The 57,671-nt window shown below is 44.8% G+C and carries 50 protein-coding genes and 1 riboswitch (2 of these 51 cut by a window edge); of the genes, 5 read left to right on the forward strand and 45 right to left on the reverse strand.

Features of this window, described 5'->3' with window-relative positions; genetic code table 11:
- Together parC and parE are read right to left on the reverse strand one after the other, a co-directional pair.
- Positions 1–2,407: the 5' portion of a DNA topoisomerase IV subunit A gene (gene parC, locus HC026_RS02505; protein WP_168924405.1), read on the reverse strand. It extends 38 nt beyond the left edge of the window; only the first 2,407 of its 2,445 coding nucleotides appear in the window; its start codon is at positions 2,405–2,407; its stop codon lies off the left edge, out of view.
- Between the two features lie 20 nt (positions 2,408–2,427).
- Positions 2,428–4,413: a DNA topoisomerase IV subunit B gene (gene parE, locus HC026_RS02510; protein ID WP_168924406.1), complete on the reverse strand. Its 1,986-nt coding sequence runs from the start codon at positions 4,411–4,413 to the stop codon at positions 2,428–2,430.
- A gap of 136 nt (positions 4,414–4,549) precedes the next feature.
- Between parE and plsY the strand changes: the two genes are divergently transcribed.
- On the forward strand, positions 4,550–5,191 hold the full coding sequence (plsY, locus tag HC026_RS02515) for a glycerol-3-phosphate 1-O-acyltransferase PlsY (RefSeq protein ID WP_168924407.1): 642 nt from the start codon (positions 4,550–4,552) through the stop codon (positions 5,189–5,191).
- Between the two features lie 89 nt (positions 5,192–5,280).
- On the opposite strand, the gene HC026_RS02520 is transcribed toward plsY, so the two are convergent.
- Positions 5,281–6,162 (reverse strand): aldose 1-epimerase family protein, encoded by an 882-nt coding sequence (locus HC026_RS02520; protein ID WP_168924408.1) that lies wholly within the window; start codon positions 6,160–6,162, stop codon positions 5,281–5,283.
- A 183-nt stretch (positions 6,163–6,345) separates the two neighbouring features.
- On the opposite strand from HC026_RS02520, the gene HC026_RS02525 reads away from it, so the two are divergent.
- A complete protein-coding gene (locus tag HC026_RS02525; protein WP_168924409.1) occupies positions 6,346–7,392 on the forward strand; it encodes a zinc-dependent alcohol dehydrogenase family protein in 1,047 nt (348 codons plus the stop codon).
- Positions 7,393–7,465: 73 nt separating this feature from the next.
- Here the strand turns inward: HC026_RS02525 and hslU are convergent, their stop codons facing one another.
- The 9 genes from hslU to HC026_RS02570 all read right to left on the reverse strand — a co-directional run bounded on the left by hslU (position 7,466) and on the right by HC026_RS02570 (position 18,962).
- Complete coding sequence (gene hslU / locus HC026_RS02530) at positions 7,466–8,878, reverse strand: ATP-dependent protease ATPase subunit HslU (RefSeq protein WP_168924410.1); 1,413 nt, start codon at positions 8,876–8,878, stop codon at positions 7,466–7,468.
- A 23-nt stretch (positions 8,879–8,901) separates the two neighbouring features.
- Positions 8,902–9,444, reverse strand: a complete 543-nt coding sequence (hslV, locus tag HC026_RS02535) for an ATP-dependent protease subunit HslV (protein WP_168924411.1) — start codon at positions 9,442–9,444, stop codon at positions 8,902–8,904.
- A gap of 20 nt (positions 9,445–9,464) precedes the next feature.
- Positions 9,465–10,376: a tyrosine recombinase XerC gene (gene xerC, locus HC026_RS02540; RefSeq protein WP_168924412.1), complete on the reverse strand. Its 912-nt coding sequence runs from the start codon at positions 10,374–10,376 to the stop codon at positions 9,465–9,467.
- Positions 10,377–10,466: 90 nt separating this feature from the next.
- A complete protein-coding gene (gene topA, locus HC026_RS02545) occupies positions 10,467–12,596 on the reverse strand; it encodes a type I DNA topoisomerase (RefSeq protein ID WP_168924413.1) in 2,130 nt (709 codons plus the stop codon).
- Positions 12,597–12,765: 169 nt separating this feature from the next.
- Entirely contained in the window at positions 12,766–13,644 is an 879-nt protein-coding gene (dprA, locus tag HC026_RS02550) for a DNA-processing protein DprA (RefSeq protein WP_232843582.1), read from the reverse strand.
- Positions 13,645–13,691: 47 nt separating this feature from the next.
- Entirely contained in the window at positions 13,692–14,465 is a 774-nt protein-coding gene (locus HC026_RS02555) for a ribonuclease HII (protein WP_240890963.1), read from the reverse strand.
- Positions 14,458–15,312, reverse strand: coding sequence for a ribosome biogenesis GTPase YlqF (gene ylqF / locus HC026_RS02560; protein ID WP_168924415.1), 855 nt, complete (start codon positions 15,310–15,312; stop codon positions 14,458–14,460). The genes HC026_RS02555 and ylqF overlap by 8 nt, the downstream gene beginning before the upstream one ends.
- A 219-nt stretch (positions 15,313–15,531) precedes the next feature.
- Positions 15,532–18,171, reverse strand: coding sequence for an ABC transporter permease (locus HC026_RS02565; protein WP_232843585.1), 2,640 nt, complete (start codon positions 18,169–18,171; stop codon positions 15,532–15,534).
- 86 nt (positions 18,172–18,257) lie between these two features.
- Positions 18,258–18,962, reverse strand: coding sequence for an ABC transporter ATP-binding protein (locus HC026_RS02570; protein WP_168924417.1), 705 nt, complete (start codon positions 18,960–18,962; stop codon positions 18,258–18,260).
- Positions 18,963–19,092: 130 nt separating this feature from the next.
- On the opposite strand from HC026_RS02570, the gene HC026_RS02575 reads away from it, so the two are divergent.
- Positions 19,093–19,701, forward strand: a complete 609-nt coding sequence (locus tag HC026_RS02575; RefSeq protein ID WP_168924418.1) for a TetR/AcrR family transcriptional regulator — start codon at positions 19,093–19,095, stop codon at positions 19,699–19,701.
- Positions 19,702–19,803: 102 nt separating this feature from the next.
- On the opposite strand, the gene HC026_RS02580 is transcribed toward HC026_RS02575, so the two are convergent.
- From HC026_RS02580 to HC026_RS02605, 6 genes are all read right to left on the reverse strand, one after another.
- Positions 19,804–24,615, reverse strand: coding sequence for an MBG domain-containing protein (locus tag HC026_RS02580; protein WP_332871171.1), 4,812 nt, complete (start codon positions 24,613–24,615; stop codon positions 19,804–19,806).
- Between the two features lie 286 nt (positions 24,616–24,901).
- Complete coding sequence (locus HC026_RS02585) at positions 24,902–25,111, reverse strand: hypothetical protein (protein WP_168924420.1); 210 nt, start codon at positions 25,109–25,111, stop codon at positions 24,902–24,904.
- An 86-nt stretch (positions 25,112–25,197) separates the two neighbouring features.
- On the reverse strand, positions 25,198–25,416 hold the full coding sequence (locus HC026_RS02590; protein ID WP_168924421.1) for a YozE family protein: 219 nt from the start codon (positions 25,414–25,416) through the stop codon (positions 25,198–25,200).
- A 14-nt stretch (positions 25,417–25,430) separates the two neighbouring features.
- The gene (locus HC026_RS02595; protein WP_211089380.1) at positions 25,431–26,057 is read right to left on the reverse strand and encodes a YpmS family protein; all 627 of its coding nucleotides are present in this window, start codon (positions 26,055–26,057) and stop codon (positions 25,431–25,433) included.
- 22 nt (positions 26,058–26,079) lie between these two features.
- Positions 26,080–26,991, reverse strand: coding sequence for a GDSL-type esterase/lipase family protein (locus HC026_RS02600; RefSeq protein ID WP_168924422.1), 912 nt, complete (start codon positions 26,989–26,991; stop codon positions 26,080–26,082).
- 120 nt (positions 26,992–27,111) lie between these two features.
- Positions 27,112–27,957, reverse strand: a complete 846-nt coding sequence (locus HC026_RS02605; RefSeq protein WP_168924423.1) for a DegV family protein — start codon at positions 27,955–27,957, stop codon at positions 27,112–27,114.
- Positions 27,958–28,163: 206 nt separating this feature from the next.
- Between HC026_RS02605 and trhA the strand changes: the two genes are divergently transcribed.
- The gene (gene trhA, locus HC026_RS02610; protein ID WP_168924424.1) at positions 28,164–28,829 is read left to right on the forward strand and encodes a PAQR family membrane homeostasis protein TrhA; all 666 of its coding nucleotides are present in this window, start codon (positions 28,164–28,166) and stop codon (positions 28,827–28,829) included.
- Positions 28,830–28,884: 55 nt separating this feature from the next.
- Here the strand turns inward: trhA and HC026_RS02615 are convergent, their stop codons facing one another.
- From HC026_RS02615 to HC026_RS02660, 10 genes are all read right to left on the reverse strand, one after another.
- Positions 28,885–29,532: a CBS and ACT domain-containing protein gene (locus HC026_RS02615; protein ID WP_168924425.1), complete on the reverse strand. Its 648-nt coding sequence runs from the start codon at positions 29,530–29,532 to the stop codon at positions 28,885–28,887.
- Positions 29,533–29,535: 3 nt separating this feature from the next.
- On the reverse strand, positions 29,536–30,246 hold the full coding sequence (locus HC026_RS02620) for an ABC transporter ATP-binding protein (protein ID WP_168924426.1): 711 nt from the start codon (positions 30,244–30,246) through the stop codon (positions 29,536–29,538).
- Between the two features lie 2 nt (positions 30,247–30,248).
- On the reverse strand, positions 30,249–31,028 hold the full coding sequence (locus HC026_RS02625) for an ABC transporter ATP-binding protein (protein WP_168924427.1): 780 nt from the start codon (positions 31,026–31,028) through the stop codon (positions 30,249–30,251).
- Positions 31,025–31,942 carry a branched-chain amino acid ABC transporter permease gene (locus tag HC026_RS02630; RefSeq protein ID WP_408640972.1) on the reverse strand — a complete coding sequence of 306 codons (918 nt, stop codon included), beginning with the start codon at positions 31,940–31,942 and terminating at the stop codon, positions 31,025–31,027. The genes HC026_RS02625 and HC026_RS02630 overlap by 4 nt, the downstream gene beginning before the upstream one ends.
- Before the next feature lie 51 nt (positions 31,943–31,993).
- Positions 31,994–32,872 carry a branched-chain amino acid ABC transporter permease gene (locus tag HC026_RS02635; protein WP_168924429.1) on the reverse strand — a complete coding sequence of 293 codons (879 nt, stop codon included), beginning with the start codon at positions 32,870–32,872 and terminating at the stop codon, positions 31,994–31,996.
- A 106-nt stretch (positions 32,873–32,978) separates the two neighbouring features.
- Entirely contained in the window at positions 32,979–34,175 is a 1,197-nt protein-coding gene (locus HC026_RS02640; RefSeq protein ID WP_168924430.1) for an ABC transporter substrate-binding protein, read from the reverse strand.
- Between the two features lie 604 nt (positions 34,176–34,779).
- On the reverse strand, positions 34,780–35,268 hold the full coding sequence (locus tag HC026_RS02645; protein WP_168924431.1) for a dihydrofolate reductase: 489 nt from the start codon (positions 35,266–35,268) through the stop codon (positions 34,780–34,782).
- A gap of 10 nt (positions 35,269–35,278) precedes the next feature.
- The gene (locus HC026_RS02650; protein ID WP_168924432.1) at positions 35,279–36,229 is read right to left on the reverse strand and encodes a thymidylate synthase; all 951 of its coding nucleotides are present in this window, start codon (positions 36,227–36,229) and stop codon (positions 35,279–35,281) included.
- 20 nt (positions 36,230–36,249) lie between these two features.
- On the reverse strand, positions 36,250–38,133 hold the full coding sequence (locus HC026_RS02655; protein ID WP_168924433.1) for an ABC-F family ATP-binding cassette domain-containing protein: 1,884 nt from the start codon (positions 38,131–38,133) through the stop codon (positions 36,250–36,252).
- 4 nt (positions 38,134–38,137) lie between these two features.
- Positions 38,138–39,352, reverse strand: a complete 1,215-nt coding sequence (locus HC026_RS02660; RefSeq protein ID WP_168924434.1) for a CCA tRNA nucleotidyltransferase — start codon at positions 39,350–39,352, stop codon at positions 38,138–38,140.
- Between the two features lie 159 nt (positions 39,353–39,511).
- Here HC026_RS02660 and HC026_RS02665 point away from each other — a divergent pair, with 159 nt between their 5' ends.
- A complete protein-coding gene (locus HC026_RS02665) occupies positions 39,512–40,402 on the forward strand; it encodes a YitT family protein (RefSeq protein WP_408640970.1) in 891 nt (296 codons plus the stop codon).
- A 119-nt stretch (positions 40,403–40,521) separates the two neighbouring features.
- On the opposite strand, the gene HC026_RS02670 is transcribed toward HC026_RS02665, so the two are convergent.
- The 17 genes from HC026_RS02670 to pyk form a co-directional block, all read right to left on the reverse strand.
- A complete protein-coding gene (locus tag HC026_RS02670; RefSeq protein ID WP_168924473.1) occupies positions 40,522–42,450 on the reverse strand; it encodes a KxYKxGKxW signal peptide domain-containing protein in 1,929 nt (642 codons plus the stop codon).
- 183 nt (positions 42,451–42,633) lie between these two features.
- On the reverse strand, positions 42,634–43,902 hold the full coding sequence (locus HC026_RS02675; protein WP_168924435.1) for a tetratricopeptide repeat protein: 1,269 nt from the start codon (positions 43,900–43,902) through the stop codon (positions 42,634–42,636).
- A 147-nt stretch (positions 43,903–44,049) separates the two neighbouring features.
- Positions 44,050–44,325, reverse strand: a complete 276-nt coding sequence (locus HC026_RS02680) for an HU family DNA-binding protein (protein ID WP_054655222.1) — start codon at positions 44,323–44,325, stop codon at positions 44,050–44,052.
- A gap of 244 nt (positions 44,326–44,569) precedes the next feature.
- A complete protein-coding gene (der, locus tag HC026_RS02685) occupies positions 44,570–45,877 on the reverse strand; it encodes a ribosome biogenesis GTPase Der (RefSeq protein ID WP_168924436.1) in 1,308 nt (435 codons plus the stop codon).
- A 135-nt stretch (positions 45,878–46,012) separates the two neighbouring features.
- Positions 46,013–47,275 (reverse strand): 30S ribosomal protein S1, encoded by a 1,263-nt coding sequence (gene rpsA / locus HC026_RS02690; protein ID WP_168924437.1) that lies wholly within the window; start codon positions 47,273–47,275, stop codon positions 46,013–46,015.
- 80 nt (positions 47,276–47,355) lie between these two features.
- The gene (gene cmk / locus HC026_RS02695) at positions 47,356–48,042 is read right to left on the reverse strand and encodes a (d)CMP kinase (protein ID WP_168924438.1); all 687 of its coding nucleotides are present in this window, start codon (positions 48,040–48,042) and stop codon (positions 47,356–47,358) included.
- Positions 48,043–48,061: 19 nt separating this feature from the next.
- Positions 48,062–48,703 (reverse strand): LysM peptidoglycan-binding domain-containing protein, encoded by a 642-nt coding sequence (locus tag HC026_RS02700; RefSeq protein ID WP_168924439.1) that lies wholly within the window; start codon positions 48,701–48,703, stop codon positions 48,062–48,064.
- 66 nt (positions 48,704–48,769) lie between these two features.
- Positions 48,770–50,248: a RecQ family ATP-dependent DNA helicase gene (locus tag HC026_RS02705; RefSeq protein WP_211089381.1), complete on the reverse strand. Its 1,479-nt coding sequence runs from the start codon at positions 50,246–50,248 to the stop codon at positions 48,770–48,772.
- Positions 50,223–51,275 carry a helix-turn-helix domain-containing protein gene (locus tag HC026_RS02710; protein WP_168924440.1) on the reverse strand — a complete coding sequence of 351 codons (1,053 nt, stop codon included), beginning with the start codon at positions 51,273–51,275 and terminating at the stop codon, positions 50,223–50,225. Before HC026_RS02710 ends, HC026_RS02705 begins: the two co-directional genes overlap by 26 nt.
- 131 nt (positions 51,276–51,406) lie before the next feature.
- Positions 51,407–51,994, reverse strand: a complete 588-nt coding sequence (locus HC026_RS02715; RefSeq protein WP_168924441.1) for an ECF transporter S component — start codon at positions 51,992–51,994, stop codon at positions 51,407–51,409.
- A 109-nt stretch (positions 51,995–52,103) separates the two neighbouring features.
- Positions 52,104–52,230, reverse strand: a riboswitch (FMN riboswitch).
- Positions 52,231–52,284: 54 nt separating this feature from the next.
- Positions 52,285–53,013, reverse strand: coding sequence for a pseudouridine synthase (locus HC026_RS02720; RefSeq protein WP_168924442.1), 729 nt, complete (start codon positions 53,011–53,013; stop codon positions 52,285–52,287).
- 4 nt (positions 53,014–53,017) lie between these two features.
- Positions 53,018–53,605: an SMC-Scp complex subunit ScpB gene (gene scpB / locus HC026_RS02725; protein WP_168924443.1), complete on the reverse strand. Its 588-nt coding sequence runs from the start codon at positions 53,603–53,605 to the stop codon at positions 53,018–53,020.
- Complete coding sequence (locus HC026_RS02730; protein WP_168924444.1) at positions 53,602–54,357, reverse strand: segregation and condensation protein A; 756 nt, start codon at positions 54,355–54,357, stop codon at positions 53,602–53,604. Before HC026_RS02730 ends, scpB begins: the two co-directional genes overlap by 4 nt.
- Positions 54,350–54,706, reverse strand: coding sequence for an N-acetyltransferase (locus HC026_RS02735; protein WP_168924445.1), 357 nt, complete (start codon positions 54,704–54,706; stop codon positions 54,350–54,352). The genes HC026_RS02730 and HC026_RS02735 overlap by 8 nt, the downstream gene beginning before the upstream one ends.
- An 18-nt stretch (positions 54,707–54,724) precedes the next feature.
- Positions 54,725–55,612 (reverse strand): site-specific tyrosine recombinase XerD, encoded by an 888-nt coding sequence (gene xerD / locus HC026_RS02740; RefSeq protein ID WP_168924446.1) that lies wholly within the window; start codon positions 55,610–55,612, stop codon positions 54,725–54,727.
- Positions 55,596–56,498 (reverse strand): CvfB family protein, encoded by a 903-nt coding sequence (locus HC026_RS02745; RefSeq protein ID WP_168924447.1) that lies wholly within the window; start codon positions 56,496–56,498, stop codon positions 55,596–55,598. The genes xerD and HC026_RS02745 overlap by 17 nt, the downstream gene beginning before the upstream one ends.
- 156 nt (positions 56,499–56,654) lie before the next feature.
- Positions 56,655–57,671 carry the 3' portion of a pyruvate kinase gene (gene pyk, locus HC026_RS02750; protein WP_168924448.1) on the reverse strand. It continues 741 nt past the right edge of the window, so 1,017 of the gene's 1,758 nt are visible here — the last part of the coding sequence; the start codon falls outside the window, past its right edge; it ends in the stop codon at positions 56,655–56,657.

Consider the following 57,671-nt stretch of genomic DNA (forward strand, 5'->3'; position numbering starts at 1 on the left):
CTTCGGGAATACCTTCCGATTCTGTATCAATGACGAATGACCCATTAGAATAGCGATTATTCATTGGATGTTCAGCTGGTAAAATGTCGTGCAAGCGTCGTCTGTCAGTAATCACTTCAAGCGGTGAGGACTTATCACCTAATCTTAAGAAATCAACGACCTCATGTGGATTCGACTTCAACGCGTGTAGGACTAAGACACCCTTGCGTGCCCGACTAGTGACTGGTAATTCACTAACTGACATTTTCTTAAAGGCGCCACGTTGCGTAATTAACGCTACTGTATCATCATCGTTAACCAACTGCAGGTCTACCACTGAATCGCCTTCGCCAAGATTCATCGAACGCACCCCAGTCGTGCGGGCACCGTTAACGGAAACCTCTGCCAGGTCGTAACGTAAGGCTAACCCGAAGCGAGACATCAATAACACAGACGCCTTGGCAGGTTGTGGCAAGTAGGTGACATTCACAATTTTAGCTTGATCAGACTTTAATTTTTCGAAGACCTTAGCACTAGACTTATACGTCCGGCCAGGTAACAGATTCTCAAACGCTGTCCGTTTAATGTACCCATCATCAGTAGCAATCAGGAATTCACCAGGGGCTTTAAGAGAATTAAAGGCGTATGTGGCAATGATTTCTTCATCGTCTGCAAGGCCGATCGTTTGCGAGATATGTTCACCGGTATCCTTCCAGCGCGCATCGGTAATTTCATGCACCGGCCGGTAAATTAAATTCCCTTTATTGGTGAACATAAACAAGTGATCCAAGGTACTGAGCTTTTCGGTAAAAATCGGATAATCCTCTTCCTTAAGCCCGTTATCTTCAGGGTCAGAAGCATTGTAAGACCGCACACCACTACGTTTCAGATATCCGTCACGGCTAACCATGACGACAACATCCTCATCGGGCACCATTACTTCCGTTGAAATCTTCAATGGTGTGATTTCAGCCTGAATCTCAGTGCGCCGATCATTACGGTACTGCTTGTTAATCTCACGCAGTTCTTTCCGTAAGACTTTGTTCAAAGCCTTAGGATCAGCCAAAATTTCTTTATACGTTGCGATGTTTTTGGCGAGCTCTACCGCTTCCTTTTCCAACGCGGTGACATCAGTGTTGGTCAACCGGTAAAGTTGTAAGGCAACAATGGCGTCGGCTTGCTCTTCGGAAAAATCGTAGGTAGCGACTAAGTTATCACGGGCATCTTTACGGTTCTTGCTGGCTCGAATAGTCGCAATCACTTGATCAAGAATGGAAAGTGCCTTAATCAACCCTTCAACAATGTGTTGACGTTTAGCCGCTTTATCTAAGTCAAACTTAGTCCGGCGGGAAATGACGTCTTGTTGGTGTTCCAAATAAGCGGACAAAATAGTCTTCAGACCAACGTGTTCAGGCCGCATATGATTAATGGCCACCATATTAAAGTTGTAGGTAACCTGGAGATCGGTATTCTTGAATAAGTAGTTCAAAATACCACTGGCATCCACGTCTCGCTTGAGTTCAATGGCAATGGAGAGTCCATCCCGGTCGGATTCGTCACGAACTTCAGAAATACCATCCACTTTTTTGTTTAGCCGAAGCTCATCAATGCGCTTGACCAACGCGGCTTTATTGACCTCGTATGGAATCTCACTAACCCGAATCAACTGTTTGTTACCACGAAGTTCTTCAATGGCAGTCCGTGAACGTACGACCACTCGACCACGGCCGGTTTCGTACGCCTGTTTAACGCCATCGATCCCTTGCAGAATCCCACCAGTTGGAAAATCGGGGCCTTTAACAAATTGCATTAATTGTTCCAGATCAGCCTTAGGGTGGTCCAGCAAGTAAAGCAAGGCGTCAATGACTTCACCTAAATTGTGAGGTGGAATATCCGTTGCATAACCCGCGGAAATCCCGGTGGCACCGTTAACTAACAGGTTGGGGAACTTTGCTGGCAACACGGTTGGTTCATACTCTGTATCATCGAAATTAAGCACCATATCGACAGTTTCTTTATCGATATCCCGTAGCATTTCGCCAGCAATTTTACTCAAACGGGCCTCGGTGTAACGCATAGCTGCAGGCGGGTCACCGTCCATCGAACCGTTGTTACCGTGCATTTCAATCAACGGTTCCCGGACTTTCCAATCCTGACTCATACGGTTCAGTGCTTCATAAATGGAACTGTCACCATGGGGGTGAAAGTTACCCATGACGTTACCCACGGCTTTAGCGGACTTTCGGAAGGGCTTATCGTACGTATTGCCATCCTTGTTCATCGCAAATAAGATTCGTCGTTGAACGGGTTTTAAGCCATCGCGAATGTCTGGCAGTGCCCGTTCTTGGATAATTGATTTTGAATAGCGACCAAATCGATCACTCATAACTTCTTCTAATGTGAGCTCTTGAATCTTAGTTCCTGCCACTCAAAGGACTCCTTTCATACCTATTTAGTTGAAGCTGGCTCGTGATGAGCCTCATTTGCTAAGTTATTATCGAGAATGCTGCCCTCTTCTTCCATGGTAAAGGCAACGTTGGCCTCGATCCACTTCCGTCTGGGTTCAACTTTATCGCCCATCAGCGTCGTAACTCGACGCTCTGCCAAAGCAGCATCATCGATTCGAACTCGAACCAACGTCCGGCCTTCCGGATTCATGGTTGTTTCCCAGAGCTGTTCAGCATCCATTTCACCAAGACCTTTAAACCGTTGCAATTTATAACCCTTCAACCCCTTGGTCTTAACTGCCAGTTCTTCGTCAGTCCAAGCGTATTCGTCAACCTGCTTTTTGCCGTTCCCTTTTTGAATCATGTAGAGCGGTGGCAAGGCAATGTAGACCCGGCCAGCATCGATCATTGGCCGCATATACTTGTAGAAGAACGTCAGCAGCAAGATTTGGATGTGGGCGCCATCGTCATCGGCATCGGTCATGATAATGATCTTGTCGTAATTAGCGTCTTCAATATTAAACTCAGAACCAACCCCCGCACCAATCGTGTAGATCATGGCATTCAGTTCTTCGTTTTTCATCACGTCTTCCAACTTGGCTTTCTCGGTATTCAAAACTTTACCACGTAAGGGCAAAATTGCCTGGAATTTACGGTTTCGACCCTGCTTGGCAGATCCACCGGCAGAATCACCTTCAACTAAGAAAAGCTCGTTCTTATCGGCGTTCTTCGATTGTGCCGGAGTTAACTTACCCGACAACAATCGTTCCTTATGCTTATGCTTCTTACCTGAGCGGGATTCATCCCGCGCTTTCCGGGCCGCTTCACGGGCGGTTCGTGCCCGCAATGACTTGTGAACCAGCATTTGGGCGAATTCGCCGTTTTCCATCAGGTAGTAACCGAGTTGTTCGCTAACCACGTTATCCACGATGGCGCGGGCTTCCGGCGTACCCAATTTTTCCTTGGTTTGACCCTCAAACTGTAAAATTTCTTCTGGTACTCGAAGTGAAATGACAGCGGACAGTCCTTCTCGAACGTCGGAACCATCTAAATTCTTATCCTTTTCCTTAAGTAATCCCACTTTACGGGCATATTCATTGAAGGCTTTTGTCCAAGCACTGCGCATCCCAGCTTCATGTGTCCCACCATCTGGCGTGCGGACGTTGTTAACAAAGGAAAGTAAGTTTTCGGAATAACCGTCGTTGTACTGAGCAGCCACCTCAACTTCGACGCCTTGCTTGCTGCCATCGAAATACATGATGTCTCCGAGGGTTTCCTTATCTTCGTTCAAGTAGGCAACAAATTCCTTGATACCTTCTTCATAGTGGAAGACTTCTTCTTGTTCCTGGTCCTTACGCATATCAGTTAGCGTAATTTTAACGCCCTTTAATAAGAACGCGGACTCACGTAGTCGTTCTGAAAGTGTGTTGAAATTAAACACAGTGGTTGTAAAAATACTGCTATCCGGTTTGAAATGAATCTTGGTTCCAGTTGGCTTGCGGGTATTACCCTTCTTAACCAGTGTAGTGATTGGATGACCGCCATCTTTGAACTGCTGCTCATACATCTTGCCGTCACGAACAATGTTAACCGTCAGTTCGGAAGACAGTGCGTTAACAACACTAGCGCCCACACCGTGTAACCCACCAGAGGTTTTATACCCCCCCTGACCGAATTTACCACCAGCGTGCAGCACCGTTAAAATCACTTCAGGCGTTGGTTTCCCCGAAGCGTGCATTCCCACGGGCATCCCACGACCATGATCGGTTACAGTGATGCTATTGTCTGCTTCGATGACAACGCTGATCTCGTCCCCATAACCAGCTAAAGCTTCATCCACAGCGTTATCAACTATTTCATATACTAAATGATGCAATCCACGGGCATCGGTAGAACCAATGTACATCCCAGGCCGTTTTCGAACAGCCTCAAGCCCTTCTAGAACCTGGATTGATGAATCATCATAAGTTGCTTTTTTACTCGGCACCAAAAAGACCCCTTTCACTGTTAATTACGGTATTTATTCAAAATCCATGATAACGATAAAATTATTCTGTCAAGTAGGCCGAAACATGCTAAAATATTAGCCGTGACACGTCATCATGACAATGGAGGAATGAGACTTGAAACTCGCACTTTTATTAATAATTGCCTACCTTTTAGGCGCGATTCCTAACGGCGTCTGGATTGGTAAGGGCTTCTTTCATACCGATATTAGAAAAGCTGGCTCCGGCAATATTGGAACCACTAACACGTATCGCGTACTCGGCCCAGTCGCCGGCACCGCCGTTTTAATCTTAGATTTAGCAAAGGGAACGGTGGCAACGTTGCTGCCAGTATGGTTCCTCAATTTTCATCTAAGCCAACACTCCCCCATCCTCTTGCTCTTTGGCTTTATGGCCATCCTTGGTCACACCGTCTCGATCTTTGATCACTTTAAGGGCGGTAAGGCCGTTGCAACCAGTGCGGGCATGTTACTCGCTTACAATCCGCTGCTCTTCGTAATCGCGTCAGTGTGTTTTGTTAGCCTTATCTATTTAACCAGCATGGTTAGCCTTGCGTCAATGATTAGTTTTACGATCATATCAATTTTATGCTTGGTGATTCAGGATTGGTATTTGTCTGCGCTAGCAATTTGCCTAACCGTTTTTGTTTACTGGCGTCACCGATCAAACATCAAGCGGATCATGAATGGGACGGAAAACATGGTGTCTTTTGGTCTAGGAAGTAAACGGCGAAAACGTCAGGAACCACATCAAGATTAATCGCTGCACGCATCACAAGTACTATCATATAAGTAAAAATAGAGCTGTGTCAAAATAATTTTTTGACACAGCTCTATTTTCGCGTAAATTTAGAAAAAGCGGATCTGGAAACCAGCATTAAATGATTCTTTAGGGCCCGTTTGATGAATGTCCATCTTGTGGGTAAATTCGCCGTCACTGGCAACGTTATCCGCAATTCCCCACCATGGTTCCAGACAAACAAATGGTGCTCGCTTCGGATACGGCGACCAGATGCCCACGTAAGGCGCATTCTGAAGCGTCAAAGCAACCCCATGATCGTTTAATTGCGTGCTTAACATCAGGGTCGTCTCAACGTGATCTAAATCAAGAATGAGTGCGTCCTGGTCAAATAAGTCGTGATCAAGAACCATTGGGGTGCTCAAGTTCAAGGTTTTCTCGTGTTGAACGTCATTATAGGGCCCCACCAACGGAATCTGCTGATAAGCCTTTTTAGGTGCAACGGTTACAAAATAATCAGAGAAATCACCATTCCCTGGTTCTAACGGCACGTTAAAGGCGGGGTGACCACCAATTGAAAATGGCAGTGTGACATCTTTGCTAGGATTGCTAACGGTATAGTGAACCGACAGCGTGTGCGCATCCAAGGTGAAAGTGACCTGTAACGTGAACTCAAAGGGATACTTCTCCCGAGTTTCGTCATCAGCTTCCAATTGAAAAACAGCGTGGTCATTTTCGTGCTCAATCACCATGAAATCCATGTCCCGCGCAAATCCGTGCTGCGTCATGTGATAGGTCTGCCCATTAACGGTGTACTGATCATCCTTTAAACGCCCCACGATCGGAAACAAAACCGGCGCGTGGCGACCCCAAAATTTAGGATCCGCCTGCCACATGTATTCGTTCTGGTCATCAACGCTCTTAACACTAGCCAACTCAGCACCGTGTTCGTTTATCTTAACTTGTAACTCGTCATTTTTAAGTTCGATCACTGTTAAAACCCCATTTCTCATCAGTCTTCAAGATTAGTATAGACCATTGGCTAGTTCCTTTCAATCACGAACTCAGTTTAACCAATCCGGATGACAATGCAAAGCCATCAGCTTGCGAAGTCTTGTGAAGGTGACTACAATTAAATTAACTTGAAAGCTAGTCTTTCACAAGAGGCGATAATCATGACGAAAGCAGTTTCTAATTTACCAACCACCATGCGCGCTTGGGCGGTTACTGAACCAGGTCCCATCGATGGCGACAAAAGTCCATTGGCATTTACGACCAAACCGGTGCCGACACCACAGCGCGGTGAAGTGTTAGTCCGGGTATTGACCTGTGGTGTCTGCCACACTGATTTACACGTGTCTGAGGGCGATTTGCCAGTGCATCAAGAACACGTTACCCCCGGTCACGAAATCGTCGGTGAGGTAGTCGCAATTGGACCTGACGCCCACCGCTTCGAACTTGGCGACCGGATTGGTGTGCCTTGGCTGCGCTGGACCTGCGGCGTTTGCCAATATTGCCGTTCCGGTCGCGAGAACCTGTGCCCTAATTCCCTCTATACTGGCTGGGATCACGATGGTGGTTACGCGGAATACACAACGGTACCTGAAGGTTTTGCCTACCGGATACCAGAGCGATTTGAGTCGCAAACGGCTTCACCGTTGCTTTGCGCCGGTATCATCGGTTACCGGGCCTTTCGCCGGGCCAACGTGCCAGCTGGTGGTCGACTGGGGCTGTATGGTTTCGGTGGCTCAGCACACATCACGGCACAGCTAGCCATCGACCAAGGGATTGAGGTTCATGTGTTAACACGCGGTAAGGATGCCCGTAAGTTCGCGCTTTCTCTGGGTGCCAAATCAGCTGCTGGCGCCTATGATCTGCCACCCGTTAAACTGGATTCCTCGATCATCTTTGCGCCAGTGGGCGACATTGTTCCCAAGGCACTGGAAGGCTTAGCTCCTGGTGGGACTTTAGCACTAGCTGGCATTCACTTAACGGACATCCCGTCCTTAAATTACCAGGATCACATTTTCCACGAGAAGAATTTAACCAGTGTTGAGTCCAACACCCGCCACGATGGCGAACAGTTCCTGAAACTAGCAGACCGGCTGGACATTCATCCTGAAACTACGCCGTACGCCTTTGATAAGGCGGATGAAGCTTTGCGCTACGTTAAAAAAGGCGATATTCGCGGGGCTTGTGTCTTGAAGATCGGCGAAGATTAAGCCAAATCGCTTAGTTAATCAAAAACGTCTAATTACCATTTTTTGGTAATTAGACGTTTTTAGTTTGTCGTCATTAAAGAATATAACGTGACAGATCCTTGTTTTTTACAATGTTGCCGATTTTATCATTGACGTAGCTTTCGGTAATGGTAATATCACCCATCTGCATATCCGGCCCTTCATAGAGCAGGTCTTCCAGCAGTTTTTCAAGCACGGTATGCAGTCGACGAGCACCAATATTTTGGTTCTCGTGGTTCAACTGATAAGCCAGCTCCGCGATGCGGTTAATCGCTTCAATGGTGAAGGTCACCTTAATGTTATCCGTGCCGATCAACGCAATGTATTGCTTAACTAAGGCGTTATTCGGTTCGGTCAAGATCTTAACGAAGTCTTCCTGACTTAATTCATCCAGTTCAACCCGGATTGGGAACCGGCCTTGTAATTCAGCAATCAAATCGCTTGGTTTGCTTTCAGCAAAGGCACCGGCGGCAATAAACAGAATGTGATCAGTGTTAATAGCACCGTACTTCGTCTGTACTTGGGTACCTTCAACGATTGGTAAAATATCACGCTGAACACCCTCACGGGAAACTTCACCGCTGTTTTTATCAGACTTTGAAGTGATCTTATCGATTTCATCAATGAAGATAATACCAGTATCTTGTGCCCGTTGAATGGCATCGTGGTTAATATCAGCATTATTAACCAGCTCTTCGGATTCTTCCTTAATCAAGATCTCACGGGCTTCTGAAACGGGCACCGTCCGCTTGATACGCTTTTTAGGCATCATTTGGCCTAACGTCGAACTTAAATCAATACCCATTTGGTTCATCATCGGGTTATTACCCGCCATAGCTTGTTGCGGATCGTCCATTTCAATTTCAACTTCGGAGTTTTCCAGCAAACCGTGAGCCAATTGGTCGGAAACTGACATACGCTGGTTCTTAATTTCGTCAGTGACTTCTTCCTTAGGTTCGTCAGCGGTTGGCATATCGCCTTTTTGCATTTGGGAGAACATGTTCATCAGGTTAGAAAAATCAGCCTGTTGGTTTTGCTTCGGCTTTTTGCCAGGTACCAATAATTTGACTAACCGGTTATTAGCACGCTTCGTGGCTTCAGCACGGACGTTTTCGAACTGGTTATCCTTTTCCATTTTGACGGATACGTCAACCAGGTTACGAACCATTGATTCCACGTCACCGCCAACGTAACCGACTTCGGTAAATTTAGTGGCTTCAACCTTAACGAACGGTGCTTTCACAATTTTAGCTAAACGACGTGCCAGTTCTGTTTTACCAACCCCAGTGGGGCCAATCATGAGCATGTTTTTAGGCGTAATTTCATCTTGCATGTCTTTTGACAGCTGCATACGCCGGTAACGATTCCGTAAAGCAATCGCAATCGACTTTTTAGCATCGTCTTGACCAATAATGTACTGATCGAGAAGAGAAACGATTTCGCGTGGTGTTTTTGTAATTGGGTCCAATCAAATCCCTGCTTTCTGTTGGGTTATAATTCTTCGGAAATGATGTTGTGGTTTGTAAAGATGTCGATGTCACCGGCAATGCCAATGGCGGTTTCGGCAATTTCTTTAGCACTCATGTCTTTAGCATGGTGATGTAGCGCAGTTGCGGCAGCTTGGGCAAAGTTGCCACCAGAACCGATGGCTAAGATGTCATCGTCTGGGGCAATCACTTCACCGGAACCAGAAACTAGCAGCATATCCTTATCATTCATGACGATGAGCAAAGCTTCCAGTTTCTGTAAGTTTTGGTCTGAGCGCCAGTCCTGGGCGAGTTCAACGGCTGCCCGTTCCAGGTTGCCGGAAAATTCATTCAGTCGGGCTTCAAATTTTTCTTCAAGTTTAAAGGCATCAGCCACACTGCCCGCAAAGCCGACGACCACTTGATCGTTGTAAATACGGCGGACCTTATGTGCCGTCCCCTTCATAATCACTTTTTCACCCATCGTAACTTGACCGTCTCCGGCCATGGCATTGTGCCCATTATGACGCACGGCAACGATGGTAGTTGCCTCAAATTTTACTGGCATGTGTTAAACCCCTGCTTTCTTTAATCATGAGTGGCGCGTGGAAAGTAACGACGATAATCACGCTGCAGCTGTGACTTGGTAACGTGCGTATAGATTTGTGTCGTCGATAGACTGCTATGACCCAAAAGTTCCTGAACGGTTCGTAAATCAGCACCGTGATTCAGCAAATGAGTGGCAAAGGTATGCCGCAACATATGCGGGTGAATGTCACCCGTCAGTGTGCTACGAGCAATCATCTGATTCAAAACGTATTCAACTCCCGTAGACGTGATGGGATCTCCGTAATGGTTAATAAAGACAACCTCATGGTCCTTATGATACTGTTGCATCAATGGTTCCCTGGTTATTTTCAGATACGTTTGCAAAGCATCCTTCGCGTAGTGGCCAAATGGCACGTAGCGCTCCTTGTTACCCTTACCATGAATCAACATCAGCTGACCGTCAAAATCAACGTCAGTTAACGTCAGTCCGCATAATTCACTGACCCGAATACCAGTAGCATAAAGGACTTCCAATATCGCCGAGTCCCGTTTTGCAAGCATGGTATCAGGATTCTCGCTAGCGGCCTTGAACAGCGCCGTCATTTCCTTTTCGTAGAAAAATCGGGGTAATGGCTGGGGTCGCTTCTTTAAGGTCACGTACGCAAACGGATTAACCTTGACTTGATCCTCACGAATCAAGAAATCGTAAAATGACCGTAAGCTGGAAATCTTTCGAGCAATCGTGGTGCGTGCCTTATGGTCATCGTATAACTGACTCAGGTACACTTGAACATCCAGCTTGGATACCGCTAATAAGTCAGTGTCGCCTCCAGTATCGACGAGAAACTTTTGGAAAGCGGCCAGATCTTCACGATAAGCCTTAACAGTCTCAGGCGAATACTGCCGTTCACTTTCCAGGTAGGTGATAAACAATTCAACTGGTGTTGCCATGAAAATCGCCTCCATGATTGTAATGTATCAAAAAACCAACCCCGATGCAATACATTTGGTCAAGGTTGGTCAAACTTAAACTTCTCGTAACTATTTTTGAACGGGTTCTTCATAATCGCCGTTTGGACAAACGACTTGAACGCCGCCTTTGATTTTCTTTTCTACTAGGAAGTGACCGTCTTTAGGACAATCACGGCCAACTGGTTTATCCCAGGTGACAAAATCACAATCAGGGTAGCGTGAACAGCCGTAGAATAAGCGGTTTTTCTTTGACTTGCGTTCGATAACTTGTCCTTCATGACACTTTGGACAGATGACGCCAATTTCTTTAACGATTGGCTTGGTATTGCGACAATCTGGGAACCGTGAGCAAGCATAGAATTTACCGTAACGCCCCATTTTGATCACCATTGGTGCGCCACAGATATCGCAGTCAAAGCCAGCGGGTTCATCCTTAATTTGAATCTTCTCAATGGTATCTTGAGCATGACTGACTTCGTTTGAGAACGGTTTGTAGAAACTATCGACAACCTTCACCCAATCTTGGCTGCCCTCTTCAATACCGTCCAGTTGTTTCTCCAAATCAGCGGTAAAGTTAATATCCACCACGTCTGGGAAATAATCCTGAATAATTGTATTAACAATTTCACCCAATTCAGTTGGTTCAAACCGGCGACCCACTAATTTAACGTAGTACCGACGCTGAATCGTATCCAGGGTTGGTGCATAGGTCGATGGCCGACCCACACCATTTTCTTCCAAGGCTTTGATCAAGTTAGCTTCAGAATAGCGTGCTGGTGGCTGAGTGAAATGTTGTGCCGGATCAGTTTTAGATAAGGTTAATTGATCGCCTTCATTCAGATCAGGCAATAAATTATCCTTTTCCTTACCATCCTTGTAAATCTTCAAGAAACCATCGAATTTTAATTTCGATCCGTTAGCTCTGAAGGTAACGCCGTTTTGCTCGATGGTCACAGCCATGGTATCCATAACCGCATTGGTCATTTGACTGGCCATGAACCGGTTCCAGATCAAGGAATAGAGTTTGTACTGATCGTTGGTTAGATACTGCTTCAAATCGGCAGGTGTCCGGTAAACGGATGATGGTCGAATCGCTTCATGGGCATCCTGAGCGCCTTCTGGCAACTTACCCTTAATTGGCTTCGTTGCAGCGTATTCTGCACCATACTTCTCGTGAATGAAGGAAGAAGCTTCGTGCTTTGCAATGACGGAAATCCGAGTAGAATCGGTCCGCATATAGGTAATCAGCCCTTGGGAACCCTCTTTACCAATGTTGATTCCTTCATAAAGCTGTTGGGCAGCCATCATGGTTTTACGCGTTCTGAAGTTCAACTTTTTGTTGGCTTCCTGTTGCATGGCCGACGTGGTAAACGGTGGTTGCGGTGTGCGCTTCCGTTCTTTACGGGTAACTTTGGTGATATCAAAAGGCTTGTCGCGGTCTAATTGCGCTAACACCTTTTGTACTTCATCGTTATCTGGTAAATCGTGCTTTTTGCCATCCAACCCATAAAAGCTGGCATTAAACTTGGAACGCTTGAGCTTGAATTCAAAGTCAATTGTCCAATACTCCTCTGGAACAAAGGCTTTAATCTCGTTTTCGCGGTCAATGATCAGCTTCAGCGCAATGGATTGTACTCGACCAGCTGAAAGTCCTTTTTTAACCTTTTTCCAAAGTAGCGGTGAAATCGAATAACCCACCAGCCGGTCAAGAATCCGCCGAGCTTGCTGGGCATCAACCAAGTCCATATCAATGGTCCGAGGTGTCTTGAAAGCATCCTTAACGGCATCTTTGGTGATTTCGTTAAAGACCACGCGGTTCTTTTCTTTTGGATCTAAGTTCAACAAGTGAGATAAGTGCCAAGCAATTGATTCCCCTTCACGGTCCGGGTCAGCTGCGAGATAAACTTGTTTCGCTTTTTTGGCTTCAGAGCGCAATTCTTTGATCACGTCGCCCTTACCACGAATCGAGATGTAGTGCGGATCGTAATCGTGATCAACGTCCACACCCATCTTACTCTTTGGCAGATCACGGACGTGTCCTAGACTTGCCATCACTTTGTAGGTGCGGCCAAGATATTTTTCAATGGTTTTTGCCTTTGCTGGAGATTCAACAATGACAAGCTTTTTTTGTGGTTTTTTTCGTTTAGATTTTGTTGTTTTAGTTTTTGTAGCTTTTGCCTTTTTAGTTGCAGTTGCCATCTAATTACCCCTTCTAGTGAGTGTTAAATATTTAATGCGATGAGATTACTAAATCTTTCACATCATATTTCATAAAAATTAGATTGTCAACTCATAAAGAGTTCAAAAACTACTATATTATAGAGCAAATGGATGTCGTTTTTGTAAAGTATACCCGGGTGAATGCTGGTTATTTAGTCGCTAATGACGGGTATTCATCCAGTATATCCTCGGCTGTCAAAATTGCTTTGGCGCCAGCTTGAATCAATTGATTACACCCACAGGAGAGCGGATCGTCAATTCGGCCTGGAACTGCCATCACGTCTCGGTTATTCTGCAGCGCGATGTTAGCCGTAATTAAACTGCCACTTTTTTGCTGTGCCTGCACGACTAAGGTTGCCTGACTCACACCAGCAATCAGCCGGTTGCGCTCGACAAAATGATACCGTTTGCCCACTGCATCTAAGGGATATTCAGACAAGACCAATTCATGTTGAGCCATGTACTGCTGCAATTTCTGACTGCTTGCCGGATAACTCAGATTCAAACCAGTGGCAATCACACCAATCGTATGGCCACGATTTTGCAAAGTAATTTGGTGACTTAAACTGTCCACGCCCGCTGCCAGTCCCGACACGATCACCATATCTCTGGCTACCAATTCAGGCAACAACTGCCTCAACACAATTTCGGAATAGGCCGTGCTCTTGCGACTACCCACTACGCTCAATAAATGTTGGGCATTCAATAAATTGAGATTTCCCAGATAGAACAGAATCATTGGCGGCAACCAACTTTCCTTGAGCATCAGCGGATATTGGGGGTCAAAAAAAGTCAGGTAGTGCGACTCCTTTTCGTGTCGTGCCAATGCCTGACTAATTTTATCACTCATAAACCCTCGTTCGAACTTTTCCCGGTGCTGTGGCAAGATACCAGCAATTTCGCTGATATGAACGGGAAGTAAATTTCTCAACTGTCCCGGATGTTCAGTCAGCCATTGCGCCACCAGATATTCGCCCTTCATGCCGATTCCGGGAGTCAAATGTAAACGGAGTAAAAATTGATTCATCTTCACGGTAGTTCACCTCATACTTAGTTTCAGCAAACTACGGTAACTTAATTAAAATAGTTTGAAACTGGTGCAAAAGTGCGCCGATGGATCTTTGATGGTCCTAAATCGGCTAGTCCCTGCAAGTGGGCTTTAGTTCCATAACCAGCGTTGTGAGCAAATTCATAACCAGAATACAAAACGTCATAGCTTTGCATGAGATGATCACGAAAAACTTTTGCGACGATGCTGGCAGCCCCAATAGAAACACTTTTGGCATCGCCATGAATTAATTTTAATTGGGGAATGTCAGTATCAATTTGCATGGCATCGATGAGTAATTGGTCAGGCTGTGGCTGTAAGTGATTGACCGCAGCTAACATGGCTACACGAGTGGCTTGATAGATATTCAACTGATCAATTTGCTGGGCTGAAGCCGTACCGATTCCCACTGCGATTGCTTGATTCAAGATTTGCGGATAGAGTTCCTCTCGCAGGTGATCCGACAGTTGTTTGGAATCATTGACTTCAATCACATCAAAATCGTCAGGTAAAATGATTGCACAACTGACTACCGGACCTGCTAACGGACCACGACCCACTTCATCGATGCCAGCAATCAGTTGATGCCCCTGCTGACGAAATTGGCGTTCATAAAAAAAACGCTGCTCGAAAGCACGCTTTTCCTCTACTAGCTTGGTGATTCGATGCTGAGCCGAAACCATCAGTTTTTGAACGCCAGAACGTGGATCATCTGCATATTGGGCAAAAAGCGGATCATGGGAATCGGTCACTTGCTCAAATAACGGCGTCAGATCACGAATGGAGACTGTTTTAGCCACGAACCTCACCGTCCGTTCGGTTTAACGTGTAGCGACCTAATTTGCTTTTACGGATATCTAGAATAAGGCGGTCCGAAGCCCGTTCATAATCATCTTTCATCCCAAACTGTTTGGTTAATTTGAGCAGCAAATCAACGTCAGAAAGGTCGAAATCATTTTCCGTTAACTTATAGCGTTCTTGTAATGCTTTGGGATAATACTGCCGGAAAAACTTCAACGCGTAAAGGGCCACATCGTCGCTGGCAAAACGTTGATCCTTAATTGCACCAGTTAATGCCAATGCCTGACCGGTTTCCTCATCATCAAACTTAGGCCATAAAATCCCAGGAGTGTCCAATAATTGCAGCTTAGAAGACGAACGGAGCCACTGTTGTCCCTTGGTCACACCAGGACGGTCGCCAACTTGAGCGGCCCGTTTATTGACCAAACGGTTTAACAATGTGGATTTACCAACGTTTGGAATGCCAACCGTAATCGCACGAATTGGCCGTTCTTTCAACCCCTTTTGCTGCTCGTTATCGAGTTTGTCTGCCAGAATTGACTGTGAAATACGTGTAACAGTTTTAGTTGTAATGTTAGCCTTAGAATCCACCGCGATTGCTGGTAAACCTTGCCTCTTAAATTGCTTGATCCAATTTGCAGTCTGTTCTGGATCCGCCAAGTCACTTTTCGTCATAATGACCAAGTGCGGCTTATCCTTAATGATCCGTTCAATTTCGGGATTGCGGGATGATTGGGGAATCCGGGCGTCCACTAGTTCGAACACGATATCCACCACGTGTAAATTTTCTTCCAACTGGCGGATGGCCTTCGCCATGTGGCCAGGAAACCATTGAATAGTTGCCATATATTTTGATTGCTCCCTTTTTATTTAAAAATTAATCTGACTTTTGATGCAGTCACGAATAATATCGTGTCATTCTTTTGTAAAATGACATCCTTATTTGGTTGATAGAAGAGTATCTGTCCTTGTATTTTACCATCTTTAGCCAATCTAAAACAGCTACACTCAGACAAAAAGCAATCTTCCTTTCTGAAGATTGCTTTTGTAAATTTAGAAAAATACCTAATCTACTGACTTTAATGCTTCAAGCATATCCACGCTTTGAATCTTGCGGTTCATCGTATACATGACCATTAACGAGAAAATAATGGTCAACCCGACCGAGATTACGACATTGATCCATGAGAGACCCGGTGCAACCATCGCTGTCGCTGGTGGCAATAGATCCATAATATAGGCGTGGAACAAGTAGCCGGCGCCAATGCCAACCAAGATTCCAGCACCAGTTAAGATGTTAGTCTCGCGATAAATGTACATGAGCACCTCTCGCGGATAAAAGCCCAGCACCTTCAAAGTGGATAGTTCCCGCATACGCTCGGAAACGTTGATATTCGTCAGTGTGTAAAGAACAACCAGTGAGAGCAGCGACGCACTGACCACCAGTACAAGGATCAGGTTGTTCAAATTGCCCAAAATATTGGTGATGGTCTTCTTGGTCTCTCTTGATTGCACAGTCTCCACTGCCGCTTCCTGACGATTGAAATGGGAAGCAAAGGCATTCACCGACTTACTGGTGCTGTGCTTCAAGGTAACCAGGTAAGCATTAGGCGTCGCTGCCTTACCGTAAACCTTCTGATAGTATGCCCGGTTCATGTAAACGTAGTGGCCGGCATACATCGTGGTAATTGCCGCTACCCGAGCCTTGTGTGCCGTTCCATCAGTATCTTTAAGGTTGATAGTATCGCCGACGCTTGCACCCTGCAGCTTAGCCAGTTTCTGGGAAACCACTGCCCCACTGTCGGTCAACGAAAGTTTCTTGCTAGACTTATAATCACGGAGCTTGATGTACTGATCAAGCTGATTACGAGACTTAGGCACCATCAGTGCAATGTTTTCTCGCGTGTCAGAACCGTTGGTCGTTGCGTAGACATTCGCAAAATATGCTGCAGTGGTGCGCTTGACCTGGTTTGAATTCTTCACTGCCCCTTGTGCTTTACGAACTGCAGTGGTGCTAGCATTAGGGTTATACACAGTCACAAGATCATACTGGCTAATGTCGCCAAACTGCCGGGCAACAATGGTGTTCAACGAGTCGCGAATTCCAAATCCGGTAATCATCAATGCTGTGGCACCAGCGACCCCGATGATTGTCATAAACATACGACCCTTATAACGGAACAAGTTTCGGGCAGTCACTTTATAGGAAAAACTCATTTTCCGCCACAACGGTTTAATTCGTTCCAACAGGATCCGCGACCCATTTACCGGTGGCTTCGGTAGCATTAACTCAGCTGGAATGATCTTCAAAGAAGATCGAGCCGCCAACCACGATGCCAGTACCGTCGATGCTAATGCCAATATTAAGCCAACCACCACGTAGCCAATGTGTGGCGCTAATAGTAGAACCTTGAAGTTGAAGTTGGCTGTATACGCCCGAAAAATGATGCGAGGCAAGACAACTAATCCCAGTGCACTCCCAAGGACCGTCCCCGTTACAGCGGTAGTAATACTATAAACTAGAAACTCGCGCATAACCTCACCCTTAGTGTAACCGAGTGCCCGCATCGTTCCCATCTCAATCCGCTTTTCATCGACCATACGCTGCATTGTCGTAAAGCTGACCATGATTGCAATCAGGAAGAAGAATGCTGGAAATGAGCGGCCTAACACGTCAATCCGTTGTGCATCTTCGCCATAGTTATTGTAGCCGTCATTATAATTGTTTCGGCTCTCAACAGTAAAGGTAATATCGCTAAGCTGATTGCGCGTCGCCTTGGCTTTCGCGAGATCAGACTTCGCAGTATCCAAAGACTCTCGCTTAAAATTCAGGGCGCTTGACTGCTTTTTAAGCATCTGTAGCTTATTTTCTACTTGAGCAATGGCGGTCGCGTTGTTCGCCGACTTGGCCGCTGCCAGCTGCGTCGTGAGCTGCTGTTGCGCTGTGGTTAATTGCGTGCTAGCAGTCTTGATTGCCGCTTTACTATTTTGAATCTGGCTTTCCCCAGAACTTATCTTGTCATTCAGCTCCGTGCGTAGTTCAGCCACGCGTGTCTTGTTGCGTGCATTTAGCTTCTTCTGGAGCTTATCAGTTAACGTCTTGGCATGGTGCTCGTAGCTGGTTGAGTACGCCTGTCCATTAGGATGAGTAAAGGCCAGCCGGGCAACGTTCGGCTGGCTACTGGAAAACGCTGACTTGGTGACATAGCCGAAACCATAAAGCGTCCCGCTGCCGAGGCTAGTGGAACCGAGGCTATCCTTCTTCAGAAATTCGGTCGAGGTCGCAAACCCAACGATCTTGTAAGCCTGCCTCTTTAAGCCGGTAGTACTTCCAGTCTTTCCAGAAGCAAAAGTGACCTGCTGCCCAAGTTTATACTTTCCAGATAGCTTATCATTCAAGACGACTTCATTTGTGGCATGAGCTTTGCGCCCTTTCGTGATTGTGAGCTTTGATAGCTTATTCGGGTTACTCTGAATTCTCATCGCATGTTGGCTGTCCTTAATCACAACATCAGTTGTATGACCGAACTCCGCAGTCTTGATTCCAGACAACTGCCTCACCGTTTCACGGTCTTTAGCATTAAGTGAAACAGTCGACGTCACTTTCACATCAGCAAGCCTCTCAGCATTATAAGTCTTCTGCGCGGTACGGCGCATGTTTGGTCCGGTAACATTTAGTCCAATCAAAACAAACACGCCAAGCATCAAAAGAGCAGACACCGAAATGAACGCGCAATCGATAGCTTAAACTCACGAGCAATATTTTTATTTAACATCTTCATCGCCATCACCTACCATTCAATCTCGGCTACAGGAGTCGGCTTCTTATTACGTTTGTCTGCCTTAACTTGACCATCAGCAATTTCAATCACATGATCCGCCATTGGTCGAATCATCAAATTATGCGTCACAATGATCACATTTTTGCCGGTCTCGCGAACAAAGTCCTGAAACAGTTGCAGGATTTTCTTACCGGTTTTGTAATCAAGAGCACCAGTGGGTTCGTCAGCCAGCAACAGATCTGGGTTCTTCGCCATAGCGCGCGCAATGGCGACACGTTGCTGTTCACCACCAGAAAGCTGAGCCGGAAAATTCTCAATACGATCCTTCAGTCCCACCTGCGTCAACGCCTGAACGGCATCGATTGCATCTGGCGCTATCTCTGCCGCCAGTTCAACGTTTTCAACAGTCGTGAGGTTCTGAACCAGGTTGTAAAACTGAAAAACAAACCCGACTTGTTTACGGCGGTATGTGTTGAGACCGCGCTTATCTAACTCGCCCAGTTCTACACCGTTAACGTTCACTGAGCCTGAAGTCAGATGATCCATGCCACCAAGCACGTTAAGCAGGGTCGATTTACCAGCTCCCGATGCACCTAAGATAATCGTTAGCTCGCCAGGTTCGATCTCAAAGCTGATGTTCTTGTTCGCGGTCACCGCATGACTTCCAGTGCCGTATCTCTTGGTCTCATTTTTGACAGAAATAAAATTCGTCATTGCATGTCTCCTCCAATTAGTAAATAATGAACACTGTGTTTATCAAACTACGGGACTATTAAACCATTTCATCCATCATTTTCTATGGTCAAAAATTAAAAAAGTGTTCATCAAATATCTGGAGGCACTCATGACAACTCATAAACAACGGAACGCACAAACTGAGTCGGCCATCGTTGACGCCTTGGTTAAAATCGGTCACGATAAACCGCTGAGCCAAATTACGGTCACTGATCTCATCAAAACAACCGGAATCAGCCGCGGCACCTTTTACCTGCACTATCTCGACAAAGAAGACCTGATTGAACAACTTAAGAATCAATTCATGTCCAAGTTTAAAAAAACTCTCGCAAATGAAATGGGAAATACCATGAATCTGCAGGAACTTGCCAACGGCGACCCCTACCCAGTCTTGATTGACGTGCTCTCCCCAGTCGCCAAAAATAGATCGTTGCTTGCCTTCTTATTTGGCGCCAATGGTGACGCACCATTCTACAGAACAATCGTCAACGAGCTGCAAATCGCGATTTTGCACAAATTACGAACTATTAAGGGAACCGTCACCTTTTGCCGAGAAGTTCCCCAGACGTATGCCATCAACCTCGTCACGAATACGATTGTGAGCACCATCATGGTCTGGCTGACAGACAATGACAAGCTAACTAGTAATGAACTGGCTCATGTCATCATGCGAGAACTCTATCTTTCGCCTTACCAAATACTGGAAATTGATTCATAGTTGAATGATTCGTGGAAGGAACCTAATACTCACAAACAGCAAAAAGCCTAGCTTGGCAAAGCGCCAATGCTAGACTTTTAGTCTGTTATTCACTGTGGAAAATTAGTTCTTTTTTCGACGATCAGCTAAGCCAAACAGTCCGAGTAGTGAAACCAACATGCCAAGCAGACCACCCAGTTTAACGGTGTCATTTTGAGCATCATTTGTTTGAGGTAAAACAGCTTGTGAATTGCCTTTTGCGTTGGTATTCATACTTCGAGTGGCACCATGCTGCATGGTAACCACTGCGGTCCCTCTCTGTTGATCAGCTTGACCACTTTGAGCAGATGATTGATGACCTGAAGTCTTGTCACCTTGAACATCACTACTCTCGTCGCCTTGACCATGAGTGTTTGACCCGTTATCAGGCGCAACATTGTTGACGGTATCATTATTGCTATCATCGGTAACCGTTCCGGTTGGGTTGTCAGTGGTTGAACCGCCACCAGTAGGATTCGAATCAGAACCACCATTACCGCCGTTATTGTTGCCGCCATTTCCACCGCCGCCAGTAGGCGAGTCTGCAGCGTAGACATAGGTTACAACAACGTCGCCATCTCCAACTGTACCGGTTGGATCACCTTCAGTCTTCACCAAATGATACCCAGGGATGATCTTAGCACTGGTTGTGTAACTATCATTAACGTTGAGCTGGTCTTGAACCGTTGAATCAGCGATTGGATTGCCATTTTGATCAACGTAGTTCGTTGTGACTGTGTAATTGTCGTTTACGATGTTTACCGTGCCTGGGATAACTTTAATATCGTAGTTAGGATTGTCACCCAAGTTTGCGTTGATCGCATATGAGCCAATTGCAACACCATCGCCGCTCAGAACTGACTCAAAGTTAATGGCAACTCCAAGTGCTGGCTTGCCAACAATTTCAGGGGTAATCTGGCTCGCATCAAATGACTGACCGGTGTACTTCTGATTAATTGTCGGTTCAATAATCGTGATCGGTGCTGGCGAGATGGTGAGGAAGCCCTCGGTCACACCAGTAATTTGATAGTTGGGATTAGCCGCTTGAAGATCGGCAAGGCCTTTTGCACTCAATTTAACCGCATATTGGCCGACGTTTTGACTCGTAATCCCAGACAAATCGAAGTCAGCAGCTGTCCATGCTGAGGCCGTCAAGCCGGATCCCGGAACGTCGGCGAAAATAACGTCATACGTCTTAGGATCAGTCGTCGCATCACCATCATAGAACTTGTTAACGTTTTGAATCGTTATATCTGAGGATGAAATCTGTCGCTGAAGGATGTTTAATGATCCCGTCTGGAACACTGCAGCACTTAAATCGTAGTTCGGATTAGCCGCTTTTAATGCTGCAATTCCTTGCTCACTCAATTTAACGGGATATGAACCAACATCTTGACTAGTAATGCCAGATAAGTCGAAATCTTCAGCGGTCCAAGTCGGTGCGGTTAATCCTGCCGGCAAAGTGACTGTATAAGTCGTTGGATCGGTAGAGGCATCACCATCATAAGTTTTCGTCTTACCGGCAAGCGTAATCGGTCCGGCTGGTTGGGCTGGCGTAATAGTCAATTTACCGGAGACCACCTTAATATCATAGTTAGGATTATCTGCCGTATTAGCAGTCACAGCAATGGTGTAAGTTCCAGCGTTAATATCATCTGACAAATCCGATAAAGTATAGTTTACTGCCGCACCATTGGCCGGTTTGCCAGTCATCGTGACGTCTTCCACACCAGTGTATCCTAAGCCATCGTAAGTTTTTGCTTGGTCATTTGCCTTAATGGTCACTTCAGCCTGATTAATGGTAAATGTGCCAGCCGTGACATTGTCCGAAGTAAACGTGTAATTGGGATTAACAGCCTCAATTGCTGCGATACCAGCCGCACTCAACGTAACCGTATAGTTGCCAACGTTTGGACTGTTAATACCGGATAAGTCGAAATCATCAGCGGTCCAAGTTGGCGCCGTTAAATCATCCCCAAGCGTAACTGTATACTTCGATGTATCGCTTGAAGTTGTGCCATCATACGTCTTACTGCTATCGCCCACAGTAATGCTGCCAGTATAGGCAGCTGGCGTAATCGTAAACGTGCCAGATTTAACCGAAGTGGCATCAAACAAGTAATCGGGATTTGCAGCAGCCAATTTTGATAAACCGGTGGCATTCAAACTGACTGGGTAAATCCCAGCCTCAGCACTATCAATCCCAGATAAGTCAAAATCAGAATTATCCCAGGTTGGATTGATTAATCCATTGATACCAGTCAACTTAAATTGAGTGGCATCCACGACGGTTGTGCCATCATAAACTTTTGAGCCGGCCTGATTCTGAACACCATCATTGAATGAGAGCGAATTGGCGTTCACGACCTGTTGATACTTAACCGTATAGGTATTACCCTTCGCGGAATACGTCCCATCAGCGTTGGCCTGACTGGCTTTAAACGTAGTCGTCACTTTTGGAAATGTGTTAATTGCATTCACGCTGTCCTGCTCAAGTTGATAGGTAATACCATTGTGAACAATGGTTGCGGGTACTAAGTCAGCCGTTGCGTAAGAACTATCTGGGGTCCCAGTGGTTGTCACAGGTGTGGCAATCGAATTGCCGTTTGGATCAACAAAATTGTACGTATCGGTGACAGTGGCTTTGACAATATCATAGTGCCAAATAAATCCAGGATAACTTGAATTTAATACCACTGCATCATCAATGCCTAACGCGGTTGCAACTTGGGGAATATTCTGATAACCAAAACCATAGCCAGCTATCGTATATGCCCCTTGAGTATCTGAATAATTATCTGTCAAGTACATGACCGCACTGTCTTTGGCCCCGATATAGGGTCCAATCCAACCAGAGGTCACGCTGGAATTTGGATCAGGGACAATTGAAACTGTTGCGGCTGAACTAGCATCAGTAAACGGTGCAGGTAGCGTGACAGAATCAAAATGAATCTTGAACTTCTGCCGCCCTTCATAACCCCCTGCGATGGGTGTAACGGTTAGTCCTGAAGCATTGATGTTGTTTGTGGAAATCCAGTTGTTAATATCCTGAGTAACTGTGCTTTGAGGATCAGTTGAAACAACGGCATTCCCACTTTCATCAACGTCCCCAGCAACAAATCCTGCAGGAATCACCAAAAATTCAGTTAGGTTGGTAATGGTCTGCAGACCTCCGTTAAACCGAACAATCGGAATTGATAACGGCAAGGACGATCCTTGTGCAATAATATAATTATTGTAGTTGGTTGTTTGACTCGGATTACCATCAGCGTTCAGCCCAACGTGAGGTACCCCTGAGGTTTGAGTACTAATGTCAACATAGTAATTTGCTTGATAAAGCGAAGCATTGGAGGTTGAATCGGAAACATTGATTGTCCCCTTGACCATGTTACTATCATTCAAGTTTAGGGTTGGGTTACTGGAATTTAACTGATTAATTTCGGCAGAGGTCAGATTAACTGCATATGAGCCAGCAGTTGCTGTGTTAACCTGCGAAGTATCAAAGTTAGCAATTGGAACCGTGTACACAACACTCCCATCTTCAGTGTTAGTATAGAACACCGTCCAGTCACTAGGAACGGTGGCATTAGTTCCATTTGCGACAGTCACGTATAACGATTGTGGCAAACTTTGGTTAACTTTAATGGTTGTCCCACCTACTGCCAGTGCAACGTTATTTTGTATGACATACGAACCTGGAGCGACACTGTTTGCTTTAATATCAAAATTCTTGTTGAGGTCCTGTAACTTTTGCAGCCCCTGAGCAGACAACGTAATCGCATAATTGCCAACGTTTTGGCTGGTAATAGCTGCATCGATGTCACCGGAATCAACGGAAACGGTATATTGTCCTGCGACGATTGCACCTGTTGCGTCGGTTACCGGTGTCCAGTCCGTGGAACCCGTCAAATAACTTGGGAGCGTCACCGTATATGATGTCGGATTGGTTGTGGCGTCATTATCCTGCACTTTACTGCCACCAGACACGGTAATAGCATTAGCTGGAATTGGGGCTTTAGTAATGGTGATGTGGCCAGCAGTCACATCATTCGCCGTTAAATTGGCATTCTTGTTAATACTATTCAACTTTGCCAACCCAGCAGCGGATAACGTCACTGAATAAGTCCCAGCGTCTTGTTGAACATCACTAGTGTCGAAATCACCAGAAGACAGTAAGACTGTATATTGACCAGCATTAGTTTGTGCGTACCAACCCGTGGGAGCGGTAAGGCCATCGCCTAACGCAACGTCAAGTGATGTTGGTGTCGCGGTGCTATCGTCATAATACTTGGTTGTATCACCAATCACGACTTTAGTGGCCAAGATTGCTGGTAAACTTTTTACTTGAGGCGTCTTTAAAGCAGTATTAACAGCTGTTTTTGTCTGATTGGTGTTGCTCATTTCACCAGTGGCAGTGTTAGAATTAGCTAATTTATCTGAGTTGGATGTCGCATCAACCTTAGCTTCAGCTTCAGAACTTGAATCCACAGTGTTACTTTTATCACTAGTCGAATCCTGAGTGGTATTTTGATCTGATGAAGCTAAAGCCTTAGCGGAATCATCCTTGACTGGTGAAAAATCCGAGCTAGTAGTATTTAATTGATCTGTTGTCGAATCTGATTCTTGAGCATCAGCGGTGTTCGAAGTTACAGCGCTTGATGTCTCTGAGGTATCTTGACTCGAAGCATCATTAGTTGTCGCGTTGACGATACTAAGCGTCTTTGACTGATTGTTAGTTGCCCCTGCTACATCACTGTTAGCAGCGGTAGAATCCTCTGTCGTAGTTGCTTGAGCAGAAGTTGCGGTACCACCAAGCACCATTAAAGTGAAGGCAGTGGCTGTCACCCAAAATTTACCTGACTTATAAAGCTTATAATGTAAACCTGATTTACCAATAGTATGATAATTATTTCTCGATACTTTTCAATAGTCTTTTTGCATGCCGTACCCCTCCAAATATCCGTATGACGCCAATAAAAATCATTGAACTGCTTACGAAATCAAGTATAACCCCGATTAAACGTATTTAAAATAATTTTAAGTGAGATATTCGTTATTTCTCATGAAAGCCTTTTCAATAATTAATAATTCAATAGTTTCTTGTTGTTCTCAAGTAAATTGAAATCAAAAAAAGCAAGCATTCATTAAGCGAATGCTTGCTTTTGGAATAAATGAATGAAAATTAATGGATGAACTTATATTTAATAACCAACTTTGGCCGTTTCGGCACGTTCATTTTACTGGTATATAGTCGCAGGTAGCTGGTCGCTTCACTGTCGCCATAATCGGACCGCTTGATTAACTCATCAAGAGCAACCTTTTTCAGCATCGCCCACGCCCAGCCACGACCAAATAAGTGTTGATAAAGTTCTTTGTTTGTTTCATTATCCATTGCTTATACGTGCGCCTCTGTTCTCATCACCTGTAGCAAGTATGATTTCTGACTACAAGCTAAATAGTAACGATGTAAATCTGAAATTAATCCTGCTCCAAATACATTTGCCAAGCCTGATCAAAAACCGTCATGGACGGTAAATAGCTGGCATTTTCCTCCAAATATTTGGATAGGACATCAAATTGGGTCTCCTGTTTTGGGAAGGCCTGATCATAAAACGCGTTATTGGCGAACTCAGCAACCGGTTCATAATCTTCTGGATTACGCTGGGTCATTAAAAATTGATAAAAACTCTGTCTCACGGATGATCACTCCTCTATGATTTCGGCTTGGGGATCAACACTTTAAACTCGAACTGACCGGCGCCATTCATGTCGATTTTTTCAGCACGATACTGCACGCCATTAGTTCTAAATCGCTGTAAGTTCATGGTAATCGTTTTTTGGTGGACGTTGAGTTCAACCCACTTCGGTAAATTATACTGCGCTTTAATATAACTTAAAACCGCACTGACGGGAACATTTAATTGTCCGACAGCTAACTTTTTGGCTTTTAACTGAACATTGCCATTCGTTAATACTTTCGGCGTCAACGACAAGCCAAAGTTCACTGGCAGTCCTAGCAACTGCGTTTGCCCCGTTAGCACAGCATCATCGTGAACTTCAAACTGATAGTTAACCTTTTGTTTAGACTGGTTCTGATACTGATTCAAATAATAGGCAGCCATTGCGTTAAGCTGCTTTTTGTTCAACCTGACGTTAAAGTCCGCTGCTGAAACCGGCGTGCTAGTTTGCGTCACATTAGTTTTCGAACCCGAGAAAAGTTTAATCCCCACGGTCCCTGCACCAACCAATAGGATTGCCACTAAGGCAATAAACGCCCACTTCCACGGGTTAATGCTCTTTTTGGCTGTCCCTTTTTGTTGCCGACTTTCTGTGTTCAAAACATCACCTCAAAATCTATCTTTATCGTTTCGGCCAGTTAACGCTGCTTTGAATGGCTTGACCGAGTTTGGATGCCATCACATGATAACCCTTTTTATTGGGGTGAAAATGATCTTCGGTGGACAAGTAAGCGTTCTTTTCCTTACTATCTTGTGTTTGCAGTAAGGTTTGGACCTTACCGGGATCCACAAAGTCCTGATTATTTTGCTGATTTTCTTCTTTAAGTTTAGCCTGCGCATTTGCGGATTGATATTGACCGTGAGAAAGCGCGCGATTCACGTTCACAAAATGCGTCTTCGGTTGGCTTGCTGCAACTTGCTGATTAACCTGATTCCACTGATTGACCGCAGTGCTGATCATTGTGGCATTGGTAAAGTACACGTATACCGGGTTGTAGATGCCAAATAAATAAATCTGAGCACGGGGATTAACCTCGTGAACATCAGCGATCAACTGAGTTAATTTCTGTTGGTACTTAGTTTTGAGCGGTGTCATTTTCTGGGTCATCTGCGCGTTACTATTTACCGTAATGTTTTTCTCTAAGGATTGCAACAAATCATTACCGCCAGCCGTAATCGCGATGACGTTGGCACGGCGCAAAGCACGCCGCAATTTTTGGTTTGTTTGCACTCTACGGTCAATCTGATCACTGCGTTCGCCACCGATACCAAAATTAGCGGTTTTAGGCTTCACGTCATAATCTTGGCTTAACTGCTGCTTCAATATCGGCAAATAGCCCTGATGATCATCATCGTAACCAATGCCTTGAGTCAGTGAATCGCCAACCCCGACTACCCGAACCGTCTTCATTACAAGTGGTTTATTCTGTTGAGTATTCTTAGGATCCTGCTGATATTGGTACCAAAACCAGCCACCACCAATAATAACGATCAAAATCAATATTGCTGAAACCCATTTTAATAAGCGATGCATATCAAAACCCCTTTAATTCGGTAACAAATAATAAATGAGATGGTCATTGGCCATCTCATTTATTTTATACAGCTTAATCCTACTATGGTAATAAATTTTGATTAAATTTTTTTGTTTGAGTTAGTCATCAAAATAGTAGACTAACGCAAAGGCACCTGGACCACCATGCGTCGCGATGATTGGCACCGTTTCCCGGACTAAGATGTCAATGTTTGGGAACATTGGCTGAAGGTGCTTTAAAATTTCGTCCACCATGCCTTCAGCGTGAACGTGTGAAATCCCAATAGCCTTAATATTCGGTGTATTCTTCATCTGTTCGTAAACCTTATCATAAAACTTCTCAATGGTCTTCATGCCACGACCCTTTGTCCGGATATTCAACTGACCGTCACCAACCTGCAAAACAATCTTGATGTTAAGCAATGAACTGATGGCACCAGTCATACGGTTGATCCGGCCACCCTTGACCAGATTGTTCAGCGTCATAACACCCATGAAAAGTCGGGTATTAGACTGAACCTTTTTAGTAGCAGCCACGATTTCATCAGCAGAGGCACCCTTTTCGGCCAATTTGGCAGCTTCAATACACTGAAAAGCCAACGCCCGGTCGGTGGTCCCGCTATCGACAACGGTAACGTCAGATTTGGAAATTTTAGCGGCTTGTTCAGCCGTGTGGACAGTACCACTAATTGCTTCCAGCATATTCAGACACACGATCTGGCTGCCATCAGCACCCAGTTCATCAAAAACTTTAATAAAATCACCCAGTGGTGGCTGACTCGTCTTTGGGAACGTTTTAGAATGTTCCATCTTATCAATAAATTCTTCGTTAGTAATGGTGTGGCGCTCAACATAAACCACATCATCGATCATAACCGTTAAAGGTACGATAGTAATATGATATTTTTCAACTTCTTCATCTGTTAATCCAGCAGATGAATCCGTGACGATTTTAACAGTTGCCATGATTGATTATAACCACGCTTTCTTCCCCATTGTAGGTGTTTTCATGCTACAATTAATTTCAGCGCATGAAAACGATTCGATAATAGTATAGCAGAAGCACCACAGTGTAACAAGGCGTTAAAGCGCTTGCTTACAGCATATTTTGGAGAATGTTTTCGAACCATTCATGCTGGTTCATTTAAAATTTTCGTCAAGGAGGATTTTCCATGATTCAATCCAAACACCTCAATTCCAAGCCGAAAGAGTCACGAAAATATCAAATAGTTAATGAAGTTCTTAACTCAGTCACCCATGGTATCGGCGTTGGCCTGAGCATCGCCGGTTTGGTCTTACTGATCATTCGTGGTGTTCACAAGGGTGGCGCGATGAGGATCACGGCTTATACCATCTATGGTTCACTTCTGGTGATTTTTTACCTAGCATCAACCCTTTTTCATAGCCTATATTTCACCCGTGCCAGCCATTTGTTTCAAATCTTCGATCACTGCGCCATTTACTTACTGATTGCGGGAACGTATACCCCCTATTGTCTGGTAGTCATTAAGGGGGCCTTGGGCTGGGTCATCTTCGGCGTCATCTGGGCAATGGCGATTTTGGGCGTCATCTACAAATGCCTTTGGCTGGGTAAATTTCAAAAACTGTCCACGTTAATCTACGTCATCATGGGCTGGTTTTGCGTTTTAGGATTCAAGCAACTGTTTTATGGCCTCGGCGTTCGCGGCTTCACCCTGTTAGTCTTAGGTGGCGTTGCCTTTACCGTTGGCGCTCTGATTTATAGCTTCAAGGGGATTAAATTTGGCCACGTCATTTGGCACTTGTTTGTTCTACTAGGTACCATCCTCATGTATTTCTCAATCCTGCTATACGCTTAATAAATACCAAACGGCGATAAATCCTCAACCGAGAATTTATCGCCGTTTTATTATGTTAATTTACTTTCTGACTAGTTACTAACCGAACCGAATAACCAGCCGCTTCTAACGCTTGTTTGACAGCGGTGCTATCTGTTTTGTCCACGTGCATTTCAATCATGATTGGCCCCAGATTTCGAGTCACAATCAGCGTTTGGATGTTAAAGCCATTATCCGCCATGATCTTACCAATGTCATAAATGACACCGGTGCGATTGTGTTCAATCATGACCTGAACAACCGTCGCGTCAACAAAATAATCCGTGATATCCAAGAAACCATCAAGAATGTCATTCGTGGTAATAATGCCGACAACTTGCTGCCCGTCCATGACTGGTAAAACGCCAATGTCGTGGTGGCGCATCGTGGAAATGGCATCTTCTAGCTGAGCATCTTTCGAAATCGTTTTAACCTCTTTTTCCATGATGTCGCTGACCGTCATCTTATTAAAGAGGTAATTCACCTCATAGATTGAAAGGCTCGTCGCTTTGGATGGTGACGCCTCTCTAATGGTTCCTTCCGTCACTAAACCAACTAACCGGCTACCGTCAATAACTGGTAAGCGATGAATTTGATTATCCTTCATGACGTTAATTGCCACGTTAATTTTGGTATCTGGTGACACAGTGATCACTTTATCCGTCATATAATCCGCAACACTCATTATCTAACCCCCTAGGTATGCTTTTTGCACGTCTTTGTTAGCCAGTAATTCCTGACCAGTTCCCGTCATTTTGACCTGACCACTAGCCAGAACATAACCGCGATCGGCAATCGAAAGGGCTTTTTTGGCGTTTTGTTCGATCAACAGGACAGTTGTCCCTTGTTCTTTGATTGTTTTGACAATATCAAATATTTCGTTAATAAAAATGGGTGCCAGTCCCATGGAAGGCTCGTCTAACAGTAACAGCTTAGGCTTCGACATGAGCGCTCGTCCCATAGCCAGCATTTGCTGTTCACCACCGGAAAGTGTGGCGGCATCCTGATTAATCCGTTCTTTGAGTACGGGAAATCGTGAATACACCGTTTCAAAACTGCTCTCAATCTCGGAGCGGTTATTTTGCAGAAAAGCACCCATTTGTAAGTTTTCTCGAACCGACATTCCTGGAAAAATATGGCGTCCTTCGGGTACCTGAGAGATACCGGCAGCCACGATTTTGGGGGCTTTTTGTTTCTGAATTTCGTTACCCTCATAGGTAATGGCACCAGCAACGGGCTTAAGCAACCCCGAAATCGTCTTTAAAATTGTTGTTTTTCCAGCACCGTTAGCGCCAATCAAGGAAACAATTTCGCCCTCGTGTATGTTGAAACTAACACCTTTCACTGCATTGATCACACCATAGTTGACGGCGAGATCTTTCACTTCAAGCATGACCATGCTTACGCCTCCTCACCCAAGTATGCTTTGATAACGGCATCGTTATTCTGAATTTCTTTAGGTGTGCCTTCTGCTAACAGTGAACCGTGATCCAGCACGTAAATTCGAGATGCGAGGTTCATCACCAATGACATATCGTGCTCAATCAACAAAACCGTAATGTGGAAATCATGCTGAACTTGCTGAATTAAGCGCGTCAAATCGGCGGTTTCTTCTGGGTTCATCCCCGCTGCAGGCTCATCTAGAAACAGAATTTTAGGTTTTGTCGCCAACCCACGCACAATTTCCAATCGCCTTTGAGTACCGTATGGCAGATTTTTAGCTAACTGGTCTAAATCATCTTGCATATCAAAAATTTTTAGGAGCTCAATTGCTTCTTGGCGGATCCGTGCTTCAGTTTTGTAAAACTTCGGCAAGCGGAAAACGGATTGAACAAAATTCTCCCGGTAGTTAGCAGTCATCGCGATTAGAACATTATCCAAAACGGTTAGTTCCTTAAAAAGCCGGATATTTTGAAACGTTCTAGCCATGCCCAAGTTGGCAATTTTGTATGCCTTCATTCCGTTGAGTGGAATCAAACCGTCACTGCCACGAAAAGTAATTGAACCAGAACTAGGAACAATCACGCCCGTCAGTAAATTAAACAGAGTGGTTTTGCCCGCCCCATTAGGTCCAATCAGCGCAACCAGTTCGTCATCATTCAGGTGCATATTCACATCAGAAACAGCGGTTAACCCGCCAAAGTTTTTGATCAAATCTTCAACGTTTAGCAATGTTGTCATGACTTGGCACCCGCCTTCCTACTCTTTGGATTGAACAAGCGTTTAAACGATAGTTCCTTGGCACCCATAATTCCGGATGGTTTGAAAATCATAATTAAAATCAGCACCAACGCGTAAATCACCATGCGTAATGCACCAAAACTTTGCAATGCCGCGTCAACGATACCTAAGATGGTGGCGGCTACGAAACTGCCAGTGATACTCCCAACGCCACCAAGCACAACGATAATCAGGATGGCAATGGATTCCATAATATTGAAATTATTCGGCGCAATTGTCTGGACATAAGAGGCCTGCATTGAGCCTGCAACCGCCGCAGTAGCAGCACCAATAACGAAAGCTGCCAGTTTCCACTTAAAAACGTTGATTCCCATTGAGTCGGCAGCAATCTCGTCTTCACGAACGGCCAATGCCGCGCGACCACCCCGACTGTGGATAAAGTTCACGACGATGATCGTCGTCACACAGACCATGATGTATACCACAGGCCAAGTTGCAAATTGCGGAATGTTGAACATCCCCGATGGCCCATTAGTCATTTTCATATTGTTGATAATGATCCGAATAATTTCAGCTGCACCCATGGTCGCGATGGCTAGATAATCTCCCCGGAGACGCAACGTTGGGATACCCACGATCAGTGCGGCAATAATCGCAATGATCACACCGACAATAATGGAGAGATAAAATACACCAGCCGTTGGTGTCTTACTGATCATGATTGACGTTGCGTAAGCGCCCACAGCCATAAAACCAGCGTGACCCAGTGAAAACTGACCGGCGAAACCAATGACTAAGTTCAAGCCGACAGCCAGGATGATATTGATGCCAATGGTCACTACCATGTTCTCCAGAAATGAATCAATGACGCCAACTAAGATCAAGGCATTCATCAGGTAAAAGCCAGCGACCATCAAAATGAGCCAGCAAATATTGTATTTTAAGTTTGCTTTCAAAATAATCACCTAAACCTTTTCTTTGACGTTTTTGCCGAAAATACCTGCTGGCAGCACCAAAAGGATAATGATCAGAACAAGGTAAACCGCAGCATCCTTGTAAGCTGAAAAGCCCAAAGATTGAACTGCAGTTTCCAGCAAACCGATCAAGAAACCACCAAGTGATGCCCCTGGAACTGATCCGATACCACCAACCACGGCGGCAACGAAAGCTTTGATTCCTGGGGTCATTCCCATAAGCGGATCGATCGAGTTGTAATACAGCCCGATCAAAACACCAGCTGCACCAGCCATCGAAGACCCTAATGCAAACGTGAACGAAATTGTTCGGTTGATGTTAATCCCGACCAATTCAGCAGCATCAGGATCCACCGAAACTGCTCGCATCGCCCGACCCATTTTCGTTTTCTTGATAATTAATTGCAGCAGTACCATCAATAAGCAAGCCGTGACTAGGATCAGAATTTGAATGTTGGAGACCCGAACGCCCCAAAGATCGTAATTGACCTGCTTGATGACTTGCGGAAAGTTGCGGGTGTCAGCACCATACAGGTACGACATCCCATTTTCCAAGAAGTACGAGACCCCGATGGCTGTAATGAGAGCTGTAATTCGTGGTGCGTGTCGCAGTGGTCGATAAGCAAAGTATTCAATCACAACGCCAGCTGCTGCACAAACGACCATCGCGGATAACAGTGCAAAAATAAAATTAAAATGCCAGAAATTAATCGTGTAGTAGCCCCAAAAGGCACCTAACATGTAAATGTCACCGTGAGCGAAGTTAATCAATTTTATAATGCCGTAAACCATGGTGTAGCCCAGTGCCAGCAGGGCGTAGATACTGCCCAGCGACAGGCCGTTTATCAGTTGTTGAAAGACAGTTGTCAAGGTGTCACCCTCCTTTATGTACGGAGCATTCCAGCTGAGGAACTCTCGTCAGCAAACAGCGTGGTTTGTTCACGAGAGCCCCCTAGTTGGGAAGCTCAATCTCTAATTACTTAATCTGTGTTGAACCAACAACTTTACCATTGTTCAAGTGCTCAACGGCAATTGGCTTGCTGGCATCATGGTGGCTATCAATTGTGATCTTACCAGTAACACCATCGAAATTCTTGATTTGAGTCAAGCCCTTGGTGATCTTAACGGAGTTAGCTGATTTTTGGCTTTCAATGGCTTGTTTGATCATGTAAGTTGAATCGTATGCCAATGCTGAGAAGGTTGGTGCATCAGCATGATAACGTGCTTTGTACGCCTTCATAAATTTAACAGCAGTTGGATTCTTTTCTGCGACCGTCTTTGAAAATGGTGTGGTGTAGTAAATGTTTGAAGCGTTCTTGGCACCAGCAATTTGAACCAGTTTGGCATCAGCCATACCATCAGAACCAACGATTGGAACGTTCATACCAATTTGACGAGCCTGTTTGATGATCAGACCTATTTCTGAGTAATAACCTGGTGCATAGATGGCATCAACCTTCTTGTTCTTGAATGAAGTCAAGATGGCGTTAAAGTCTTTGTCACCAGCTGAGAAGTACTGGGTATCAACAACTTTACCCGTGAATTGTTTCTTGAATGATTTGGCCAACCCAGTACCGTAATCAGTTGAATTATCACCAAGAATTGCCACGCGCTTAGCTTTCAAATTATTTGTCATGAACTTTGCAGCGGTACCACCTTGGAAATTATTTTGGTAACATGCCCGGAAGACATATGGCTGAGCCTTGCCGTTCTTTTGCAGTGTGAAGTTTGGATCCGTTGCGGATGGACTCAGTGCTGGTACCTTAGCCTTAGTTTCGTTAGGAATTGCGGCAGTACCGGCGTTGGTGGTCGCAGTCCCAATGATGGCATTGACCTTGTCGTTATTAGCGAGTTGAGCGGCAACGGATGCAGAAGTACTGGTTGACGTCTTATTATCTTTGATAATCAGTTTGATCTTCTTCTTTTTGCCGTTAACGTTAACGCCACCCTTGCTGTTAATCTCCTTAGTTGCCATCTGGATCCCCTGTTTCATTTGGTTACCGTAACCAGCAGCTGCACCGGATAGTTCCATGTTGACCCCAATTTTAACGGTACTACCTGTTTGGTCGTTGCCTTGACTAGTTGTTTTGGCGGTTGAACAGCCAGCAAAGATTGCTGCTGACATGGCAATAGCTGCGATTCCTGTAATGCGTTTGATCATTTTTTTCTTCATAAGTCTCTCCCACTTTCCCAATTTAAAATATGTGTTGTATGTATGTTGCCGTTTGCCTGGCTGACTTCCCTCCTCGTACCAGAACAATAAAAAACCTCATTCAATTTAATGAATGAGGTTTTGCAATCAGAATTTGATCATCAAGCCCTCATCATTAAAAACGCAGAAATAAGGGCTCAACTTAGTTTAATTAGTAGATAAACTACTAGCTAAGAGTTGCGTCCTTGGTTTTTAATAATAAGACTAAATTCTGACGAACAGAGGTTACGTTAACGATTTGAATAATTGAATTTTTCATAAGATGTAACCTCCTGTCTGAATTTATTTTCCTTGGTGAATAATGCCACTATAATCGGATACTCATAATTCGTCAACAATTATTTTTTATTTTCTAATGATTAATTAAAATGATAACCGTAACTCATATCGTTTAAAGCCTATGTCTAAAGGATTCAATAAATAAATAATGAGGCTGAAATAAATTTTGAGTTGTAGTATCTTGCAGAGAGTCTCATATTATGGGAATTACATAAATAATTTCCACCCATATTAAAAATCACTTAGTCCAATTAAGGCACTAAGTGATTTTTTATAAACGCTATCTTCAGCGTCGTTGCCAACGCTCAAAGATTAACCCATACTGATTTTTTTCGTCTGGTTGGTGAGTTGTAGATTCAATTAATTTAAATTGATTATAATCAATTTCTGGCATGTAGGTATCCGCCTCAAACGTGTGCAGCACCCGTGTCCGTAGCAAGGTATCAACGTACGGAAGCAGGCTCTTAAACACCCGCGCACCCCCGCTGATGATCACTGTCTCATCGGGGTGTTCTTGCTCATATTCAACGACTTCCTCAGCGCTGTGTAGAACTTCAACACCACTGGGAAAATCAGTGTGAGTGCGACTGGTCAAGACGATGTTTTTTCGGTGTGGTAACGGCTTCTTGTAACTAGCAAACGTCCGCGAACCGGAAATCAGCGTATTACCAATTGTGTGTTGCTTAAAAAAAGCCATATCAGCTGGTAAATGCCAAGGTAACTGTCCCTTATGCCCAATCGCATGTTGCTGGTCTTCTGCCCAGATAAATATCATGACATCACTCCTATACCGCGACTGGCGCCTTGATGGCAGGTGCCGGGTGGTAATTAGTCACACTGATATCATCCATATCATAATCAAAGATACTGGATTTTTCAGGGTTTAAAACCAGCTTAGGCGCATCAACTGGCGTTCTTGAAAGCTGGGTCTTCACCTGTTCAAGATGATTACTGTAAATATGAGCATCGCCAAAGGTGTGAACAAAATCACCGGGTTCCAGGCCAACTTCCTTGGCAATCAGATTTGTCAACAAAGCATAGCTAGCAATGTTAAATGGCACACCAAGAAAAATATCAGCTGAACGTTGATATAATTGACAGCTTAATTTGCCATCGTTGACGTAGAACTGGAACATCGTGTGACAGGGTGGAATCGCCATGCCAGGCACATCTTCAGGGTTCCATGCTGAAACAATCATACGCCGTGAATCAGGATGCGTTTTAAGTGTTTCAATAACTTGTCCCAGTTGGTCGATCGTTTCGCCCTTACTGGTCTTCCAGGCGCGCCACTGTGCCCCGTAGACGTTACCCAGTGAGCCATACTTAGCAGCAAACGCGTCATCTTCAACGATTCGCTGACAGAAGCCTTTCTTTTCTTTCTTGTAAGTTTCATTGAAGGCCTCATCAACCAATGAACGACGGCCAAAATCGGTCATGTCTGGGCCATGATAGTCGGCTGACTCAACAAAGTTCTTGAACGCCCATTCGTCCCAAATATGATTATGATGCTTCAGCAAAAACTGAATATTCGTATCACCATGCAAGAACCACAGGAGTTCACTTTTAATTAACCCAAAAGGCACTTTCTTGGTAGTCAATAACGGAAATCCTTTACTCAGATCAAAGCGCATCTGATAGCCAAAAACACTGATTGTTCCAGTGCCAGTCCGATCAGACTTGCGGTGACCATTTTCTAAAACGTACCGTTCCAAATTTAAATACGCGTCCTCAAGCATTGAAAAAACACTCCCATTCCTTATTCAACGTACTGACTTAAGTAGTCCCACCGCGCCATTTTTTCATCCAACTCATGGTCGGCTGCTTCAAAATCAGCTTGTAATGTAGCTAATTTATCATAATTATCGCCATTTTGGTTCATTTTTGACTGCAAATCGGCTTTTTTATTTTCCAAAGCGTCAATTTCGTCCTCAATGCCATCCCACTCGAGTTGTTCCTTGTAGGTAAGCTTAGTTTTCTCCTGCTTAGCGGGGGCAGCTGGTTCACTCTTAGGCTTAGGGGCCGCCTTCTTGCTGTCTGACTGCCCCTTTTTTTGACTGGCTAAATAGTCGGTAAATAAACCGCTATAGCGATCAATTTTTCCGTTGCCATCAAAAATCAGCAGCTTATCAGCAACTTTATCCAAGAAGTAACGGTCATGAGACACAGTGATAACGGTGCCGTTAAAATGATTAATATAGTCTTCCAGCACCGTTAGTGTAGAGATATCTAAATCATTGGTTGGTTCATCTAAGAACAAAACATTCGGTTGTTCCATCAATAACTTGAGTAAGTACAACCGCCGTTTTTCACCACCAGATAACTTGCGGATCAAGGTGCCGTGCATGAACCTTGGAAACAAGAACTGTTCCAGCAGTTCTGAAACTGAGACAGAATGACCGTCTTTATCGGTAACATTATTACCAACCTCACTGAGGTAGTTAATGATTCGTTTGTCATCTGGAATGGGTTCAGTTCGTTGGGTGTAATAGGCCATTTTGACCGTTTCACCAATTGTGACGGTACCCGAGTCCAATGGTAGCCGTTGGGCCATAACGTTCAACAGTGAAGATTTTCCGGCGCCATTTTCACCCGAAATTCCAATTCGGTCACCAGCCTGAATTAAAAGGCTGAAATCCTTCAAAATCAAATGCTCGTCTAATTTAAGGTTAGCGTCCTTTAATTCAATCACTTGTTTGCCCAACCTGGCTTGGCCTAAATCGATTGACACATCCTGCTCGGTTGGTGTGGTACCCATATTATCCTTAATTTTATTGAATCGGTTGATTCGTGCTTGTTGCTTGGTCGAACGTGCATGGGCACCAGCTTTCATCCATGCCAGCTCCTGCTTATAAAGCTGTTGCTGCTTGTGATCAGCGTTAGCTTCCTGCTCTACCCGTTCTGCTTTTTGGCCAACGTAATCTTGGTAATTACCATCGTAGTGGAACAGTCGACCAAAGGACAGCTCCCAAATATGATTTGCAACCTGGTCCAAGAAATACCGGTCATGGGTAACGACGAGTAATGCACCCTTATAATTAGCTAAGTAATTTTCCAGCCAATCAATGGAATCAAAATCCAAGTGGTTGGTGGGTTCATCAAGCAATAAAAGGTCAGGTGCTTGAATTAACACTTGGGCCAAGCCAACCCGCTTGCGCTGACCACCAGATAATGTCCCCATTTGCTGGGTTAAATCCGTGATATGCAACTGAGTGAGAATGGTTTTAACGTCACTTTCAGCATTCCAGGCATCAGCTTCATTCATTTGAGCCTCAGCATCCATATACCGCTGCTGTTTCTTTTGATCTTCGGGATCATCGCTGTAAGCGGCTAACGTATCTTCATAATGGCGAATGATTTTAAAAACCTTTTGTGAGCCAGAAAAGACAGCATCCATAATTGTTTGCTGATCATCAAATTCTGGGTCTTGCGTTAAATATGCAATGGAATAGTCGTTAGGCGTGATAATGTCACCGGAATACTGTGCCAGACCCGCCAAGGTATTAAGCAGACTGGTCTTACCACTCCCATTAGTCCCAATCAAACCAATTCGGTCACTTTCGTTAATAATGAAATCAACCTGATCAAACAACGTTTTTTCGCCATATGTTCGGGTCAATCCCTCTGCTCTTAATGTTTGCATTTGGTCACGCTTTCTCGTTTAGAAATTTAATTGCTGCACTTAGTAGCTCTTGAGTCTGATTATTCAGATGGTTTTCGACGACCTGACGCTCCAGAAAACTGAGCGCTTGTCCCAACTGTGGACCCGGCTTGATTCCCGCTGACATCAAGTCTTGGCCAGAAACCGCCAGTTCCTTCTTAGAATGAATCTGGAGAACCTGATATCTGTTGAGTAAATCAGGTGTTTCATATGCAAATACATCCAGCTGTTGAGCCACTTCATTTGCGATGGTCAGCAGTTCGCTGCCAGTCTGGTAAAGTAACCAGTCGTCAACCGAATGGTTTGAAATTGCCGAAACGGCTTGGGTTGCAACCTGAACGTCCTCAATTAATTGATTAGCTGACTTCCAATCCTTTAATAACTGATTCACCTGTTTCCAAGATAAATCAAATACAGACGCCAGCAAAGTCCAGACCGCGGTCTCGTTGCTTAGTCCACGCTTTAACTGATCGCGCAGATGATTCAACTGTTCCTGGTAGGCCTTAAAGTCCGGACAATATTGGTATAACCCCGTCGCCATAAAGACGTCAAGTCCCTTGCTTGGCCATTGTCCTAACAGCATTTTCACAAATTCGACATGAATTCGTTCCACCGCAATCTTAGTTAATAATGGGCCATGGTGCTTAATGCCTTCAATCGTTTCAGGATCAATTTCAAAATTCAATTGACTCGCAAACCGAACCGCACGCATCATACGCAAAGCGTCCTCGTTAAACCGTTTTTCGGGGTCACCAACTGCCTTGATCCGGTGTTCAGCTAAATCAGTCAGACCATCAAAATAATCAATAATGGTGCCATCGGTTTTTAGCGCCAGTGCGTTGATGGTGAAATCTCGCCTGTTCAAGTCTTCTTTTAACGACCTGACAAATTTAACTGAATCTGGTCGACGGTAGTCTTGATACCCAGATTCCGTTCGAAAAGTAGTGGTTTCGTAGCCGGTACCGTGATCCAAAATCATAACGGTACCATGCTCAATACCAGTATCTACTGTCCGCTTAAATAGCGCCTTAACCTCTTCAGGGTACGCGCTGGTCGCAATATCCACATCGTGAATTGGCAATCCTAATAACGTATCACGAACAGAGCCACCAACATAGTAGGCCGCGTAGCCCGCAGCCTCAATGGTGTCAATAATTGGCCGTGCTTTAATAAATTCTTCAGGTAGTGTTTCAATTTTCATTTTAATCGACCCTTTATCTGAGTTATGCTTCAACTTCTAATTTTCAGTCTATTCAAGTTTACCAGATATCACTAGTATAACCAACTGAACTTCAGTCGAATATGCTATGATAATTAGAGGAAACTACTGTACGGATAACCTGAATTGGAGGGAACGAGTTTGACTAATAAGGTTGAAGAACGGGTACGCCTATTTGATCTGCTGATGATTGCTATTGGTGCTGCCGCGTATGCGTTTGCGCTAATTAAATTTAACATTGCCAACCAGCTTGCAGATGGTGGCATTAGCGGGGTCACTTTGATTTTAAAAGGCGTCTTTAATTTTAATCCCGCCTACTCTACGGTTATCATCAACATTCCGCTGATCATATTTGGTTACCGTTTTCTTGGTAAACGGGCGATCATTTATACCTTATATGGGACATTCATGCTGTCCGTTTTTCTATGGATCTGGCAGCAAGTCCCCATCAGCATTGATTTACACCACGATTTATTCTTAGCAGCTATCGGTGCTGGTATTACGGGTGGTGCTGGCAGCGGGCTGGTTTACCGATACGGTGGGACCACTGGTGGGACGGATATTATCGCCCGAATTTTCGAGCGGTTTCGTGGTGTGCCAATGGGCCAAACACTGCTATGGCTAGATATTTTAGTCCTCTTCTTTTCTTTGGTTTACATTGATATTCGCCACATGGCTTATACGTTACTTTATTCCTACGTATTTTCTCGTTTGGTAAACTTCATCTTAAGCGGTACTTACGCGGCCAAGGGTGTTCTCATCGTCAGCTCAAAGTCACAAGAAATTGTTGACCAAGTCATGACCGTCATGGAACGTGGAGTCAGTATTCTTCACGGTGAAGGCGGCTACTCCCACCAGGATCGACCAATGCTCTATATCGTTGTTAGCCCAAGCGAACTGCACGAATTGCAGATGTTAGTTGGCGAGCTTGATGAAAATGCCTTTATGACGATCTTTGACGTTAATGAGGCCATTGGTGAGGGTTTCACTTATGCCCGACCTAATCGTCATCTCTTTAAACACGCTGGTTAGTGGCGTGTTTTTTATTGTTGTTTTATAAGTTAAAGTAACTTTTTATTTATTTTAGTTAACTAAAAAGCATTATCCATCGCTGAATAACGCTCTTCTACTTCTTGTATGATCTATTAATTTTACTTTGATTCTGGTTTGCGTCGTTTAGCCAACCCTAAAACACTCAAAATACTAAGCATAATAACGCCCATCAATGCGCCAGTTTTCGAGTTTACTTCACTGGTTTGTGGCAATTTCTGAGTACCTGTTCGGCTTGTCGAATCTGCAAGTACGACTTTACCGGATTTTGAATTGCTGTTTCCAGTAGTAGCCCCTTCAATTCTAGTTGAGGCTACACCGCTTCCTTGACGAGAAGTGTTAGTTGTCCCATCGTTCTGAGTTGATTGCTGACTGTCAGGGGTCTGACTCTGATTTACTGTATCCCCATTACCACTTGTGCTGATACTATCGTTTGTAATAGAAATAGTGTCAGTGCGATCTGAATTTTGACCTGCGCCAGTATCGGCAGTCGTGTCAGTGTCAGTGTTACTGTTCTCAGTATCACTAACCGTACCACCATTATCTTGACCACCATTAGGACCAACTACTGCGTTCGGCTGATAGTAAATTGTAGCTGTGGAATCTGCTAACTCGCTGGCTGCAATAGGCGCCGGGTAAGTTGCTGGTGCACCCGAACTAGTCGCCGTATAACCGTCAATTTGTGGTGCAGAAACAAAGGAATAAGCCCCTTGCGCGGTGGCGTAACTATCGCCAGCCACACGATCCGTTTTGACGACCCAATTAATCGTTTGAGTAGTCGCCTGTTTCAACGCAGTAGTTGTGCCTTCGATGTAGTAATTAACGATTCGATTGGTTGTCTCAGTAGTCATCTTAACTTGATGGGTCAGATAAACAATGACACTGGGATTTTCACCAGCAACAAAATTGTAGGTTCCCTGGGTTGGCGTCCCGGACTTTAAATCATAGTTTGCTGGTGCGGACACTGTATAATCTGTTGACTCCCCCTCCATACCACTCAAAGGAATCGTTTGGACTAACTTGTTATTTTCATCTTCATCCAAATATTGGATAGTGGTAGCCGTATTTTTAACAAGCTTAAATTCCAGTGTTGAAATGTTAGCAGCAGTACCCTGCTGTAAATTAAAATTATAAATATCGGCTTCAAAATCATTTTCGGGTGATGCGGTATCCAGACTACCTGCATTAGCAATCGTCAACGGAACTGACAGCGTATAACTGGCGTTACCCACAAATGAACTTCCCTGAACGTAGATTCCCAATAGCTGACTTGGTTTGAAATCAGGGTAATTGACTAGAAGATCATTATATGAAAGATATTCACCCGGTTTGACAGAAAAGGTGTAATTCAAACCCGGTTGACTGCCCATCAAATCTTGCAAGTTAAAATTATCGTTAACTAACGCCGAAGTCGATTCATTAAAAAACTTAGGAAACAAGAAATCTGGTTGAATGCGACTAGGTTCATTACTGGTGTTAGTAACATTATAATCAATATTGAAATTGCTAGCATTCTTGACATCTAAGCCAGCTTGACTGGTAACGACAGCATCAGAATTAGCACCGGCAACCAGTGTATTATCGCCTTTGTTCCAAGCTGCACCTGGCAAACTAACTTGCGCGGTACTAGTCCACTGAGTGGCACTTGTAGCAGCAACTGATCCCTGGTCGGCTGCCTTTGGCTGAGAAGTCACTACTGTAGCAGCAACGGGTTCATCGGCTTGTTTTTCAGTTTGATTGCTCTCAGAAGCTGCCTGCTCTGAACCATCTGTGGCCACATCAGTTGCTTGACTGCTGTTATCAGTGTTTCCTGAGTTATCAATATTGTTAGCTGTCACGGAATTACTTGCCTGAGTGTTGTCAGCAAGATTTGACTTCACAGCAGTAGCAACCGGTACTGTGTCATCAGCAGCGGCACTCACTTGAGACCCCATCAGACCGCCAATCCCAATAGTTACCATTGTAATAGCGGCAAAAATCCATGACCGGCCACTCTTATACATTTTATAATGCTGTTTTGTTTCATTCATCTTAATACGCTCCCTCGAAAATCGTCCTACTCCTAGAACAAATTATTTTTTCTTCTCTCCATAAGACTACCATAATAGCTCAAAAATAAAAGGGTTTGTCCTGCTAATCAAACAAGAGTGCAATTGCCGTCACCTCAAAACATCAAAAAACTCACCAAGTATTTGCTTGGTGAGCTTTTTAATCTAAAGGTCGTTTTCTTCTTCACTTTCCAGCATCTCAGCCATTTCAGCATCGTCGGGAACCACCTTAACGTAGGCTTTCAACAGCGTCATCATCTGATCACGCTCCCCCATTTCACGGAAGAAATAAACAGCTGGTTTTAAAAAGTCAGCCTGATCCATAAAGTACGGTGCTGCTGCCTGGTAGTACCTGTCAGCTTGATCATACTTCTCCAATCGAACATAGGAGACTGCCAAGTTCCAGTAGAGCTGCGGATCCACGTTATCCTGACCCACGTAGTCCGCTAAAAAGGTCACCGTCTCTTGGAACCGTCCCTGTTTGACGTAGAGGTTGGATAGCTTAATGACAATATCCAGATCATCGGGATCCAGTTCGTGCCCCTTCTTCAGATAAGTCTCAGTCAGGTCTTCATCTTCCACTCTAGCCGCGATGTCTGCAGCGTAGGACCATAGCTTTTCATTGTACTGGTCAACACCCAAGCCCTCTTGGAGGACCTTTAAAGCCTCATCTAACCGATTTTCCGCCACCAACGCTTGACCGAGGTACGGATAAAGACTGGTATAATGCGGATCGGTATCCTTTAATTCTTCAAACAGCGTAATCGCTGGTTTGTAATCCTTCAACTGTAAATAAGTAAAGGCCGTTTCAAACTTCACATCTGGCGTCATATCGCCGGAGTGAATTTGTTTTAAATAGCCGATTGCCTGCTCAAAGCGACCCGCATTGGCATAAGCCACGCCGATTCGTTCGACCAAATTAACTGAGCTGAAATCAGGGATTCCTTGCTTAATCAAGCCCAGGTACAGTGGGATGGCTTTTTTAAATTCACGCATGACAAAATACAACTCAGCTAGTGCAAATTGAATCGCTGGTTCATCAGGCGCCAGTTTCATTGCCTCTAATAGCTTCTGTTCACTGACCTCGAACAGTTCTTGGGTTTGATATAAATCAGCCGCAACCATCAAAGAACGGACGTAAGCTGGTGAATCCGAAGCAACCTCATTCAAAAGTGTCAAAGCTTCGTCGTTTTTGTCATCATCAATTAAGACATCTGCCAAATTAACCCGCAAATCATCTTCCTCGGGATAACGTTTCAGTAAATTCTCGTAAATTCGTCTGGACTGGTTCAAAAAACCCAGTGAATAGAGTTCCTCTGCCAGGCTATAAAGCGTATCGTCATCATCATGACGCAATGCACTGGCATAAGTTTTTTTAAATTCATCCAATTGACCGTGTTCTAGCTGGTCAAGGGCTTGCTGTGAATAACTCATTTAGACCCTCCGTTTCGTTCATTCATGAAACTAAATATTATCACTTTAAGAACAGGCAAACAAGCAAGTGACCTGCAGACGATTGCTAAAATCTAGCCCATTAAAAAAGCCAACCCTCATCGGATTGGCTCCACCGTCAATAATAAATTATTTAACAGCGTCCTTCAAAGCTTTACCAGGCTTAAATGCTGGTACTTTGCTTGCAGGAATTTGAATTTCGGCACCCGTTTGTGGGTTACGGCCCTTACGAGCTGCACGTTCGCGAACTTCGAAGTTACCAAAGCCGATTAATTGTACCTTTTCGCCTTTAGCCAAAGTTGCTTGGACTGAGTCAAATACTGCATCGACTGCAGCAGTTGCATCCTTCTTAGTTAAGCCGGTTGCAGCTGCGACATCGTTAACAAGTTGTGCTTTATTTGCCATGAATGATTCGCCTCCTTGGATTATATATGATGAGTACAAAGTCATCTCATCTAGCCGATCAACAAGTCAATCAGGCCACTGAAATAATAACGGCATTCCGTATCATTTCTGTTTCCAAGATAGCACACAAAGCCTATCATAGCAAGGTTTTTTACAGTTTCTAGGCGATAATTATGTCAAAAAGGCGATTTTTTACGTACAAGACTGAAAAATGAGCGGAAATCAGGCCCAATCAGTATTCAGCCTACTTTCGATGACGTTCGATCAAATGAATCGGTGTACCAGAAAAATCGAAGTGTTCTCGAATCTGATTTTCCAGATAACGTTCGTATGAAAAATGCATCAAATCCGGATCATTCACGAACAACACAAAAGTTGGCGGCTGAATGGCAACCTGAGTAGCGTAATAAACCCGTAATCGACGCCCATTGTCATTGGGTGTCGGGTTCATGGCGATTGCGTCCATAACCACTTCATTCAAGGTCGATGACTGGATGCGTTTAGCATGGTTACCAGCAACTGTCTTGATCATAGCTGGTAATTCACCCAACCGTTGATGGGTTTTAGCTGATACAAATACGATTGGTGCATAGGCCAGATACTGGAATTCTTCTCTCACATGGACTTCAAAGTCGTGCAAGGTTTGATTATTTTTCTTCAAGGTATCCCACTTGTTTACCACGATGATGATTCCCCGACCAGCTTCATGGGCGTATCCCGCAACCCGCTTATCTTGTTCCCGAATGCCCTCTTCAGCATTCAGCACAAACAAAACAACGTCAGAATTATCGATGGCCTTCATCGCCCGCATCACACTATAACGCTCAGTGTTTTCATACACCTTACCACGTTTTCGAATCCCGGCAGTATCAACCATGGTAAATTCGGTACTATCAGCAACGAACTTCGTATCAATGGCGTCACGAGTGGTCCCAGCAATTTCAGAAACAATTACCCGATCCTCACCCAGCAAAGCGTTTACCAGTGATGATTTACCAACGTTTGGTCGGCCAATTAAGCTAAAGCGAATACTGTCGTCATCAACTTGACCGGTTTTATCCGGAAAAGCCTTAATGACCGCATCCAGCAGATCACCGAGTCCTAAACCATGGGCGCCAGAAATTGGATACGGATCACCAAATCCAAGTGAATAAAAGTCGTAGATATCCTGACGTAATTCAGGGTTATCAGCTTTATTAACAGCTAGCACCACGGGTTTATCCGCCCGATAAAGAATCTTGGCGACTTTATCATCAGCATCGGTAATCCCTTCTTTGACACTGACCACGAAAACAATCACGTCAGCTTCATCAATGGCCACCTCAGCTTGTTGCGTAATTTGTTTTAAGAATGGTTCATCACCCATATCGATACCACCAGTATCAATCATACTGAACGTGGTTCCCAGCCATTCGCCGTGAGCGTAAATACGATCTCGGGTCACACCCGGGGTATCTTCAACGATTGAAATCCGGTCGCCGGCGATCCGGTTAAAAATAGTGGATTTTCCAACGTTTGGTCGGCCGACAATGGCAATTGTTGGCATACTCATACAACATCCCTCTTTTCTGTCTCTAAGTTAAAAGGTCAAATCACAACAAAAATGTCATCTTGAAACTGGCATTCCGTTCCAAAATGACATTTTAATTAATTTAATGAAAATTTCTGTTTTGAAACATTGATTAGATTACTTGTTATCTGAATCTGAATCAGTTTGAGCATTCTTCAACTGATCACCAATCAAATCACCTAAAGTAAAGCCTGCATCGTCATCGTCCGTAGACATCTGAGTAGGAGCAGCTTGTTTTCTTGGGGCGCGTTGCTTTGGTTGTTCATGTTGTTCTTGTTCTTCAAGGCCAGCTGGCTTTTCTTTCAATGCTTTGATTGAAAGTGCTAAACGGTGAGCTTCTGGATGTACTTCCAGAACCTTCACTTGAACCTTTTCACCAGTAGAAAGCACATCATTAGGAGTGGCGATGTGTTCATGGGCGATTTGTGAAATATGAACTAACCCTTCAACACCAGGGAAGACTTCAACAAACGCACCGAAACTAGTCAAACGCTTAACGGTTCCTTCAAGAACAGAACCTTCTGGTGCCTTTTCTTCGATGCCATCCCAAGGTTCTGGTAAGGTTTGCTTGATTGAAAGTGAAATCCGGTTACGGTCAGGATCAACAGATAAGACTTTAACCTTAACATCTTGACCAACCTTCAATACGTCAGAAGGTTTTTCCACACGTTCGTAAGCAATTTCAGAAACGTGAACCAACCCATCAACACCGCCAAGGTCTACGAAAGCACCAAAGTTAGTTAAACGGGCAACTTTTCCTTCAACCGTTTCACCGGCAGTAAGTGTTGACATGATTTCCTCACGCTTAGCAGCCTTTTCTTGTTCAACCAATGCACGGTGTGACAAGATCAAACGGTTTTCACTTGGTTCGATTTCAATAATCTTAAAGGTCAATGTCTCACCCTTAAATTGGTTCAAATCTTCAACGAAGTGATCACTGATCATTGAAGCAGGCACGAAACCACGAACGCCCGCGTCAACAACTAAGCCACCCTTTACCACTTGGGTAACAGGTGCTTCGATTGTTTCGCCAGCTTCGTACTTCTTTTGGATTTCGTCCCAAACTTTACGGGCTTCGAGGCGACGGACAGAAAGCAAGTAACTGCCGCCTTCCTTGTCATTACCGATTTTTGAGATAACAACTAAATCAAGGGTGTCACCAACTTTAATGACATCATTGATATCTGAAACAGGCTTTGTTGAAAGTTCCTTTTGTGGTACCACACCTTCGATACCGGTGCCTTCGATACCAACGATAGCTTGTTTGTCATCGTCAATGGCCAATACTTCACCCTTAACGACATCACCAACATTCACCGTTTCAATGCTATTTAAAGCATTTAATAAATCGTTGTTCTCATTGTTATTGTTTTCACTCATACGAACTTTTCCTCCTTGTGACAACTCTAACTTATATTTTATCCGAAAATTAACAATAATACCAGTAGCATGACGCACTTTTATGCGAATTCTTTTTGTTTTTTGCTAATTATGTCGCTGATCTTGTCCACGACCTCATCAATTGACAATGATGTGGTGTCCAATCGAATGGCATCCGCCGCTTGTGTTAAGGGTGAAATGGCTCGCGTTGAATCCTTATGATCCCGCGTTTGAATTTCATCACGTAACACGTCCATCGGTGTATGAATGCCCTTCTCAGCGTTATCTTTAAACCGTCGCTGAGCCCGTTCTTCAACGCTGGCCACCAAGAAAATCTTAACTTCGGCTTTTGGCAAAACAGAAGTCCCAATATCCCGACCATCCATCACGATGCCACCAGCATCAGCAATTTTACGTTGACGCTCAGTCAGATCCTTGCGAACCGTTCCCTGGGCGGCTACGGTTGAAACGTTATTGGTCACGTCGGGTTGGCGAATCGCCATCGTCACTTCCTGACCATCAAGAAAAACTAATTGTTCGGGATTTCCTGGTTTAAACTCAATTTGAGTTGTTTTTAACATCTCAGCTAATGCAGCCGCGTCGTCCAAGGGAACGTGCTCTTGCATTGCTTTTAAAGTGACCGTTCGATACATGGCACCGGTATCACAATAAACATATTGAAACCGATGAGCGATCTTCTTCGCCACCGTACTTTTACCAGCAGAAGCTGGCCCATCAATTGCAACTTGTAACTCTTTTTTTGACATTTTATCCACCTGTATCAACTTATTTGACGCGTACCCTCTGGTTTGGCCTTAGCGAATTAAGACCAGGGTTTAGCTGCTTCAATCGTGCAACTGAAATCCCGTTGTTCACCGCTACCCGATAAAGGCCTTGACCTTGCTCAACAACGGCATACTTCGAATCAGCAGTTGAACCGGACGAAGAAGCAGTCGACTTAGCCGACTTTGTGGTTGTAGCCGACTGCTTAGGCGTTGTCGATTTACTAGTAGCCTTGGTCTCTTCAGCTGAGGTGCGATTAGTATCCGCTGCCTTACTGCTACTACGTGCTTTTGACACTGAGTCAGCAGAGGCTTTTTTAACAGAAGCGGACGAAGCTGCCTTCTCAGAAGCAGATTTGGCTGCTTTCTTCCGGGGAGTCGAACTCACCGAACTCGTCTGCTCACTGGAAACACTCATTGAATTATCAGGTTTGTTCATCGCGCTTTGACGCGCCAGACCGTATATTAACGACCCAACAGCAATCAAAATGATAATAGCGACTAAAATAATTGTGATCAATCGGTTATTATGGCTTTGTCGATGACGCTTAGTCCGTGACAAGTTACCCTGAGCATCCCGGTCGTCCCCAAACGACTGGTCCCAAGGTTTTGTTTCAGATGATTGATCGTCTTTTTTTGGATCCATCGTGTAACCTCCTCAAAAACTTTCATTACGAATTGTACCATAGCTGGCGCTTTAGTGGGAATTTTTTTAAATCACGTCTGATTGCTCACTCTGAGCATTAAACAACTGTGCCAAAATTGATTGCCAGTTAATTTGCGTGGCTTGGCGCCGTTCCTGCAAATCACCGTCATCAGCTGGCGCCAATAGCCCGAGCTCGGCTAGTTGAAAATCGGGTTCGTCACTGCTACAGCAATGCGTTGAAACGGCTTCATCTTGCGTCTGGTCAAAGTAAGTTTGAATGTACTGCCGCTTGCATTCCGGTGTTCGCACGTAACCCATCATTTTACGAAGGGCGATAATGCGCTGCTCTCGCCGTTTTTCAAAACTGGTCTGCACCTGCTCCTCACGGTAGTGATGTTGTTTGTAAAACCAAATTAAATTGGCTTTTTCATCCCCGGCCACTTGCGGTTCATTCTGTTGGAAATAATAACTGATTTCATTGGCCTGCGGCACGGTTGCCTCACTTAAAAATTGGGCAATTTGTTCGTCACCGGATTGGTAAAGTAAAATTGCCACGCTCTGCTGTCCATCACGGCCAGCCCGGCCAATTTCTTGCCAGTAAGATTCTATGTCGCTGGGAACGTGATAGTGAATCACAAACCGAACGTTATTTTTATCAATTCCCATCCCAAAAGCGCTGGTGGCACAGATGACATCCAATCGGTCCTGCATAAACTGTTGTTGAACCTTGAAGCGGGTTTCTGGATCTAAATCAGCATGATAAGCCGCCACTCTGCAAGTCGTTTTGGTCCCCAGCAGTTCCGCCATTTCGTTGGCCTTCTTCTTACTGGAGAAATAAATAACACCCGGTTTTTTAAGGGTCGCTATCAGTTCAACTAATCGCTCATCCTTGTCCACTTGGGCCTCAAAGCGTTCGACGTCCAAGAAAATATTTTGTCGATCAACTGGCAAGACAATCTCTGTCGCATGGGGCAACTGTAACTTTTCCTTAATATCACCACGAACATGCTTGGTAGCAGTGGCAGTTGCCATTAGCGTTAAGGGATCATTCAGTTGATGACGAATCTGCCCCAGCAAGAGGTATTCAGGCCGAAAATCCGGACCCCAGGTAGAAATACAGTGTGCCTCATCGACAACCAATAGCCCTACCTGGGCCAGTTGAAAGGCGTTCAAGACTTGATCTTGACTCAGCATCTCCGGTGAAACAAAGACGAAGCGGTAGGCGGACAAATGCCGCAACACCCAAGTTCGTTCATCATAAGACATCATAGAGGTCAAAGCCGTGGCACGCTTTTCACCTTTAACGTTCAACGTTGTGACTTGATCCTGCATCAATGAGATCAGGGGTGAAACAATCAGCACTAGCTGCTGTGTGACCGCACCGTACAGTTCATAGATCAAGGTCTTCCCCGCTCCTGTGGGCAAAACAGCTAGCGTATTCTGGCCCGCCATCAAGGCTTGTAACGCCTCGAGTTGACCAGGTCGAAACTGGCTAAATCCAAACCGCTTTTGAAGTGTTTCATAGAGTTGTTCCGTGCTGATCATCCGTCTGTTTACTCCTTAAGATTTCTAAAAGTCGAAATTGCCAAAATTCCACTGGTAAATCTTCAACTTGTTTAAATTGCCAGTCATCAATGGGTGTATCATCCAAACGCCTGCTCATTTGCCCGACAAGCTCTGGTGTTAAAATCCGCTGAAAGGCAAACTGTTCCTTTGGCAGCAAGATTGCGGCTTCTAGCAAGTGCTCCCGGACCGTACTCAATTTTAGTGACCGATTGTGACTGATCGTTTCCAATGACTCGCCAGCCATAAAACTATTCAAGGTTAACTGAGCACTGGTACTGACCAGTGGCCGTTTTAAACCCGCTAGTAAGGTATTTAAGCACGCCGTTTGTGTTTGGGAAATTGTTTTAGCCAATTGGCAAGTTAAATCAGTTGCCATCACTCGCGCTTCAGTCTCACTGATTGACAACCCTTGCGCCACTTGTCCCAAAGTTTCACCAGGTCGTTCATGACCAACTAATAATTGGCTCATGAACATGGCTTGCTGATCGGGCAGTTGGGTGAAAAAAGACTGCCAGAAATCGTAAAAAGTGGTTTTCAAATCGGCGTCATGAAAATGTCTGAACCATTGTTTGATCCACTGCTTGACCGCCCACGGGGCTTGAAGCGGATAGTACTGACCATTTTGATAAGCCTGTTCTGAAACGACCTGGGTTGCCAATAACAGCCGTACCCAAAAGGTATCAATGTCAATGACTAAGCGAATATTTAAATTCTCTGGTTGGTAGCTATTTTGGATAACTTGCTGCTGGGCTTTGGCTCCCTCAACAGTTAATTGTGCGTTGGTCTCGGCCACATTAACTAGGCCCTGAGTCTTCAATTCATGAACGGCCTGGTCCATCGCTTGTCGACTGAGCTTTTTTTCGTAGCCTAACCAAGGCAGTTGATGATAACGCATCCCCCAGTACAAGGTGGACACTGTCCGTTTTCCTACCAAAATATTCTCAATGACGCGTAAACGTCGTGGGGCTTTTGGTGATAAAAAAGTGATCAGTTGCTTCGCATCCATCGTCAATTGCCCCCATTTATAGTCTGAATCTATTCTCCCACACTGGAAATTCACTGTCTAGTGACATCAAAAAAGGATGACACTGAGGTCATCCCGTTATCATCTATTGACGTGAATCTTAACGTTTAGTTTTAAAGTAAATCAGATTGCTGTCTTAAAAATGATTTCATTCGGTCAGTGACCACCACGAATACCGCGCCCACGAGAACACCCTTGATCAAATTAAAGGGAATCACGCCGAACAATACCATCTGAGACAGTGGAATCGTGATTTTCATGTGTAGCACAGCCATGTAAACTGGAATCAAAACCGTCACGTTCAACAGTGCCATGATGACCGACAAACTCACCGTACCGGCGACTGCACCGAGAATCAACCGGGTCACAGTTTTATACTTTCTAACGTATTTTAAGACGAAGTAGATTGGCAGCATGAAACTAACCGAAGCCACAAACCCGGCTGCGACACCGATAAAATTAGCAATGTCGACACCCGTTAACAGCCAATACAATAATCCCTTAATGGCAGCAATCAAAATACCGCCGACTGGACCAAACATAATCATTCCTAATAAAATGGGAATGTCCGAGAAGTCCACCTTCATATAGGAGACGAACGGTAAAATTGGAAATGAAATGAAGTAAAGTAAAAATGAGATTCCTGCAAACAGTGACATGATTACGACCTGGCGAATGCTAAATGGTTGACTATGTTCCATTAGATATATCCTCCCAAAACTGGTCATCTTCAAATGAAAACGCAAACAAAAAAACCGAATTCATTTTCTCCAGAGGAAAACAATTCGGCTTCACAATTATCTGTGTTAACCCAATCTTCTTTATACCAGACTTTACTGTCGGTTTCGGAATCACACCGAATCGGCTATTCCAAAAAAGGAATAGGTCGCGGACTTTTACCGCCGGTCGGGAATTGCACCCTGCCCTGAAGATGAACCATGCTATTTAATTTCTTACGATTATTGTACTGGGTAAACTTCAAGAATGCAAGCTATTTGTCCAGTTGAGCAACCCGCTTCAGTTCTTTGACTTCTTCTGGATTCAGTTCCCGAAATTCACCGGGCTGGACCCCTTTAAGGGTTAGAAAAGCGTACGTCTCGCGTTTCAATTTCATTACGGGATGGCCGACCGCTTGAAGCATCTTTTTAACTTGATGGTTCTTACCTTCGTGGATCGTCAATGAAACGATTGCCGTCTTCCGCTTATCATCACTGGAGAGCACTTTAGATCTAGCTGGAGAAGTCTTCTTACCATCAAGGCTGACCCCTTGACGCAGGTTCTTTAATTCTTCATTAGTTGGAATGCCTTGAACCTTAGCCACATAGGTTTTATCAACTTCATACTTCGGGTGAGTCAGTTGATTAGCTAATTCACCGTCGTTGGTCAGTAACAACAGCCCCGTCGTATCGTAATCTAGGCGGCCCACCGGATAGACCCGCTCTTTGATTTCGTCATCCAATAAATCAATGACCGTTTTACGGTGCTTATCATCAGAAACCGTCGACACAACCTGCCGTGGCTTGTTCATTAAAATGTAAATCGGCATTTCAGTTTGAATTGGCATTTCATCTACGGTCACGCGGTCGTGTTTACCCACTTTGACACCCAATTCAGTCACTGTTTTACCATTCACTTTCACGTGACCAGAAGTGATCAGTTTTTCTGAACTCCGCCGTGAGGCAACACCGGCGTGAGCCATAACTTTTTGCAATCGTTCCATATAATTATTTATCCTCCGAGTTTATCTGTTCGTTGAACCGTTTTAAAAATAAATCGCCATTCTGTTCATCATCCGGCAGCGTTTGAGCTTCCGGCAATGGCGGCAAATCAGCTAGCTGCTTGATGCCAAAATAATCCATGAAGTAGCCAGTAGTCTTGTATAGCTTTGGCCGGCCGGGTCCCTTCTTACGCCCTGATTCCGTGATCAGTTGCCGCAACATCAGTTTATTCAAAGTACCGGAGCTTTGAACGCCACGAATTTCATCGATTTCAATTCGAGTAATCGGCTGATTGTACGCAATAATGGCTAATACTTCTAGTGATGCCTGCGACAAGCCAGTGGAACTAGGGGCTTCAAAGTATTGACTGACAACGTTAGCCAGACCTTCCTTAGTCGCCAGTCGAACCGTGTCACTGCTCTTTAAAATGACTAACGCGGAGTCCGGGTCACTGGCATATTTTTGATTTAACTTAGCTAACGACTGATTCACTGCCGGCACCATTGAATCAGTTAAATTCGCCAGTTCTTGAATCGTCAAGCCTGATTCGCCACTCACAAACAGCAGCGCTTCTAGTTGTTGTATCTTACTCATTCTTCTTCTCCCAAATTAGCCGGTTTAACAGTGATTGGCATGACTCGATTAGGCTGATCCACGGCAACTTCATGCTGCTTGGTCATTTCTAACAATGCTAAAAAGGTCGTCACCAGCTCCTCCTTGTTTGGCTTATTATCGAATAACTGGCCAAAGGGAACAGCTACTCGTACTTTGCTTAGTTTAAACCGTAACGTATGGATCTGCCCCTTCACCGTGTACTGTTCGTCACGAATCAAACGCATTGGTAGTTCCGGTTGGCGCTGACGCTCAGTCAGCTCAGTTAAGACGCGCTTTAGGTCGGTCAAGGTTAACCCCGGCGCCAGTTTGCCTAATTTGACGCCAGCTGGTACCGCCATCTCCGGACGGGTATAAAACTTCTGCCGGGCAAGTGCCTGTTGTTTGAACCAGCTCGCCACCTGCTTATAACGTTGATACTTCACCAGTTGATTGACCAAATCATCCTGCATTTCTGCTAAACTTGGCTCGTCTTCCTCTTCCTCCGGCGTTTCGTCCACAGGTAATAAGAGTTTGGCCTTCATTTTCATGAGGGTAGCGGCCATCACAAAATAGTAGCCAGCCACATCAAGTTGATGATCCTGCATCTGCCGCAAAGCCATCATGTACTGATCAGTGATGCTGACAATGGGAATATCATAAATATCGATGGACGAAGACTTGATCAAGTGTAACAGCAAATCAAGCGGGCCTTCAAAATTTTGGACGTGAATCAATACTGGCTGCTCACTCATGGCTAGCCTCCCACTTAGCAACGATTCGCGTGGTTTCCAGGGTGCCCATGATGCGTTGCTCCGGATACATGTCCTGCAGTTCAGTTAAAATGGTATTCGTCTGATCCTCTTCCCGAGCTGCCGGTGTCAAGGCAATGAGCCGAATCACGACGAAATGAGGGCGCAGTTCAACCCCAACAATTCCTGAAAAGTCCTGATTAACGTCCTTCCATAACAACAGCTGTCTAGAATCACTATCTTGATACCACTGCAACTCTGCTCGCAAACGGTCAATTTTCTTCAATGCCGGCGCAAAGGAGAGCAACCCCATTGCCACTTTCTCATAATCACTACGATATTTAAGTAACAAACTGATCCCTCCGTAACTTTACGCTCTTGGGTGAGCTTTACGATAAACTTCTGTTAAGTGTTTTTTAGAAATATGCGTATAAATTTGCGTTGTTGAAATATCTGAGTGGCCTAAAAGTTCCTGAACGATTCGCAGGTCAGCACCATTTTCCAGAATATGAGTGGCAAATGAGTGCCGTAACGTATGCGGTGTGACGTGTTTACGAATCCCAGCCACACTGACGTATTGCTGAATCTTCTGCCAGATGCTTTGCCGGCTCAGGCCACTACCATGGGCATTCAAAAATAAATAGGGTGATGTCCGCTGCTTCAATAGCAAGGGTCGGCTTTCATTCAAATAGCGGTTGATCCAATCAATTGCGACGTCACCGATAGGGATGATACGTTCCTTGTTTCCTTTACCGATGGTTTGAATCAACCCCATTTCTAAGTGGAGTTCACCCATTTTGAGGTGTACCAGTTCGCTAACTCGCAAGCCGGTAGCGTACATCACTTCTAAAATCGCCCGATCCCGAATTCCATACTTATTCGTCGTATCCGGCGCAGCCAGCAACGCATCAACTTCAGTCACCGTTAAGACCTGTGGCAACGGTCGACTCTTCTTAGGTGCCTTCACTTCTGCCATGGGGTCCACGGTAAGCTGATCATTTTGAACCAAGTACTGGAAAAAGTGCCGCAGGGTAGAGACCATACGTGTCACACTGTTCCGAGACTTCCCGTTGGTTTGCTGCTGTTTCAAAAAATTAAGCATCGTTAACTGATCGACTTTAGTGATGTCGGTGATTTTTTGCCGTTCCAGAAATTCCCGGAATTCTTTTAAATCCAAACGGTAAGAACTAATCGTATTGGCAGCTAAACCCCGTTCAATTCTTAAATCATGCAGAAAATCTTCAATCTGTTCGTCCATTTTGATCACGTCCTGCTTCAGTTAACCACAGGTAGCCATCATGCTCTTCAGCTAGCCGCTGTTTCATTAAATGGCCGACTGCCCGCTTGAACTGTCCCTTACTGATGCCAAAGTAATCTTTGATGTCAGCGGGATCACTCTTATCCGTAAAGGCCACCTTGCCTTCTGGCGCATGTTGCAACGTTGCTAACAGCATTAAGGCGTCATCCGGAATCGCTTCGTATGCCCGGGGGCGCAGTGATAACTTTAATGTCCCATCAGGATACTGACTCACTACCCGGGTGTTTAACTGTTGCCCGAGCCGTGGTTCCTGGTCCCGTTCTTCAGGTGGAATAAAGCCCAAATTGTAATCAGCAGTGATCACCATGGTCCCAGTTAGTTTCAACCGGTAGGCAGTGGCTTCAACATCCTTATTGATTAACTTGGTTGATACCGGTTGAGAAATGACCCGATACAGCGCTTCGTCGCCTAAGTCGCCCCACATCCGCCCCTTCTTATCCAGGGTAATCGAAAGCATTAACCGATCACCGCGTTGTGGCCAAAGCCCGGCAATTTCGGGCAAATTATCCAGTGACACCACAATGTCTTTATTGGGTAAGCCAATATTGACGAATACACCCAATCCATGCTGAACCCGGACCACTTCACCGAAGCCGTAGTGATCCACTTGAACCTTAGGCGCGTTTCGCGTCATTTGCAATTGGTGCTGTTCGTTCTCGTAAGCAAAGCCCTTAAAATGACTGCCCAGCTTCAACGGTTTCTCAATCTCGGCTTTATCCAGTCGAAAAGTAAGTCCGTTGGTTTGGACAAAATACTGTTTATCATTTTCATCAGTGACTTCGCCGCTAATTATTCGGCCGAGCAACTGAGTTAATTCATTATCCATTTTAGTATCCCCGTTCGTTCTCGTCTATTACACATCTTTTGATATTATCGCACATAATCACTGGTGGTGGTAGTTTATTCTCACTCCAGAATCTCAGGCCAATGAAAAAAGCCTAGCCACAGGGGCTAGACTTTTTAATATCAGCTTAATAGTTGATTAAAGTGCGTTTGAAGCACCATGGTAAACGACACCGCGACGTGAGTCAACAGTGATCAATTCACCATCAGAAATCTTTTCTGAGGCACCTTCAGCGCCAACGATAACTGGAATCCCCATTGAGATACCAACTACAGCTGCGTGTGAAGTTAAGCCACCGTTTTCAACGATAACGGCGCTAGCCTTTTCGATAGCTGGCAAGTAGTCTTTGTCAGTGTTCTTAGTAACCAAAACACTGCCTTCAGTCGTCTTGCTGTTAGCTTCTTCAGCGTTTGAGGCTAAAACGGCTTTACCGATAACCGTGTCATCGCCGACACCTTGGCCGCGAACTAACTTTGAACCGATCAATTGAACCTTCATCAGGTTAGTTGTACCGCGTTCGCCAACGGGAACACCGGCAGTGATCAAGATCAAGTCGCCTTCCTTAGCTAAGCCGGTTTCAACAGCTTTGGCAGCTGCTAAATCAAACATAGCATCAGTGTTAGCTGGCTTTTCAGCAACGATTGGGTAAACGCCCCAGTTAACCATCAAGCCACGACGGGTACGGTCATCAAAAGTAACGGCCAAGATGTTTGCATCTGGACGGTACTTGCTGATCATCCGAGCAGTGTAGCCTGATTCAGTAGCGGCAACAATGGTCTTAACACCCAAGCTCTTAGCAACACGAGCAACTGAAGCACCAATTGATTCAGTAACGTCAGCGTTTGCTAAGTCCATGTGATCAGTACCAAAGTCCTTCAAAGCATTTTCAGCCTTGATGTCGATCCGGTTCATAGTGGCAACGGATTCTACTGGGTATTCACCGTTAGCACTTTCACCAGAAAGCATGGTTGCATCGGTACCATCAAAGACGGCGTTAGCAACGTCAGATGCTTCGGCACGAGTAGGACGTGGGTTTTCTTGCATTGAATCCAACATTTGAGTAGCAGTAATAACTGGCTTACCCAAGATGTTGCACTTACGGATCAAGTGCTTTTGTACCAAAGGCACGTTTTCAGTTGGAATTTCAACACCCAT

Source organism: Secundilactobacillus angelensis, assembly GCF_012641075.1.
In the GTDB taxonomy this organism is placed as follows: Bacteria; Bacillota; Bacilli; order Lactobacillales; family Lactobacillaceae; genus Secundilactobacillus; species Secundilactobacillus angelensis.

Excerpts from the sequence above, each read along its gene's own strand:
- HC026_RS02625 (WP_168924427.1), bottom strand. The coding sequence starts at position 31,028 with ATGACAACATTGCTAAACGTTGAAGATTTGATCAAAAACTTTGGCGGG.
- der (WP_168924436.1), bottom strand. The coding sequence starts at position 45,877 with ATGAGTATGCCAACAATTGCCATTGTCGGCCGACCAAACGTTGGAAAA.
- HC026_RS02675 (WP_168924435.1), bottom strand. The coding sequence starts at position 43,902 with ATGAGTTATTCACAGCAAGCCCTTGACCAGCTAGAACACGGTCAATTG.
- dprA (WP_232843582.1), bottom strand. The coding sequence starts at position 13,644 with ATGAATCAATTTTTACTCCGTTTACATTTGACTCCCGGAATCGGCATG.
- HC026_RS02730 (WP_168924444.1), bottom strand. The coding sequence starts at position 54,357 with ATGAGTGAGCAGCCAGTATTGATTCACGTCCAAAATTTTGAAGGCCCG.
- HC026_RS02650 (WP_168924432.1), bottom strand. The coding sequence starts at position 36,229 with ATGCTTGAGGACGCGTATTTAAATTTGGAACGGTACGTTTTAGAAAAT.
- HC026_RS02710 (WP_168924440.1), bottom strand. The coding sequence starts at position 51,275 with ATGGATGCGAAGCAACTGATCACTTTTTTATCACCAAAAGCCCCACGA.
- HC026_RS02700 (WP_168924439.1), bottom strand. The coding sequence starts at position 48,703 with ATGGATCCAAAAAAAGACGATCAATCATCTGAAACAAAACCTTGGGAC.
- HC026_RS02705 (WP_211089381.1), bottom strand. The coding sequence starts at position 50,248 with ATGATCAGCACGGAACAACTCTATGAAACACTTCAAAAGCGGTTTGGA.
- HC026_RS02645 (WP_168924431.1), bottom strand. The coding sequence starts at position 35,268 with ATGATATTTATCTGGGCAGAAGACCAGCAACATGCGATTGGGCATAAG.
- rpsA (WP_168924437.1), bottom strand. The coding sequence starts at position 47,275 with ATGAGTGAAAACAATAACAATGAGAACAACGATTTATTAAATGCTTTA.
- HC026_RS02585 (WP_168924420.1), bottom strand. The coding sequence starts at position 25,111 with ATGGATAATGAAACAAACAAAGAACTTTATCAACACTTATTTGGTCGT.
- topA (WP_168924413.1), bottom strand. The coding sequence starts at position 12,596 with ATGGCAACTGCAACTAAAAAGGCAAAAGCTACAAAAACTAAAACAACA.
- HC026_RS02720 (WP_168924442.1), bottom strand. The coding sequence starts at position 53,013 with ATGGAACGATTGCAAAAAGTTATGGCTCACGCCGGTGTTGCCTCACGG.
- HC026_RS02525 (WP_168924409.1), top strand. The coding sequence starts at position 6,346 with ATGACGAAAGCAGTTTCTAATTTACCAACCACCATGCGCGCTTGGGCG.
- xerC (WP_168924412.1), bottom strand. The coding sequence starts at position 10,376 with ATGGCAACACCAGTTGAATTGTTTATCACCTACCTGGAAAGTGAACGG.
- hslV (WP_168924411.1), bottom strand. The coding sequence starts at position 9,444 with ATGCCAGTAAAATTTGAGGCAACTACCATCGTTGCCGTGCGTCATAAT.
- HC026_RS02570 (WP_168924417.1), bottom strand. The coding sequence starts at position 18,962 with ATGACGAATTTTATTTCTGTCAAAAATGAGACCAAGAGATACGGCACT.
- HC026_RS02660 (WP_168924434.1), bottom strand. The coding sequence starts at position 39,352 with ATGAAAATTGAAACACTACCTGAAGAATTTATTAAAGCACGGCCAATT.
- HC026_RS02620 (WP_168924426.1), bottom strand. The coding sequence starts at position 30,246 with ATGGTCATGCTTGAAGTGAAAGATCTCGCCGTCAACTATGGTGTGATC.
- HC026_RS02565 (WP_232843585.1), bottom strand. The coding sequence starts at position 18,171 with ATGCTTGGCGTGTTTGTTTTGATTGGACTAAATGTTACCGGACCAAAC.
- HC026_RS02745 (WP_168924447.1), bottom strand. The coding sequence starts at position 56,498 with ATGGATAATGAATTAACTCAGTTGCTCGGCCGAATAATTAGCGGCGAA.
- HC026_RS02630 (WP_408640972.1), bottom strand. The coding sequence starts at position 31,942 with ATGGTCGCTGGCTTTTACCTGATGAATGCCTTGATCTTAGTTGGCGTC.
- HC026_RS02715 (WP_168924441.1), bottom strand. The coding sequence starts at position 51,994 with ATGGAACATAGTCAACCATTTAGCATTCGCCAGGTCGTAATCATGTCA.
- ylqF (WP_168924415.1), bottom strand. The coding sequence starts at position 15,312 with ATGGCAACTATTCAATGGTTTCCTGGCCACATGGCGAAGGCCATCCGC.
- HC026_RS02670 (WP_168924473.1), bottom strand. The coding sequence starts at position 42,450 with ATGAATGAAACAAAACAGCATTATAAAATGTATAAGAGTGGCCGGTCA.
- HC026_RS02600 (WP_168924422.1), bottom strand. The coding sequence starts at position 26,991 with ATGCATCGCTTATTAAAATGGGTTTCAGCAATATTGATTTTGATCGTT.
- HC026_RS02605 (WP_168924423.1), bottom strand. The coding sequence starts at position 27,957 with ATGGCAACTGTTAAAATCGTCACGGATTCATCTGCTGGATTAACAGAT.
- xerD (WP_168924446.1), bottom strand. The coding sequence starts at position 55,612 with ATGGACGAACAGATTGAAGATTTTCTGCATGATTTAAGAATTGAACGG.
- HC026_RS02640 (WP_168924430.1), bottom strand. The coding sequence starts at position 34,175 with ATGAAGAAAAAAATGATCAAACGCATTACAGGAATCGCAGCTATTGCC.
- HC026_RS02680 (WP_054655222.1), bottom strand. The coding sequence starts at position 44,325 with ATGGCAAATAAAGCACAACTTGTTAACGATGTCGCAGCTGCAACCGGC.
- cmk (WP_168924438.1), bottom strand. The coding sequence starts at position 48,042 with ATGTCAAAAAAAGAGTTACAAGTTGCAATTGATGGGCCAGCTTCTGCT.
- scpB (WP_168924443.1), bottom strand. The coding sequence starts at position 53,605 with ATGAGTAAGATACAACAACTAGAAGCGCTGCTGTTTGTGAGTGGCGAA.
- HC026_RS02615 (WP_168924425.1), bottom strand. The coding sequence starts at position 29,532 with ATGAGTGTTGCGGATTATATGACGGATAAAGTGATCACTGTGTCACCA.
- trhA (WP_168924424.1), top strand. The coding sequence starts at position 28,164 with ATGATTCAATCCAAACACCTCAATTCCAAGCCGAAAGAGTCACGAAAA.
- HC026_RS02575 (WP_168924418.1), top strand. The coding sequence starts at position 19,093 with ATGACAACTCATAAACAACGGAACGCACAAACTGAGTCGGCCATCGTT.
- HC026_RS02655 (WP_168924433.1), bottom strand. The coding sequence starts at position 38,133 with ATGCAAACATTAAGAGCAGAGGGATTGACCCGAACATATGGCGAAAAA.